Here is a 57,671-nt window from a genome sequence, read left to right on the forward strand (position 1 = left end):
AACCGTTCACAACGTCCTCGCTGTGTATTTCTTCAAAGGAACCACGACCACCAGAACCATGTTCCGGCGGACGGGGTATCAACATATCTGGCGTTGATTTTTGGCACGCTGTTGAGTTCTCAAGGAACGGACGCTTCCTTCGTACTCACCCGAGACACTCTCTCGCGGCTTTCCTCCGGGCGCTTCCCTTCGGTGTTTCCAACCTTACCAGATCGCTTTTCCGTTCCGTTTCCGGTCGGAATTCGTTTCCGGTGGCCGTTGGAGTGGCCTTGCCTATTTGATTGCCTTCCGGCTCTCTTTCGGCGGGTCCGACTTTATCAGAAGTTTTTGACTGGCCTGACAGGCCACTCAGTCCTGAATAATCGGGGGCTTCTCGGGAAGTGAGATCACAAGAAGCCGACAGATGCTCACTGTCGCCCCGGGCAAACCCTGCCCTCTAGGCAACTGTTTGAATCTACCTCCCCACGCCCTCCGTGTCAACTGCTCTTGTGGGGCGATGGAGAGACTAGCAGCTCAGCAGACATGTCCGCACATCAGGCAGCCGTCGGAACCACGGCACTGCGCTCAGCGGCCTCGACGTCGCCCGTCTCCCCGGTGCGGGCGGCGCGACCGCCCAGGACGTAGACGTAGGCAAGGAAGACGAGCTCAGCGAGGACCCCGATGCTTATTCGTGCCCATGTAGGCAGGCCCGATGGGGTCACGAAGCCTTCGATGGCGCCGGAGATGAAGAGGACCAGGGCGAGGCCGATGGCCATGCCCACGGCGGCTCGGCCCTCTTCCGCGAGGGCCGTGCGTCGGCTGCGTGGGCCGGGGTCGATGACGGTCCAGCCGAGGCGCAGGCCGGTGCCGGCGGCTACGAAGACCGCGGTCAGCTCGAGCAGACCGTGCGGCAGGACGAGACCGAGGAACGTGTCGAGCCGGCCGGCTGAGGACATCAGGCCGAAGCCGACGCCGAGGTTGAGCATGTTCTGGAAGAGGATCCACAGGACCGGGAGGCCCAGGAAGACCCCGAGGATCAGGCACAGGGCGGCCGCCCAGGCGTTGTTCGTCCACACTTGGGCGGCGAAGGAGGCCGCGGGGTGGCTCGAGTAGTAGGCCTCGTACTGGCCTCCGGGGCGGGTGAGCTCGCGCAGCTCATCGGGGGCCGCTATGGAGGACTGCACTTCTGGGTGAGTGCCTATCCACCAGCCCAGCAGTGCCGCGACAAGGGTCGACAGAAGCGCGGTGGGTATCCACCAGTGGCGCGACTTGTAGACCGCGGCGGGGAATCCGTGCGTGAGGAAGCGGGTGACGTCGCGCCAGGAGGCGCGTCGGGTTCCCGTCACGGCGCTACGCGCGCGTGCCACGAGTTGACTGAGCCGACCGGTCAATTGCGGGTCGGGGGCGCTGGACTGGATCAGGGAGAGATGGGTGGCGGTGCGCTGGTAGAGGGCAACGAGTTCGTCGGCCTCGGCACCGGTGAGGCTGCGCTGGCGCCGGAGCAGGGCGTCGAGGCGGTCCCATTCGGCTCGGTGGGCGGTGACGAAGACGTCGAGGTCCATCGGTTTGCCTGCTCCTGGGCTGTTCGTCGGCGGCTCGTCGTGGTGTCAGCTTGTCGTACTGCGACGCGATGCGCCCTCAGCTTGGCAGACTGGCCGTTCTCAGGGCAGGTCAGGGGAAGGACAGCGGCGTGAGTGAGCTTGTGACGGGTGAGGCGGTGGCGCTGGAGTTGCGCCCCGCGAGGCTGCCCAGCAGGGCGCTGGCCGTCCTGCTCGATCTGGTGGTGGCCATGATCGTCTACCTGGTCGTGACCATCGGTCTGGTGGTCTCCACGGCCTCATTGGACGAGGCGGCGCAGGTCGCCCTGTCGATCGCGACATTCGTACTGGTGCTGGTGGGCGGACCGATCGCGGTCGAGACGCTGAGCCATGGGCGGTCGCTCGGCAAGATGGCGTGCGGGCTGCGTGTGGTGCGGGACGACGGCGGGCCGATCCGGTTCCGGCATGCGCTGGTACGGGGTGGAATCGGCGTGATCGAGATTCTGATGACATTCGGCGTGATCGCCTGCATCGCCTCTCTCGTGTCGGCGCGCGGGCGGCGGCTCGGGGACGTGTTCGCAGGGACTCTGGTCGTGAGGGAACGGGTGCCTGTGGCCCGTACGGCCTTCGTTCCTCCGCCGCCGCCCTGGCTGGCTGGGCGGTTCGCCGAGCTGGATCTGTCGGCGGTACCGGATGGTTTGTGGCTTGCCATCCGCCAGTATCTGACGCGGATGCAGCAGCTGGATCCGCAGGTCGGCTGGGCCATGGCGGAACGGCTCGCCACCGACCTCGCGGCCCGTACGGGGAGCCCGGCGCCGCAGGGCGTTCCGCCGGCCGCGTATTTGGCGGCGGTGGTGCAGGAACGCCAGGCACGGGATGCGAGGCGCGCCTTCGCGGGCGGTTCGGTGGTGGGCGGTCAGGCTGTGGGTGCTCCCGCTGCCGGTGGCGGGCCTGCGGCCGGTGTGCCGGGGGCGTTTGTGCCTCCGCCGGTTCCGTCCGCGGTCCCTGCTCCTCAGCCCGAGGCTCCGGTCAGTGGCCGGCGCGAGGCTGCCGAGGTGTCGCCCGCCGACCGTCCCGCCACTGGGTTCGTACCGCCTGCCTAGCCTGGCCCCTCGACCGCCCAGCGTGAACGCGGCGCTCAGTCGAACGCGGATGGCGGCGAGTCAAGGTCCTCCAACTCCATGCCCGGTGCGGCGAGCACGACGTCGCCGGCGATGTGCACGGCGTGCTGTTCGCCCGTGTCCAGGGCTGTGACCTGGTATTCGTCCACGGTCAGAGGGCCGTTGTCAGTGGCGTGTGCTTCTCTTTTCAGCAAGGCCCAGGACTGGTCCACGGTGCGCGGGGCGAGGACGGGGTCGGTGAAGGCGACGAGGCGTACGCGGGTTGCTGAGCTGGAAGGGGTGAGGCGCAGGAGACGAGTCGTGGCGATGAGGAATGCGGGAGAAGTGCCGGTGAAGGCGTGGGCGCGGACGTTGCCTTCCGTGGCATGAGCCCCAGTGGGGTCCGTACGGACCCAGGTGACGCCGTCGAGCGCGGCGCCGCGGACCTGCCAGCCCGCGGCGTGGAGTTCGAGGCGGATGGGGCGGCCGAGTTCGTCGAGGGTGAGGTCGACGGAGCCGCTGTGGTCACCCGCGGGGGTGGTCCGTTGGGAGACATAGCGCCAGCCGGAGGGGCCGGGGGCGCAGTGGAAGTGCTCGTCTGCGAGGGGGGTGTGATCGTGCGGATCGTGGAGCGAATAACGGCCGCGGGGCATGGGGGTCCTGGGTCTTGACGGGCTGGTCCGGCCGCAACGGCCAACGGGGCAGGCCCCCGGCACGGGGGTGCGGGGGCCTGCCTCGGAGGACCTGCTGGTGAGAGCGCGTCAGCGCACCGGCGCGCTCTCACAGGCTGCGGTCGGTACTCAGCGGTACTCAGTGCCTGAGCCGACGGCTCCCAACAGCAGCCGACGGCTCAACAGCGGCAGCCGAGGGCTCAGTAGCGGTAGTGGTCCGGCTTGTACGGCCCCTCGACCTCGACGCCGATGTACGCGGCCTGCTCGGGGCGCAGCGTGGTCAGCTTGACGCCGAGCGCTTCCAGGTGGAGGCGGGCGACCTTCTCGTCGAGGTGCTTGGGCAGCACGTACACGTCGGTCGGGTACGCGTCGGGCTTGGTGAACAGCTCGATCTGGGCCAGGGTCTGGTCCGCGAAGGAGTTGGACATCACGAACGACGGGTGTCCGGTGGCGTTGCCCAGGTTCAGCAGGCGGCCCTCGGAGAGGACGATGAGCACCTTGCCGTCGGGGAACGTCCAGGTGTGAACCTGCGGCTTGACCTCGTCCTTGACGATGCCGGGGATCTTGGCGAGGCCGGCCATGTCGATCTCGTTGTCGAAGTGGCCGATGTTGCCCACGATCGCCTGGTGCTTCATCTTGGCCATGTCCGAGGCCATGATGATGTCCTTGTTGCCGGTCGTGGTGATGAAGATGTCGGCCGTCTCGACGACCTCGTCGAGGGTCGTGACCTGGTAGCCGTCCATCGCCGCCTGCAGCGCGCAGATCGGGTCGATCTCGGTGATGATCACGCGGGCGCCCTGGCCGCGCAGGGACTCCGCGCAGCCCTTGCCCACGTCGCCGTAGCCGAAGACCACGGCGGTCTTGCCGCCGATGAGGACGTCGGTGGCGCGGTTGATGCCGTCGATCAGGGAGTGGCGGCAGCCGTACTTGTTGTCGAACTTCGACTTGGTGACGGCGTCGTTGACGTTGATCGCCGGGAACAGGAGGGTGCCGTCGCGGTGCATCTCGTACAGGCGGTGGACGCCGGTCGTGGTCTCCTCGGTCACGCCGCGGATCTCCGAGGCGAGCTGGGTCCACTTCTGCGAGCCGTCCGAGATGGTGCGGTGCAGGAGCTCGAGGATGACGCGGTGCTCGTCGTTCTCGGCGGTGTCGACCGACGGGACCTTGCCGGCCTTCTCGTACTCGACGCCCTTGTGGACGAGGAGGGTGGCGTCGCCACCGTCGTCCAGGATCATGTTCGGGCCGCCGGTGGGGGTGTTCGGCCAGGTCAGCGCCTGCTCCGTGCACCACCAGTACTCCTCCAGGGTCTCGCCCTTCCAGGCGAAGACCGGGATGCCCTGGGGGTTGTCGGGCGTGCCGTTCGGGCCGACGGCGACGGCGGCGGCCGCGTGGTCCTGGGTGGAGAAGATGTTGCAGGACACCCAGCGGACCTCGGCGCCCAGGGCGACCAGGGTCTCGATCAGGACCGCGGTCTGCACGGTCATGTGCAGCGAGCCCATGATTCGGGCGCCGGCCAGCGGCTGAGTGGCGGCGAACTCCCTGCGGATCGCCATCAGGCCGGGCATCTCGTGCTCGGCGAGGGTGATCTCCTTGCGGCCGAACTCGGCCAGGGAGAGGTCGGCGACCTTGAAGTCCTGTCGGTTTTCGACAGTCGTCATACGAGCTGCTCCTCGGAGGTTGGGGCGAGGTGGATACGGCTGATCTGCGCGGCGGCGGACACAGGGGTGCCCGAAGAGGACACAGGTATGCCCGCGTACACGCAGCGCAGTCCGTCGGAGGCCCTCTCTCCCTCGGTCGGTCCGCGGTGGGACCGCCCGACCGCCATCAGCAGCGACGTCTGGCTCCGTCCCAAGCTACACCGGCAGAGCGGGCCGTCCCCAGTCCACCTCCGAATAGATCAGGCCGATCACGGCCCCGGGGAGGGCCCACCCGCTGCCTGGCCTGTCGAGCGGCGGGCGGTTGTGACAGCGATAACAGGACACCCGCAATCGGATGGACAGGCGTCGACAGACCAGGACTTTCAGGGACTCTTGCCTCTTTGAGCTGGGAGAGAGGTGTTGCAGGATGCGAGGAGATCGGGACATCTGATCGATCCTGCGGGACGTCCGGGACGGCGTTCTCGCGTGACAAAGGCGTTAGGAGATCGACGTGACCAGTCCGGCCGGCCCTCCCCCCACGGGCAACGGCGGTGGCGAGCGCAAGAGGTTGAAGTTGCTCGCGGTGACCGCGTGCCCGACCGGCATCGCCCATACGTACATGGCAGCGGAGAAGCTCGCGCAGGCCGCCGCGAGCCGAGGCATCGACATGAAGGTGGAGACGCAGGGATCCATCGGGGCCGAAAACGTCCTGGATGACAACGATGTCACATCCGCTGACGGCATCATCATCGCCGCGGACAAGGATGTGGACCTGAGCCGATTCGCAGGCAAGCGGATCCTGACCGTCGGGGTCGCGGAGGGCATTCGCCACCCCGAGCAGCTGATCGAGCGGGTGCGGTCGGCGCCCGTACACATGGAGGGTGGCTCCCCCACGGCCGCCCGCGCCACCGGCGGCAAGGAACGCGGCATTACGTACAAGGCGCTGATGAACGGGGTCAGTTACATGATTCCGTTCGTGGTCGTCGGCGGGCTGCTGATCGCGGTCTCGCTCGCGATCGGCGGGAACACCACGCCGGACGGCCTGGTCATCCCGGAGGACTCCTTCTGGATGGACGTGAACAACATCGGCGTCATCGGCTTCACGCTGATGGTGCCGATCCTGTCCGGCTATATCGCCTATGCGATAGGCGACCGGCCCGCGCTGGTGCCGGGCATGATCGGTGGCTGGATCGCGAACACCGGTGAGTTGTACGACTCGAAGGCGGGCGCCGGGTTCATCGGGGCGATCGTGACGGGGTTCCTGGCCGGGTATCTGGTCCTGTGGATCAAGAAGGTCAAGGTCCCGAAGTTCGTGCAGCCGATCATGCCGATCATCGTGATCCCGATCGTGGCGACCTCGGCGCTCGGGCTGTTCTTCATCTACGTCATCGGCAAGCCGATCTCCTGGGTCTTCGAGCATCTGACCAGCTGGCTCAGCGGGATGACGGGCACGAGCGCGATTCTGCTCGGGGCGATTCTCGGTCTCATGATCGCGTTCGACATGGGTGGGCCGGTCAACAAGACGGCGTTCCTGTTCGGCGCCGGGCTCATCGCGACCGGCAATCAGACGGTCATGGGCATGTGTGCCGCCGCGATCCCGGTCATGCCGCTGGGGCAGGGCCTCGCCACGCTGATCCGTAAGCGCCTCTACACCGAGCAGGAACGGGAGACGGGTCTGGCCTCGCTGTTCATGGGCTGTTTCGGCATCTCCGAGGGCGCGATCCCGTTCGCGGCGGCGCGGCCGGCGCAGGTCATCCCGGCCAATATGCTCGGCGGCGCCGTCGCCGGTGCGATCGCCGGGCTCGCCGGCGTCGAGGACGCGGTGCCGCACGGTGGGCCCATCGTGGCCGTGCTGGGCGCGGTGAGCGGCGTGCCGATGTTCTTCGTGGCCGTTGCGATCGGCTCTGTCGTCACCGCGCTGACGACGGTCGCCCTCGTCGACATCACCGAGCGGAGGCGGGGCACGCCGGTCGGCGGTGTGGGCCTGAGCGGGCCCGAGCCCTCGCTGGTCGGGGCGGGCGTGGGAGCGCGGGCCGCCACGAGCGCCGTAGGAGCGCAGGGCACCGTAGGAGCGCAGGGCGCCGTAGGAGCGCAGGGCGCCGTAGCGACGAAGGGCGCCGCCGGAGCCGTACCGTCGGAATCTGCGGAGCCGGACTCTGCCATGGACACCGCGAGCCCGAGCTCCACCGCCGAATCAGCCACCCCCGAAGCCCTCTCCGGTCACCTCACCGCGCAGACCGTGAAGGTTCGGCTCGAGGCCTCCGACAAGGAGGCGGCGATCCGCGAGATGGCGGGCCTGCTGGCGCGGACGGGCAAGGTGGCGGACGTCGACGAGTTGGTGGCGACGGCGTTGCGGCGTGAGGCGCAGGGCACCACGGGGCTCGGTGAGGAGATCGCGATACCGCATGCCAAGACGGACGCGGTGACCGCGCCGGTCGTCGGGTTCGCGCGGTCCGCCGAGGGTGTCGAATGGGGCTCGATGGACGGTACGAAGGCGAGGCTGGTGTTCATGATCGCCGTACCGGAAGCCGCCGCGGGTGACGAGCATCTGCGGATACTGGCGCTGTTGTCGCGGAAGTTGATGGACACCGGGTTCCGGGAGCGGCTCATGGCGGCGCCGGACGACGCGGCGGTGCTCGGCGTACTGAGCGAGATCCAGTAGCCGGTAGCCGACACAGCAGCCGATGGGGCCCGCCGGAACGCTCGGCGGGCCCCATCGTCGTAAGCACATCATCGTCGTGAGCACATCGTCGTAGCACACGGTCTTCAGCACATCGTCGCGCTGATAACGCGGTCGTACGGCGTCGTATCAGTGCTCGGCGGGGTCGGGTGCCGGGCCTCCCGGCGTTGCCTCGCGGTCGGCGCCCTTTGCGGCCTCGGTCTCGCTGTAGATGTCGGGCTCGAGGTAGATCACGCGGGCGATCGGGACGGCGTCGCGGATGCGGGACTCGGCGGCGTCGATGGCGGAGGCGATCTCGGTGGCCGTGTCGTCGTGCTGGACGGCGATCTTGGCGGCGACGAGCAGCTCCTCGGGGCCGAGGTGGAGCGTGCGCATGTGGATGATGCGGGTGACGGTGTCGCCGTCGACGATCGCGGCCTCGATCTTCTGGACGTCTTCGAGGCCGGCGGCCTCGCCGAGCAGCAGCGACTTGGTCTCGACGGCCAGCACGATGGCGATCAGGATGAGGAGCACGCCGATGCAGAGCGTGCCGATGCCGTCCCAGACGCCGTCGCCGGTGGCCAGCGCCAGGCTGACGCCGCCGAGGGCGAGGATCAGACCGACCAGTGCGCCGAGGTCCTCGAGGAGGACGACGGGCAGCTCGGGCGCCTTGGCGTGACGGACGAACTCCGACCAGGACTTCTTCCCGCGCAGGAGGTTGGACTCCTTGATGGCCGTCCGGAAGGAGAAGGTCTCGGCGATGATCGCGAACACGAGGACGCCGATCGGCCAGTACCAGTGCTCGATCTCGTGCGGGTGCTTGATCTTCTCGTAGCCCTCGTAGAGGGCGAACATGCCGCCGACCGAGAACAGGATGATCGAGACGAGGAAGGCGTAGATGTAACGCTCGCGGCCGTACCCGAAGGGGTGCTGGGGGGTCGCCTCGCGCTGGGCCCTCTTGCCGCCGACGAGGAGCAGGCCCTGGTTACCGGAGTCGGCGAGGGAGTGCACCGACTCGGCGAGCATCGACGACGAGCCGCTGAAGAGGAACGCCACGAATTTCGCTACCGCGATCGCGAGGTTGGCGACGAGTGCCGCCACGATCGCCTTGGTGCCGCCTGACGCGCTCATGTATTCGCGTTGTCCCTTCGTACGTACGCCGTCCAGACCCTTTGCCCGGTCTTTGCCAGTGGGCCATTGTTGCAGCCCGCTCCGACAACGGTGCGCGAGCCCGCAACTCCTTGACGTTCAGGCGATGACGGTGGCCCGGAAGAGCGTTCCAGAACCGGATACTTCGGCTTTTTCGCCGGCCGGGACGAAGACCGACCGACCGGGGTTCAGTTCGTGCTCGCCGGCCCGTACGGAACCGGCCGTGCAGAGGAGGATCTGCGGGGTCTCGCGGGTGAGGTCGTGGGCGGCGCCGCCCTCGGGGAGGACGTACCGGGAGAGCCGGAACTCGTCGATCGGGGTCTCGTAGACCTCCTCGCCGTCCGGGGACGCCTCCGGGCGCAGCACGCCGGGGTCGCTGGGCTCGAAGCGGACGATGCGCAGGAGTTCGGGGACGTCGACGTGCTTGGGGGTCAGGCCGCAGCGCAGAACGTTGTCGGAGTTGGCCATGATCTCGACGCCGAGGCCGTTGAGGTAGGCGTGCGGGATGCCGGCGCCGAGGTAGAGGGCCTCGCCGGGCTGCAGGCGGACGTGGTTGAGGAGCATCGCGGCGATGACGCCGGGGTCGCCCGGGTAGTGGTGGGCGATGTCCGCGTAGGGGGCGTACTCGCCGCCGAGGCGGGCGCAGGCCGCGGCGGCCGCGGTGACGGTGTGGGCCATCTCCTCGCGGTCGGCGCTCAGAACGGCCGTCAGGACCTCGCGCAGCGCCGCTTCCTCGGGGTGGGCGCGCAGCAGGTCGACGTACGGCTTGAGGGAGTCGACGCCGAGGCCGGCGAGCAGGTCGGCGGCCTGGGCCGGGTCGCGGAAGCCGCACAGGCCGTCGAACTCGGTGAGCGCGCAGATGAGTTCGGGCTTGTGGTTGGCGTCCTTGTAGTTGCGGTGCGGGGCGTCCACGGGGATGCCCCGGCGCTCCTCGTCCTCGTAACCCTCCTTCGCCTGCTCCAGGTTGGGGTGCACCTGGAGGGAGAGGGGGGCGCCGGCGGCGAGGATCTTGAGCAGGAAGGGCAGGCCGGGGCCGAACTTGGCCACGGCCGCGGCGCCGAGTTCGCGTTCCGGGTTGTCGGCGATGACCTCGACGAGCGTGCCGCGGTCGGTGCGCGAGGGTGCGCCCGGGTGGGCTCCCATCCACATCTCCGCCTGCGGTTCACCGGTCGGCTCGACGCCGAGCAGCTGCGGGATCGCGGTGGTGGAACCCCAGGCGTAGGGGCGGATGGTGTTGTCGAGGCGGTCCATTCGGCTCTCTGTCTGCTCTCTCTGCGTTCGACGCGTTCAATGCGCTCGATGTGCTCAATGCGTTCGATGCGTTCGATGCGTTCGACTCTGGTTCGCCGTGCGTGCGGCTTTCGTCTTGTCGCGTGTACGGCGGTCAGGGGGTCCTGGGTCAGATCAGGCCCTCGAAGCGAGCGCCAGGTAAACGGCGGCGAAATCGGTGATGGCGATCAGTTCGGCGAGGGTCTCCAGTTCGCCACCGGGTTCCGGCTCCAGTTCGCTGATCGGCGTGTCGTGGCTGAGGGCCAGGTCACGGGCTGCGGGCGCGGCGGTGAGGCCCTCGATCGGGCGGTCGCGGAGCAGCACCACGCGCGCGTGCATCGCGGGTGGCTCCTCGACGCGGTCGCGGAAGAAGTCGTCGGGGTCGGCGCTGGCGGCGAGCGGGCCTGCGAGCAGGGCGCTGTGCGCGGCGAGTGCCTCGGGGAGTTCGGCGACGACGGCCGGTGTGCCGGAGAGTTCGGCGAGGGCCGCGGCGAACCTGCGGCCGGCCGGTCCTGCAGAGGTGCCCTCGGTCCAGACCAGCGGGAGGGCGTCGGCGAGTTCGGCCGCGAGGGTCTTGGCGGGGTTGCTGTACGTCGCGATGGCCGGCCCGCAGCGTTCGGCGATGTGATCGAGTCGGTCGGCGACCTTCTCGATGGCGTCCGGCGGAGCGGTGAGCAGGCCGGTGCGGTCGAGGAGGGCGAGCAGCGGGGTCAGCAGCGCCCACAGGACGCCGGGCGCGGACGCGGCGGCGAGGGATTCGTCCTGCTCGTACGGGGCGGTCGCGAGCGGTACGAAGAGGCCGTGGGCGCCGTCCACCGCCTCGGCGAGCGGGGTGCTGGGCGGGGCTACGGCGGCGACCGTGCAGCCGCGGCGGTAGGCCTGGTCGGCGAGGAGGGAGAGGCCGGGTTCGGTGCCGTCCGGGGTGGCGATGAGCAGGAGGTCCACCGAGCCGGCCCAGCCGGGGAGTTCCCAGCGCAGGGCGCCTGCGGCGGGGGCGACGCCGGAGGGGGCGAGGCGGGTCACCGGGCTGCCTGCGCCTGCGAGGGTGCCGAGGAGGTCGGCTACGCAGATGGCGGCGGCGCCGGGGCCCGCGATGAGGACGGCGCGGGGGCGGCCGTCCGGTTTGAGGTCGTGGACGCCGGATTCGGCGGCGTGCCGGGCCGCGGTGCGGACTCGGGCGCCGGCCTCTGCGGCGCCGCGGAGCAGGCCGCGTTGGTCGGCCTCCGAGAGGGCCTCGGGGGCGTCGAGCAGCGATTCGTCGAGCATGGGCGGCAGACTCCGATCGCCGGGTGGTTACGCGGGGTGGCGAGCCTCGTCGACGAGGAGGACGGGGATGCCGTCGCGGACGGGGTATGCCAGGCCGCAGTCCTGGCCTGTGCAGATCAGCTCCGTGTCCTGCTCCTTGAGGGGGGCGTGGCAGGCCGGGCAGGCGAGGATCTCCAGGAGGCCGGATTCGAGCGGCATGGGGGGTCCCTTCGGGGGCGGGGGCTACGGCTGTGTGGGTGGATGTGCCTGGTCAGGGTACCGCTGGAGGGGGTGGGTGTGAGGGTTGGACGGGGTGGGGGTTGGACGGGGTGGGGGTTCGGGGTGAGCGGCGTTGGTGTGACCGTTGGCGGGTTTCGCCCCCGCCGCCCCTACCCGTCCCATCCTGAAGGGGCTCCGCCCCTTCGACCCCGCCAGGAGGCTCCGCCCCCTCAACCCCCCGCGGGGCTCCGCCCCTGCACCCCACCGGGGCTCCGCCCCTGGACCCCGGCCCGGCTTCGCCCCCCTGGACCCCACCGGGGCTGCGCCCCCGCACCCCACCGGGGCTCCGCCCCTGGACCCCGGCCGGGCTTCGTCCCCCTGGGCCCCACCGGGGCTCCGCCCCTGGACCCCGGCGGGGCTGCGCCCCTGGAACCCCGCAGAGGTGCGCCGTTGGACCCCACCGGGGCTCCGCCCCTAGACCCCGGCGGGGCTGCGCCCCTGGAACCCGTCGGCCTGCGGCCTCGTCCTGAAACGTCGGACGGGCTGGGGGTGGCTGTGACGGTCTCGTCGTGCGCCGACGGGAGTGGGTGTGGCTGAGACCGTCTCGTCCTCGCGCGCGGGGCGGACTGGGTGTCGCTGACACAGTCTGGTCCTCCTACGCCGACCTACGCCGAAGGGCTGAGTTGTGCCGACCAGCGTCCGAGAAGCGAGCGGCTCCAGATGGCGTCGACCCGTACCGAGAGCCGTCCCCCGGCGTCAGGGTCAGCCCCTGATGATCTCCAACACCTCGTCCCGGACCTTCGTCATCGTTGCCTCGTCGCGGGCCTCTGCGTTCAGGCGGAGGAGTGGTTCCGTGTTGGAGGGGCGGACGTTGAACCACCAGTCGGCGGCGGTGATCGTGAGGCCGTCGAGGTGGTCGAGGGTTACGCCTTCGCGGTCCTCGTAGGCGGAGCGGATCGCGGCGAGGCGGGCGGTTTGGTCGTCGACGGTGGAGTTGATCTCGCCGGAGCCGACGTAGCGGTCGTATTGGGCGACGAGGGCGGAGAGGGTGCCGTCCTGGCCGCCAAGGGCGGCCAGGACGTGGAGGGCGGCGAGCATGCCCGTGTCGGCGTTCCAGAAGTCGGCGAAGTAGTAGTGCGCGGAGTGCTCGCCGCCGAAGATCGCGCCGGACTTGGCCATTTCGGCCTTGATGAAGGAGTGGCCCACGCGGGTGCGGACGGGCGTGCCGCCGTTCTCCTTGACGACCTCCGGGACCGACCAGGAGGTGATCAGGTTGTGGATGATCGTGCCCTTGCCGCCGTGCTTGGCCAGCTCGCGGGAGGCGACGAGGGCGGTGATGGCGGAGGGGGAGACCGGGTCGCCGTGCTCGTCGACGACGAAGCAGCGGTCGGCGTCGCCGTCGAAGGCGATGCCGAGGTCGGCGGACTCGTCACGGACGCGCTTCTGGAGGTCGACGATGTTCGCCGGGTCCAGCGGGTTCGCCTCGTGGTTGGGGAATGTGCCGTCCAGCTCGAAGTACATCGGCACCAGGGTCAGGGGCAAGCCGGCGAAGACCGTGGGCACGGTGTGGCCGCCCATGCCGTTGCCCGCGTCGACGACGACCTTCAGCGGGCGGATGGAGGTCAGGTCGACAAGGGAGCGGAGGTGAGCCGCGTAGTCCTCCAACGTGTCCCGCTGCGTGATCGTCCCCGTCGTGGCCGTCGGTTCCGGGCCGGCGCCGGAGTCCATCCAGCCCTCGACCAGCGCGCGGATCTCGCCGAGGCCGGTGTCCTGGCCGACGGGGGCCGCGCCCGCCCGGCACATCTTGATGCCGTTGTACTGGGCCGGGTTGTGCGAGGCCGTGAACATGGCGCCCGGCAGGTCGAACGCGCCGGACGCGTAGTACAGCTGGTCGGTCGAGCACAGGCCGATCTCGGTCACGTCGGCACCGCGCGCCGCCGCCCCGCGCGCGAAGGCGTGCGACAGCCCCGGCGACGAGGGCCGCATGTCGTGCCCGGTCACGATCGCGCTCGCCCCGGTCACCTGGACGAAGGCGGCCCCGAACAGCTCGGCCAGCGATTCGTCCCATTGGTCCGGGACCACCCCGCGTACGTCGTACGCCTTCACGAGCTGCGACAGATCAGCAGACACGGCCAACCCTCCTGAAAGTCCTATCGGTCACCACAAGCTACCCGTACCCGCTGACAATGCGCTGTGCGGAGGCCAGGTGGACTCCCAGCCGTAACCTGAGGTCAGGGGAGCATCCAGTCCAGCACCGGTGAACTCTGACCGACCACGATCAGGCACATCACCATCAGCAGCCCCACACTCCAGGGCAGCACCTTGCGCAGTATGTCCCCTTCGCGGCCCGCGAGTCCGACGGCCGCGCAGGCGATGGTGAGGTTCTGCGGCGAGATCATCTTGCCGAGGACACCGCCCGAACTGTTGGCGGCGGCCAGGAGTTCGGGCGACAGGCCGGACTCGCGGGCGGCGGTCACCTGCAGCGCCCCGAAGAGCGCGTTGGCCGAGGTGTCCGAGCCGGAGACGGCCACGCCGAACCAGCCGAGGACCGGGGACAGGAAGGCCAGCCCCGCGCCGGCGGCCGCCACGAAGTGCCCGATGGTGGCAGCCTGTCCGGAGAGGTTCATGACGTAGGCGAGCGCCAGCACGGACGTCACGGTCAGGATCGCGAACCGCAGTTCGTGCACAGTGGCCGCCCACTCCTTGACCGCCACGCGCGCGTGCACCCCGAGAACGACCGCGCTGCACACACCGGCCAGCAGCACGAGTGTCCCGCCGGTGGAGACGATCGGCCAGGTGAAGACGTTGCCGCCGACCGGCTCGCCGTCCGGTCCCGCGACGTTCAGGAAGGGCCAGTCGTACGTCTGTGTCGCCTCGGCCAGCCAGTCCTTGACCGCCGGGATCTGGGCGACGGAGAAGATGGCGACGATCAGCGCGTAGGGGGCGTAGGCACGGACGACTTCGGGCCGCGGATCCTCCACGTCCAAGTCCTCGCTGCGCACCCCGGTCAGCACGGAGGTGCGTACGGACTCGGCGGCGGGCACGCGCGCGTGCGGTACGGCGACCAGGGCTCCCGCGCCGAGCAAGGCGGCGCCGATGTCGGCGAGTTGTGCGGAGACGTAGTTGGAGGCGACGAACTGGCCGACTGCGAAGGCGATTCCGCACACCAGGGCGGGCACCCAGGTCTCCCGAAGCCCGCGCCGTCCGTCCACCAGGAACACCAGCACGAGCGGCACGACGAGCGCCAGCAGCGGCGTCTGACGCCCCACCACGGAAGCCACCGAGTCCAGCGGCAGACCGGTGACTTGAGCGAGTGTCACGACCGGTGTGCCCATCGCGCCGAAGGCCACGGGTGCGGTGTTGGCGACCAGCGCGACGACGGCCGCGCGCACCGGCTCGAAGCCGAGCGCGACGAGCATGACCGAGCAGATGGCGACGGGCGCGCCGAACCCGGCGAGCGCCTCCAGCAGGGCACCGAAGCAGAAGGCCACGACCAGCGCCTGGATGCGCGGATCGTCGGAGAGCCGCCCGAACGACCGCCGCAGGATGTCGAAATGGCGGGTGCGGACGGTCATCCGGTATACCCACAGGGCGTTGACAACGATCCAGAGGATGGGGAAGAGCCCGAAGACGGCTCCCTGGGCCGCGCTGGAGACCGTCTGGTCCAGCGGCATGCCGTACGCGAGCCAGGCGACCAGCGCGGCCGCCACGAGGCCCGTGAGGCCGGCCAGATGCGCCTTCATCCGGACGCCGCCGAGCAGGACGAGGACGATCACAAGGGGCAGGGCCGCCACGAGGGCGGACAGACCGAGCGAGTCGGCGACGGGTTCCAGTTCCTGGACATACACGGGCGCCTCCCGGATTCCGCTATGCGAAAGCGATTTCTCACGGGCTTCCGGAATGGTCGTGTCCGCAACAACTTCGCGTCAATGGGCGTGCGTCACTCAGCGAAACGCACAGGGAACATCCACGGAACAGGCACAGGGAACGTCCACGGGACACGCACAGAGAATGCGGCCGAATCCGGTCGGCGTCAGCTGTCGGAGAACCGTCAGCTGTCGGGAGAACGCAGCACCCGCAGATGCCCCCGCCGGGCGACCTCCATCGGGTCGGCCCCGCGACCGCCGCCGCCAGCCTGCGCGGCACGCTCCTGCGGCCGGGCCGCCTCGCGCACGGCGTTGGCAAGCGCTTCCAGATCGTCGCCGCTGGGCCGCGCCGGGGCCGAGCCGTCCAGGAGTCGTACGACCTCCCAGCCGCGGGGTGCGGTGAGGCGCTCGGAGTGCTCGGCGCACAGGTCGTAACAGTGGGGTTCGGCGTAGGTGGCGAGCGGGCCGAGGACCGCGGTCGAGTCGGCGTAGACGTACGTCAGCGTCGCAACGGCGGGTCGGCCGCAAGCGGTTCGCGAACAGCGACGTACAGGGCTCACGACGTTGGACGGTACCGCACTCTTGAGCGGGCCGCGACGACTCTCCACCAGGTCACTCCACCGTGTCGTGTTGTGAAACGCCCCACACGCCCCTCTGAACACACCCTTCTGACCTGCATAGATACCGCTTTCTGATCAACGGCGGGATTCCACCTCCGGTCACCACTCGACACAAACCCCATCAATTGCCTTGAGATCGCCGGTCTCGGAGAGATACGGAATCGAGCCCAACCTTGGCTGGAATGGTCAACTTCCGGCATGCCGTGCGGGGTGGCCGGGCGCCGCGTGGGCGCGGAGCACCCGGCTCGGGCGGGGACTACGCTTCACCAGTGATGGACAACCCCGTACCGCCCCCCGCCGCCGGCTCCGGCCCCCGCCGTCGTGATCGTCACGGCCGGGGCATGCGCGGCCCGATCGCGCCGCCGCAGGTGCCGCTGGCGGCGAGCCGTGCCGAGGCGTTCGCCGACCTGGTGCAGGACTCCGTGGAGCGTCTCGAACGACGGTGGCCGCAGCTCGCCGACATCGATTTCCTGGTGCTCGAGGTGCCGCGCCTCGACGGCCCCGGGCGGGCCTGGAACGATGAGGCGGTCCCGCTGGGCGGCACGATCCCCGCGCGCGACGGGCGGCACGCGCGGGTGATCATCTACCGGCGACCGGTGGAGATCCGCACGAAGGGGCGCGACGAGCGGGCCGCGCTGGTCCACGAGATCGTCGTCGAACAGGTCGCCGAGCTGCTCGGGCTGACCCCGGAGACGGTCGACCCGCGGTACGGCGAGGACTGAACCGGAGCGAGGACCCGGGCCACTGCTGAGGACTCGGGCCCCTACTTCTGCAGCACCGCCAGGTCCTCGTCCGCCTCCGGCACCGACACCATGCCCCGGTCGTCGGGCAGGGTCTGGACTGTGAAGGCGGGCAGGCCGTTCGCCGTCCTCGCCAGGGTCCGGGACGCGTACACCGGCGCTCCTGACACCGTCTCCACGGTCAGGGCGTACGCCCCCTTCGCACCGGTCGGCACCGGCGCCTCGACGTTCTGTGTCGTGCCGGACTTGATCGTGTACGTCTTCGACACCGCCGTGCCCCCGTCACTGCCCGCGGACGCGGTGACCTTGACCTTCGCGGTGCCGGTGGGCGCGGTCAGGGCCAGCGTGGAGTCCTTCTCCGTGTTGTCGGCCACCGTCGCGCGCGTGCCGACCGGGCTCGTCGCCGGGATGAACGCCGTCTCCTGCTTGGCGCCCTTGCCCCGTACGACCCGCACGGCGGCCACGACCGGCACGGACTGATCGGTCGGCGTCAGAACCAGGGAGCCCGCCTCCCCGCGTGTGACGTCGCCCAGGTCGACCGCCGTGGTCATGCCCGCCTTCACGTGCAGCGTCTCGTTCCCGGCCGGTGTGATCGACCCGGACGGAGAAGCCAGCCGCACCTTGAGATCGGCGTCCGCGTCACCGGGCGTGAAGGCGATCAGCCGCACCTCGGTGGCGTCCTTCGGGATGCCGGGCAGGACCAGGCTGCTCGCCGGATCGGTGGTCGCGGACAGCCAGTCACCGCCGAGCTTCTCGTCCAGCGCCTGCACCGCCGCGCCCACCCGCCCGCTGCGTACGTTCACACGCACGGTCACATTGGTCTGCTTGTCCGCGGTGAGCGTCGACAGCAGCACCGGCTCACTGGAGTGCGGCTGAACCGTGATGCCCTCCCCCGCCGTCGACTCCAGCGCGCCGTCCTTGCCGTACAGCTCGAGGTCGACGACCGCGGCGGAGTCGTCGGGGTTCGTCAGATGCACATAGTCGGTACGGTCCGCCGCGGTGCTGGCTCCGGGGAACCAGAAGTCCGTGTCCGGCGCGGAACAGTTGACTCCCTGCAGCCCCCGTCCCGTGCCCGCGTCGACCTCCGTGGTCTGCTGCACGGTCCACCCGGGCGCGAACTTCCCCTCGGCCGTGCCCACCAGCGCGGGCGCGTCGGCGCCGGAGACCTCCCCGGTGACCGGCGTCCCGGGTTCCTTCGGCTCCAGCACGGGCTTGTCGGCCTTCTCGCCCTTCGCCTCGCCCCCGGCCTGCTCCTCCCCCGCGGCCTGCAGCTCGGCCGAACCGTCGCCGTCCGCGCCCTTCGTGACGGGCGTGAAGGACGAGTACGAGGTCTCGGCGAGATCCGATGTGCTCGGCGCCGGGCACAGCAGGCTCGTGCGCTCCACGGGCAGTTCGGCCGCCGCCTTCGCGGTGTCCGTGCCGGTCGCCTCCGGCGCGGTCAGCGCGGCGAATCCGGTGACGGCGGCAAGGGCGGTGGTGCCGGCGATCAAGGACAGGGTGGTGCGGTTCACTGCTGACTCCCGTCGGGGCGCTCACTGCCGTCCGGGTACGGCTGTGCCGGGTCGTACGTCGCGTCGTAGCCCTGGTGATAGGTCCCGTCCTGGCCCTGCTCGTACGCGGTCTGCTCGTACGCGCTCTGCTCGTACGCGCTCTGCTCGTACGCCTGCTGGTCGTAGGACCCCGGCTGGCCCGAACCGCCGTACGCGTAAGGGTCGTACTGCCCGCCCTGGTACGGGTCCGCCGGGTACTGCTGGCCGTACGCCCCGTCCTGGTACTGCTGCTGGGTGGCGCCCTGGTACTGCTCGCCGTCATAGCCGCCGTACTCGGCGCCCGCGTAGGTCGAGTCCCACTCGCCGTACGGCTGCTGCTGTGGAATCACTGCCGGGGGCTCCTGCGGCGGAGGCGGGAACTCCTCGGCATGGTCCGTCTCTTCGGCCTCCGCCTGGGCGCGCAGGCGGCGGGCGCGGCGGCCCTCGCCCGGTACGGCCTCGGCCGGGACGACCGCCACCTCCTCCGGGAGGTCGTCGTCGACGTCCCGGCGGCGGCCGGGCAGGGCCATGACGACGAGGACGACGGCGAGGGAGCCCTGGGCCCACAGCCAGGCGGTGTGGGTGAGCGGCGCGTCGAAGGTGACGTCCAGCTGCCCGCCGGAGGCGGGGAGTTCGAAGCCCTGGGCCCATCCGTCGACCGTCTTGCGCGTCAGCGGCTTGCCGTCCAGGGTGGCCGTCCAGCCCACGTCGGCGGTGTCGGCGAGCCGCAGGATCCTTCCCTCGGCGCCTGCCGGAATCGTGGTGTGGATCTCCACGGGCCCGGCGGCGACGGACTGCGCGCCCCCGGAGCCCGACTCGGCGACTATCGCCGCCCGCGAGACCTGCTGATCGACCCGCCACAGCGCCCCGCCGTCCTGCTGGCTCAGCCGCGACAGCCCGGGCGTGGCATCCAGCACGCGGGTCACCTCGCGCGGGGCGCCCTTGTGGACGAGGACGTAGCGCACGGCGAACTTGCCGAGCTGGTCGGACTGATCGGCGCCGGACCCGGCGACGAGGTTGGCGACGACCTTGTCGAGCGTCGCGTTCTCGCCGTCCGCCGCGGCCAGTTCGCCGTCACCCATCCGTGCCCCGGAACCGCGGACGAGCATGTAGCCGACGCGGGCCGCGGAGTCGCTGTCGAGGACGAGGGTGCGGGCCTGGTCGCGGGTGTTGCTCTCCTCGGCGACGAACGCGGGCACCTGCACCGGGTCGCGCCGCTCCAACGGTCCGTCGGCGCCGCTGATCATCCAGCCCGCGGCGACGAGCAGCGGGCCCGCGGCCGAGGCGAAGGCGATCAGGGCGGCCACCGGCTGACGCCAGCCGAAGCTCTGCTCGGCGACACGCGCGCGTGCCCCGTCGGCACCGAGCGCGGCGGCGGCGAGGAGGGCGATGCCGTAGACGAGAGTCGCGGGGCCGGCCCAGGTGGAGCTGTTGGACAGGACAGCGAAGACGAGGCCCACCAGAGCCACTGCCCAGGCCGTCCAGACTCCGAACTGACGGTGGGAGCGCAACAGGGCGGCCAGCGCGGCCAGCACGATGCCGATGAGCATCAGCCCGTTCACCGTGCCCGGCCCGCCGGGGCTGGCGCCGAGCAGGTCGGTGGCGGACGCGGCCGAGGCTCCGTACTCCAGACCGGCTTCCTCGAAGAAGCCGGACGGGAACAGGGTCAGCGACCAGGGCGCGAGCACCAGCAGGGGCGTGCCGAGCTGGGCCAGGAAGCGCAGGCCGTGGGCGGTGATGTCGGCGCGGCGCACAGCCAGCACGCCGATGCCGAGGATCAGCGCGATGGGCCACACGATCGGCGTGAACGCGGTGGTGACGGTCAACAGCAGGGCGTACGCCCAAGTGGCGCGCCAACTGCCGCGCGCCCCCGAGGCGTTCCCCAGGCCGCTGGCCGAGATGCCCGCGCGCGCGAGGAGCGGCAGCAGGATCGCGAGGACGGCCGTGCCGATGCGGCCGCCGGCGAGCGCGCCGGTGGCGGCGGGCAGGAAGGCGTAGACGACGGCCGCCCACGCGCGCAGCAGCCGCGACTCGACGAGCGGGCGGGAGGCGAAGTACGCGGCGAGACCGGCCAGCGGCACCGAGCAGACCAGCAGAACCGTGACCGCGAGCCCGGTGGAGCCGAACAGCGCGGAGGCCAGCAGGGCGACGAACGCGAGATACGGCGGTGCGGACGAGGTGCCGCCGGCGGCCACTCCATGCCAGGAGTCCAGGTACCGCGACCACAGCTCGCTCGCTTCGGCCGGGGCGGGCAGCAGCGCGCCGCCCGCGAGCGCGCCGCCGCCGAGCAGTTGGCGGCAGGCGATGAGCGAGACGAGCAGCAGCACCAGGAAGAGCATCGGGCCAGGGTTGCGGGCGATGCGCTTCAGGCGCGCGAACTGCTCTATCTCCAGGAAGTCCGCGTCGTCCCCGCCGGGCCCGGACTCGACCGCGCCCCCGTGCCGCCCGGCACCGGCGGCGGTCTCGGGGTCGGAGTCGCGGAAGAGGCTGCCCGCGGCCTGCTCTACGGTGGCCCGCACGGTCGCGCCGGGCGGCGGGAACAGCGCTCGCAGCTCGTCCTTCTCGATCTGCGGGCGGCCGCGCCTGCGCCGTCCGGCGATGATCCGCTCGGGCCGCAGCAGCACCGACAGCAGACCCCGGATCTCGTCGAGGGCCTGCCCGGGGACCTTGCCCACGAGGTAGGCGACGGTCCGCAGCAGGGTGCCGAGCACCAGCCGCACCAGGACCCAGGGCAGCACGGCCGTCCGCGTGTTGACCAGCAGCGTGTAGACGGCGCCGGCCTTGTCGACCTTGTGCGGGGAGGCCGACGTACGGCCCACACAGTCGACGGTGCGGCGCTCACGGGAGGCCGCCTCGGCGTGTCGTACGACCGCCTCGGGGGCGATGAGGACGCGGTGGCCGGCGGCCTGGGCACGCCAGCACAGGTCGACGTCGTCGCGCATCAGGGGCAGCCGGCGGTCGAACCCGCCGAGCTGCTCGAAGACATCGCGCCGCACGAGCATGCCGGCGGTGGACACGGACAGCACGGACCGGACGTGGTCGTGCTGGCCCTGGTCCTGTTCGCGGCGGTCCAGGCCGGTCCAGCGGCGGCCGGAGTTGGCGATGGTGACGCCGACCTCGAGCAGCTGGCGGCGGTCGTACCAACCGCGGAGCTTGGGGCCCACGACGGCGATGTCGTCGCGGCCGAGTTCGTGCTCGCTCTCCACGACGCGCAGCAGCTGGGCCAGGGCGTCCGGCTCCGGGGCGCAGTCGTCGTGGAGCAGCCACAGCCATTGCACCGGCTCCCCGTAAGGGAGTTCGGGCAGGTCGTACGCGTCATCGCGCCAGGTACGGGTGACGGGGTCCCAGCCGCTCGGGCGCTTCAGATAGGGCAGCTCGTCCGGGGTGAGGAGTGGGGCGGTGCGGCCCGCCTCCTCGACGGCCTGGCCGAAGCCGGTGCGACGGGCGAGGTGCAGCACACGGTCGGCGCCGAGGGCGTCGGTGAGCAGTTGGGCGGATTGGTCCGCGCTGCCGGTGTCGGCCGCCATGGCGTACTGAACGGGGCGCTCCTGGCCGAGCAGCCCGGCGAGCGCGTCGGGCAGCCAGCGGGCGCCGTCATGGGAGACGAGCACCGCTGTCACTACATGACGCGGAAACTCAGGCGCGGCAGCGGCGTCTTGGTGGGCTGCCGTATGACTGTGCACGGACATCGAGGTACGGGCCCCGGTTCGATGGACTGCGGTGGACACCTGTGCCCACAGGGGGCAGCGGGACGTCTCGGACGAGCGACCACACTATCGGCTGGGCATGACGTCGGCCCGCCGCCTGTGGATAACCCACCTGCAACGGGCCGTTCGTCACATATGTACGAAAGGGATGCCTATCGTCCGGTCAGACGGCGGCCTTCTTCAGCCGACGTCGTTCACGCTCGGACAGCCCCCCCCAGATGCCGAACCGCTCGTCGTTGGCGAGGGCGTACTCGAGGCACTCGGAGCGGACCTCGCAGGCGAGACAGACCTTCTTGGCCTCGCGGGTGGAGCCGCCCTTCTCGGGGAAGAAGGACTCGGGGTCGGTCTGGGCGCACAGCGCGCGCTCCTGCCAGCCGAGTTCCTCGTCCGCGTCGTCGACCAGCAGTTGCTGCACCAGCTCGGTCATGTGCGCCCCTCGTCAGTCTTTCGCGTCCCCGTGATGTAGCCGTTACCGATTTCGGCTGAACGACACGAGTGAAATTACAAGTGTGCTGCTCCGGGCGAGTCAAGCCGAGATCTGCTATTGAGCCCCTTATTCACTCTGCGGAACCAAGGCCTAGCGGAAAGTGTTCAAATCGTCCTAAACCTTGACAAGCAGATGAGGCCCCGGAGGGCCTCCACCCCCGCGCAGAGCCTGTACGGAGAAGGACGCCCGGAACATCGATCCCGTTCCGACACACACTCGAATCGATCCGGATCACAGTCCGATCACGGGATCGCATCGAGGTTTGTGCGCCCGGTTGTGCGCCATGTGTCCCGGCCGCCCCATGCACAAACCTTTCGTCACGGGGATGAACCGGATGAGGTGAAACCCGTCCCAGATACCGGGCGCCGAGTTGACAGTGCGAGGTGTCAACCGCTGTCCTTGTGGGCATGCTCGCGCACTTGGCACTCACCTCGACCCGCACCACCGGGTCCCTCGGTGCTGCCCGCGCCCGCTGTCGCTGTTGTCGCTGTTCCTGCTGTTGAGCCGCACGCGCTCCGGCTGCCACTGAGTCCATCGGACCGGCTTCCACACCTTCATCTCCTTCTTCTTGCTTCTCTTGCTTCTCTTGCTTCTCTTGCGACGAGGAACCACCCCACCCATGAACAGCGACAGCGACCTCCAGATCGCCGGCGACATCCTTGAAGTCCCGCACCTGCTGCGGGCGCCGAGTGAGCACCCGGCCACCGTCGCCGACTTCGTCGGCCTGGCCCGCTCCATCGCCGCCGACCGCTCCCAGTGGCAGCACCTGGTCCAGTACGACGCCACGTCCCGTTGGTACCACCGGCTGCGCACCGGCCCCGGATACGAGGTGTGGCTGCTGTCCTGGGTGCCCGGCCAGGGCAGCGGGCGGCACGACCACGGCCTGTCTTCCGGAGTGCTGACCGTCCTCGACGGCACGCTGACCGAGCACACGGAACGCGGCACGCGCGCGTTGCAGGCGGGTACGCAGAGGGTGTTCGCGCCGGGGTACGTCCACGAGGTGGTCAACGACGCGCTGGAGCCCGCGGTCAGCCTGCACGTCTATTTCCCGGGCCTCACCGACATGCCGATGCACAGCGCCCAGTGCACAGCGGCCGCTCCGGTCTCGTAACCGCCTGCCCGGTTGTCGTACCCGCCTGCAACACTGATTCCCATGCGCATTGTGGTTCTGGCAGGCGGCATCGGCGGTGCCCGGTTCCTGCGCGGTCTGATGCAGGCCGTGCCGGACGCGGACATCACGGTCATCGGCAACACCGGGGACGACATCCACCTCTTCGGCCTGAAGGTCTGCCCGGACCTCGACACGGTGATGTACACGCTCGGCGGCGGCATCAACGAGAAGCAGGGCTGGGGCCGGGCCGACGAGACCTTCCATCTCAAGGAGGAGCTCGCGGCGTACGGCGTCGGGCCCGAGTGGTTCGGGCTCGGTGACCGGGACTTCGCCACGCACATCGTGCGGACGCAGATGCTCGGCGCCGGGTATCCGCTGAGCGCGGTGACCGAGGCGCTGTGCGACCGCTGGAAGCCGGGAGTCCGGCTGATCCCGATGACCGACGACCGCGTGGAGACGCATGTGGCCGTAGAGGTCGACGGCGAGCGCAAGGCCATCCACTTCCAGGAGTACTGGGTACGGCTGCGGGCGTCGGTGCCGGCCGAGGCGGTCGTGCCGGTGGGCGCGGAGCAGTCGAAGCCGGCGCCGGGGGTCCTGGAGGCGATCGCCGAGGCGGACGTCATCCTCTTCCCGCCGTCCAACCCGGTCGTGTCGGTCGGCACGATCCTCGCCGTGCCCGGCATCCGCGAGGCCATCGCCGACGCCGGGGTGCCGGTCGTGGGCCTGTCCCCCATCGTCGGGGACGCGCCCGTGCGGGGCATGGCCGACAAGGTGCTCGCGGCGGTCGGCGTCGAGTCGACGGCCGCGGCGGTCGCCGAGCACTACGGCTCGGGGCTGCTGGACGGCTGGCTGGTCGACACCGTCGACGCGGCGTCCGTCGAGCGCGTCGAGGCGGCGGGCATCCGCTGCCGGGCCGTACCGCTGATGATGACCGACCTCGACGCGGCCACGCAGATGGCCCGGGAGGCACTGGCCATGGCGGCGGAGGTTCAAGCGGCATGAGCACGGCACCTGACGACGGCTACCGGGTCTGGGCCGTTCCCGGCCTTCCCGAGGTGGCCGCGGGCGACGATCTCGCCAAGCTGATCGCCGCCGCCGAACCCGGGCTGGCCGACGGGGACGTCCTGCTCGTCACCTCGAAGATCGTGTCCAAGGCGGAGGGACGGGTGGTGGCGGCGGACGACCGCGAGGCCGCCATCGACGCCGAGACCGTACGGATCGTGGCGCGGCGCGGCCCCTTGCGGATCGTCGAGAACCGGCAGGGGCTCGTGATGGCCGCCGCCGGGGTCGACGCCTCCAACACCCCTTCCGGGACAGTGCTGTTGCTGCCCGAGGACCCGGACGCGTCCGCGCGCGCGATCCGCGACGGGCTGCGGGACGCCCTCGGCGTCACCGTCGGAGTCGTCGTCACCGACACCTTCGGGCGGCCCTGGCGTACGGGGCTCACGGACGTCGCCATCGGTGCGGCCGGGGTGCGTGTGCTGGACGATCTGCGTGGGGGAACGGACGCGCACGGCAATCCGCTCAGCGCGACCGTCGTGGCGACGGCGGACGAACTGGCCGCCGCCGGAGACCTGGTCAAGGGCAAGGCCGCCGGGCTGCCCGTCGCCGTCCTGCGCGGGCTGGCGCACGTGGTGGCCGCGGACGACGGGGAGGGGGCGCGGGCCATGGTGCGCGGCGCGCGCGACGACATGTTCCGGCTGGGCACGTCCGAGGCGGTGCGGGAGGCGGTGACTCAGCGGCGTACGGTACGGGCCTTCACGGACGAGCCGGTGGACGCCGGGGCGGTGCGGCGGGCGGTCGCCGCGGCGGTGACCGCGCCGGCGCCGCATCACACCACGCCCTGGCGGTTCGTACTGCTGGAGTCGGCGGAGTCCCGGACCGGGTTGCTGGATGCCATGCGGGACGCGTGGATCGCCGACCTGCGGCGGGACGGGAAGAGCGAGGAGTCCATCGCCAAGCGGGTGCGGCGGGGGGACGTGCTGCGGAACGCGCCGTACCTCGTGGTGCCGTGCCTGGTGATGGACGGGTCGCACACGTACGGGGACGTACGGCGGGACGGCGCCGAGCGGGAGATGTTCGTGGTCGCGGCCGGGGCCGGCGTGCAGAACTTCCTGGTCGCGCTGGCCGGGGAGCGGCTGGGGTCGGCGTGGGTGTCGTCGACGATGTTCTGCCGGGATGTCGTGCGGGAGGTGCTCGGGCTGCCGGAGCACTGGGATCCGATGGGCGCGGTGGCGGTCGGTCATCCGGCGGAGGAGCCGCGGGCTCGGGGGGAGCGGGATGCGGGGGCGTTCATCGAGGTTCGGTGACGTGACGCTCCGCTGAGGCCGGGTGCCTACGGATCGGGGGGGTGGAGATTCGCGGGCGACTGCGGCGTCGTCGTGGCTGGTCGCGCAGTTCCCCGCGCCCCTTGGGGCGTTGTCCGCACGTCGTTGGCTATGTACCGCCTAGTCTCGTAGAGCTTTCTCCCTCACCTCTAGGACCTCATTCGTGGCAGGACGTTTCGCTCCCCGACCTACTCGTACGACCGTACGGGATGGGCATGTCGGCGTGCCGCGGCAGGCTGTGGCGCCGGGGCGGGTGCGGACGTATGTGCCGGAGGGGCCGGTCGATCTTGGGCTGGTGCTCGGTCCGTTGCGGCGGGGGGCGGGGGATCCGACGTTTCGGGTGGCGGCGGACGGGTCCGTGTGGCGGGCCAGTCTTACGCCCCTGGGGCCGGGGACGTTGCGGGTCGCGGTGCGGGGCGGTGAGGTGTGCGGTCAGGCGTGGGGGCCGGGGGCCGAGTGGCTGCTGGAGCGGTTGCCCGAGTTGGTCGGGGGTGCCGACGATCCGTCCGTCTTCGAGCCGCGGCATCGGCTGGTGGCGGTGGCTCGGCATCGGCGGCCAGGGTTGCGGCTGACGCGGACCGGGCTGGTGCTGGAGTCGTTGATTCCGTCGATTCTGGAGCAGAAGGTCACGACCGGGGAGGCGTATCGGGCGTGGCGGATTCTGGTGCGGAAGTACGGGGAGCCGGCGCCGGGGCCGGTCGGGGGGCGGATGTGGGTGATGCCGGCGGCGCGGACGTGGGCGTTGATTCCGTCGTGGGAGTGGCATCGGGCCGGGGTCGACAACAAGCGGGCGTCGACGGTTCTTCGGGCCGTGCGGGTGGCTGCGCGGCTGGAGGAGGCGGTGGGGATGTCGGCGGAGGCTGCGCAGGCTCGGTTGGAGGTCGTGCCGGGGGTGGGGCCGTGGACGTCGGCGGAGACCGTGCAGCGCAGTCATGGGGCGGCGGATGCGGTGACGGTGGGGGATCTGCATCTGCCGGGGATCGTGGGGTGGGCGCTGGCGGGGGACCGGGATGCGGATGACTCCGTGATGCTGGAGTTGTTGGAGCCGTATGCGGGGCAGCGGCATCGGGCGGCTCGGTTGATTCTGTTGAGCGGGCGGACGCCGGCGCGGAGGGCTCCGCGGATGCCGAAGACTGACATCGGGCGGTTGTGACGCGCCCTGCGTCGAGGTGACCGCCGTGCCGTTTCCGCCCCCGCCGCCCCTACCAGTCCCATCCCTGGGGGCTGCCGCCCCCAGACCCCCGCTTCGGCCTGAACGGCCTCGTCCTCAAACGCCGGACGGGCTGGATGCTGCCGACCGGCGCCGAAAAGTTGAGCGTTACTGGTCCGAAGAGAAGCGCACCCGCGCCCGCAGGTGTGCTTTGAGCGGTGTCGGCGGGCGCGTCGTATGACGTCGCTGGGCCGTGGCCAGGCTGCTTCCGAGGAGGGCGTGGCTGATCATGATCGGGTAGATCACGGCGCGCTCGAACATGCCGATGTTCCACATCCAGCCGGTGAACACGTCGGCCATGAAGAGGGGGAACGCGATCAGTCCGACGGTGCCGAGGGTGATGCTCGCGATCGACCGGCTCCTGCCGAGGCCGATGCGGGCTCCGCCGGTTCCGACGACGATCGCCATGAGGTTGCCGGCGAGCATGACTCCCTGCGCGCCGAGGGTGTGGAAGGCGATCAGGCCGTTGTCGACGTTGGCGTTGGAGCCCTGGAAGATGCCGACGAGCGAGACCCCGACGCCGGCGAGGACGGCGAGGCTCACGATGAGGATCGGGCGGGTGCCCTTGCGCGGGTCGAACACGAGGAACGCACCGACGATCAGAAGGATGCCGTAGATCACCCAACCGGTGTCCATGACGGCGCCGAGGGGGGAGTTGGCGACCTGTCCGAACGCGGTCTGTGGTGGGCCGGTCAGGCCGAGGTGGCTGACCCAGTTGTGGAAGGGCGAGTACGGCGGGTCCTGCCATGCGGCGGCGGTGATGAACTCGGCGAGCCAGGAGACGAGCGGGCCGAGCAGGATGAGGAGGGCTCCGGCGCGGGCAGCCGCGCCGGAGCGGACGATGGGGTTCATGCGAGAGCCATGCCGGGGACGCGCTTGCGGATGGCTTCCATCTCGGCCTCGTCCGAGACGCCCTGCCAGTCGTGCCGCGGCGTGTACGGGGCCTCCAGGGCGCGCACCTCGTCGTCGGTGAGGTCGATGTCGAGGGAGGCCACGGCCTCGTCGATCTGCTGGATCGAACCGGCGCCGACCAGCGGCGCGGTGACGACCGGCTGGCGGCGCAGCCAGGCGAGCGCGACCTGTGCGCGGCTGACGCCGTGAGCATGGGCCACCTGACCGACCGCGGCGATGATCGCGTGGTTGGACGCCTCCTGCTCGGGCGAGTAGAGCAGGTCCGCGTACGCTCCGTCCGTCTCGGAGCGCGCCGTCGAGCGGGCGTCGTCCCATGGGCGGGCGAGGCGGCCGCGGGCCAGCGGCGACCAGATGATCGTGCCGACGCCCTCGTCCAGGCACAGCGGGATCATCTCGCGCTCCTCCTCACGGGCGAGGAGGTTGTAGTGGTCCTGCATCGACACGAACCGCGCCCAGCCGTATCGCTTCTGCAGGTGCAGAGCCTTGGCGAACTCCCACGCGTGCATGGACGAGGCGCCGAGGTAGCGGACCTTGCCTGCCTTCACGAGGTCGCTCAGTGCCTCGAGTGTCTCCTCCCACGGGGTGGAGTGGTCGTTGCGGTGGATCTGGTAGAGGTCGATGTAGTCCGTACCGAGGCGGCGCAGGGAGTGGTCGACCTCGGTCATGATCGCCTTGCGCGACAGTCCCCGTCCGTTCGGCCCCAGCCGCATCGGATGGCGCAGCTTGGTGGCGATCACCACGGCGTCGCGGTCGGCGAAGTCCTTGAGCGCGCGGCCGAGGATCTCCTCGCTGGACCCGTTGGAGTACATGTTCGCGGTGTCGAAGAAGTTGATCCCCACCTCCAGCGCGTGCTTGATCAGCGGGCGTGCCTCCTCCTCGCCCTTCGACCAGACGGGGTGCCCGCGGTCGGGCTCGCCGTAGGTCATCGCACCGATCGCCATCGGTGACACGTCCATGCCAGAAATGCCGAGCTTGATGTACTGCATGATGCCCCTCTAAACTAAGTGGAGAGCTCTCCGAATAACGTAGTGGAGAGTTCTCCACTTAGCAAGGTGAGGTCCCGTGGTCCGCTCTGACGCCCGTGAGAACAGGGCTCGCATCCTCGCGGCCGCCCGCGAGGCGTTCGCCGAGGACGGCGGCGCGTCGATGAACCAGGTCGCCCAGCGCGCCGGTGTCGGCGCGGGCACCCTGTACCGCAATTTCCCCACCCGTGAGGCGCTGGCCCTGGCCGTCTACCAGGACGAGGTGGCGCGCATCCTCGGGGCCGTGCCTGACCTGCTGGCCCAGCTGCCCCCACTCGAAGCGCTCCGCCACTGGACGACCGACCTCGTCGAAGCGATGCGCAGGAAACACGGCCTCGGCGACGCGCTCAGCCCGAGCGCGCACCAGGCGATCAGCGAGCAGAGCTACGGGCCGGTTGTCGCCGCGATCACGGAGTTCCTCGACGCCGGCAAGAGGGACGGAAGCATCCGCATGGACGCCGACCCCGGCGACTTCCTCCAGCTCACCGGCGCCCTCTGGCGTGCCGCGTCCGCACCCGAAGACCGGGCTCCCCGCATGCTCGCGCTCATCCTCGACGGACTCCGCACCCAGCCGCAGCGCTGAGGCAGCGTGCCGGGACTCTGCTCTCAGCGGGCGTGGGCGAGCAGTTCCTGCGACAGGGTCCACAGACGTCGGGCGTTGTCCGGGTCGACGGCGTACCGGGCGACGCCATGCAGGGTGCCGGAGCGGCGCTCAACGACCTCGGTCTCGTTGCAGTCGACGAAGTAGCGGCCACCGACGCCTTCGAGGAGAGGCGATGTGGCGAGGAGGACGGAGGTCGCCGCGCCCTGTTCGACGGTTTTGATCAGGTGGGCGGGGACCCTTCCGCTGCCACGGCCACCGGTGTGCCGTTGCAGGTTGGTGTAAATGGCGCCGGGCATGAGGGCATTGGCGGTGATGTGGTCCGCGGCCCAACGGCGGGTGGCCTCGACCACGAAGAGGACATTGGCGGTCTTCGACTGGCCGTAGGCGAGCCACGGGTCGTAGGGGCGGAAGGCGAAGTTGATGTCGTCCCAGACGACGGGTGACCGCTGATGGCCGGTGGAACTCACCATGACGACGCGCGCGTTGCCGTCGGCGGCCAGCGCGTCGTGCAGTCCGGTGGTGAGGGCGAAGTGGCCCAGGTGGTTGGTGGCGAACTGCCACTCCCATCCCTGTTCGGTGTACTGCTCGGGGCAGGCCATGACGCCCGCGTTGTTCACCAGGACGTGCAGCGGGCCCCGCCATGAGGCGGTGAAAGCGGTGACGGACGCGGAATCGGCCAGGTCGAGGTGTGCGACATGCACCTCGTGATTGCCGGTCGACGCGGTGATGTCCTTGGCGACGTGTTCGCCCGCCGCCCTGTCCCGGACAGCGAGGGTGACTGCCGCTCCCGTGGCGGCCAGGGCCCGGGCCGTCTCGGCCCCGATGCCGGAGGACGCGCCGGTGACCACCGCACGACGGCCGGTGAGATCGACGCCTTGCGCCACCTCGGCAGCCGTGCTGGAGAAACCGAAGGGGGTGGTGATGGAACCCATGAGTGAACTCCCGGCGGTGTGCTGTGAGGCGTGTGCGACGGCGTGTCAGGGGGTGAGCATCCGGTCCTGTTCCACCGGGGGTGTGCCGCCGTACCAGTCCAGGGCTTTGCCGAAGCGGACGAGTTCGCCGTAGAGGGCGGGGTCGACGTGGTCGGCGAAGACCAGGTCGAGCAGGGCTTCGGCGGCCCGAGCCGGTGACTGCGCATGGCCGTAGTCGCTGAACCAGGGGCGCGAGGTGGCGGTGTCGACCATGCCGGGACACACGGCCGCGATCAGCGTGCCGTCGGCGAGATCGTTCTCGCGGCGTTCGGCGGCGACGGCACGGACGGCGGCGACCTGAGCCACCTTCGAGGGCACGTTCAACCAGAGGGGCCAGCCGGCCTCCCGCGCGGTCCGGTCGTGGATGGCGGCACGCCACGACTCGACGGCGTACTCGACCTGGTTCAGGCTCGCGCCGTCGAACAGGTGGTGCAGCCGGGCGTCGAGGTGGCCGAGGGTGCCCAGGCTGCTGGCCACGACGAGCAGCCGGCCGCCCGGGCGAAGGACCGGGGTGAAGGAGCGCAGGATCGCGTGCGTGGCGGTGTTGGAGACGTCGATGAACTCGTCGGCCCGCTCGGCCTGTGACTCTTCGGGCAGCAGGCGGGCGATCGCGTTGGAGATGACGATGTCGACACCGCCGAACCGGACTCTCAGGTCCTCGGCGAGGCGGACGATGGCGTCGGCGCCGGAGACGTCCAGGACCCGCCCCTCCACGCGGGCCCGCGTGCCCGGCAGCTCGGTGACCTCGCGGGCGGCGTCCCGTACGCGCTGGTGGTTGCGGCCCGTGAGGAGGACCAGGTCGTCGGGGTTCATCCGGGCGGCCAGTCCTTCGACGAGAGCGCGGCCGAGTCCCTGATTGGCGCCCGTGACGAGGGCGATACGCGAAGCGTTCATGCACGCCACGCTAGGAATGCGACTTCCATGAGTCCAACGACGTTCTGACACATCTGGTATGCGTAAACGTCATGGACTTCACGGACGTGTCGCTCACCGCCCTTCGGGTCTTCCGCGCCGTGACCGAGCAGGGAACCTTCACTGCGGCCGCCGCCTCGCTGGGCTACACCCAGTCGGCGGTATCCCGCCAGATCGCCGCGATCGAACGGGCGGCAGGTACCGAGCTGCTGGAACGTCGGCGCGAGGGAGTACGACTCACCGCGGCCGGCCGCCTCGTCATGCGCCACGCGACGACCGTGCTCGACGAAATCGACGCCACCGCCCGCGAGCTGTCCGGCCTGCCCGGACAAGCCGCGACGGTCCGCCTGGGATGGTTCCCCAGCGCCGGAGCCGTCCTGCTCCCCCGAGCCCTGACCGCGCTCCGCCGCACGGACCCCGCCCTGCACGTCGTCGGCCGGGAGGGCAGCACCCCCGCGTTGATCCGCGCCCTGCGGGCCGGCAGCCTCGACCTGGCCCTGCTCGCGTCCGCACCGCCGTTCCGGCCGCCGGACACCCAGACGCCCCCGCTCGCCCTGCAGACCCTCACCGAACGGGCCCTTCGCCTCGCGGTGCCCGCCGCCCACCCGCTGGCCCGCGGCGACTTCGTCGACGTGGCCGACCTGCGCGGACAGCGCTGGATCGCAGGCTCCACCTCCGGCGAGGACCGGTTGATGGGCGTATGGCCGGGCCTGGACGAGCGGCCCGACATCGCCCACACCGCACGTGACTGGCTGGCCAAGCTCCACCTCGTCGCGGCCGGCTTCGGACTGACCACCGTGCCCGCCGTCCTCGCCCCGGCCGCACCACCGGGCGTACGCGTCCTCCCCGTCCGCGGCGGACCCCAAGAACAGCGCCGGCTGCTCCTGGCCCGTCTCCCCCACCCGCCCACAGAGTCCGTCACCCGCGTGGCAGCCGCCCTCCGCGCAGCAGCCCTCGACGCCGACACACCCGCGCCCTCCTCCTCATCGGCGCCGTGACGACAGGCCACTGTCCAGCGATGCCGATTCGGACGGCAAACACGCGGCTTTACTGGTCCGAGGAGAAGCGCACCGCGCCCGCCGGGATTCTCGCGTCGCACCAGATCCGGGCGCCCTCGGTCAGTTCGTTGTCGGGGCCGATGATGGCGCCGTCGCCGATGACCGTGCCGGTGAGGATGGAGCGTTCGCCTATGCGGGCGCGGGTGCCGATGAGGGAGTCGGTGATGACGGCGCCGGGTTCGATGACGGCGCCGGGGAGGATGGTCGTGCCGGAGACTCGGGCGCCTTCGGCGACGTACGCGCCCTCTCCGACCACCGTGCCGCCGGTCAGTTTCGCGTCCGGGGCGACCCTCGCCGTCGGCAGGATCAGGCGGTCGCCGCAGCGGCCGGGGACCGCGGGGGACGGGGCGCGGCCCAGGACCAGGTCCGCCGAGCCTCGTACGAACGCCGCGGGTGTGCCCAGGTCCAGCCAGTAGGTCGAATCCACCATGCCTTGCAGGTGGGCGCCGGCCGAGAGCAGGTCGGGGAATGTCTCCCGCTCCACTGATACCGGGCGGCCCTGCGGGATCGTGTCGATCAGTGAGCGGCGGAAGACGTATGCCCCCGCGTTGATCTGGTCGGTGACTATCTCCTCCGGCGTTTGGGGCTTCTCCAGGAACGCCAGGACCCGGCCCGTGTCGTCCGTGGGGACCAGGCCGTACGCCCGCGGGTCCGTCACCTTCGTGAGGTGCAGGGAGACGTCCGCGCCCGTCGTGCCGTGGGTCTCCACCAGCGCCTCGATGTCCAGGCCCGTCAGGATGTCGCCGTTGAAGACCAGGACCGGGTCGTCGGGGGCGGAGTGCAGGCGGCTCGCCACGTTGCGGATCGCGCCGCCCGTGCCGAGCGGTTCCTCCTCGGTGACGTACTCCAGATGAAGGCCGAGGGACGAGCCGTCACCGAAGTGCGGCTCGAAGACCTCGGCCAGGTAGGACGTCGCCAGCACTATGTGGTCGACGCCCGCCGCTCTCGCTCTCGCCAGCTGGTGCGTGAGGAACGGCACGCCGGCCGCGCGGACCATGGGCTTGGGCGTGTGCACGGTGAGCGGACGCAGCCGGGTGCCCTTGCCGCCGACCAGGAGGATCGCTTCTGTCACCTGTCGTCTCTGCTTCCTGCCGGGACCGGCCGATCTGTCGTTCGGCGGGCCAGTTTATGCAGACCTGTCCGGCACGCCGTCGACGGCCGTGCGGCGTTCCGTCCCCTGTTCACAGACGTTTCATCCCTGCGCTTTGGTTCAGCCGTCCGGCGAAGCCCTGTGGTTCAGCTGCCCGGCCTCGCGGTTCACCGGCCCTGGTAGCGGGCCGCCGTGGCGCGGGCCGAGCCGAGCTTGCGGTAGAGCTGCCGTCCCGGGCATGCCGTGTCGAAGCCGTCCCGGTGGCCGGAGATCACATTCAGTCGAACCTTCTTTCCCTTCCGGTAGAGATTCCCACCGCCGGACTTCAGATATGTCTTGCCGCGCGGATTCACGCCGTGCATGCCGAGCTTCCAGGCCGCGAGCCGGGAGATCGCCTTCACCGCGTTCCCGGACGGCTTCTTGGACTCGAAGGTGCCGAGGACGGCGATCCCCATGCTGTTGGCGTTGAACCCGAGAGTGTGCGCGCCGAGCACCGGCTTCGTCACGCCCCCGGCCCGGCCCTCGTAGATGTTTCCGCACCTGTCGACGAGGAAGTTGTAGCCGACATCGCGCCAGCCCATGCTCTTGACGTGGTAGCGGTAGATACCGCGAATGACGGAGGGGGACTGCTTGCACCAGTACTTGTTGCCGGTCCCGGTGTGGTGCACGAAGGCCACCTTCACCTTCTTCGTGTAGCGGACCTTCTTCTCCCGCAGCTTCTCGTTCGCGCCCCAGCCGCGGCGCGTGACGATGCGCGGACGTGGGCCGATGTAGGGCTTCGCCCGTTGCCGGTCCGTCAGTTGCCGGTCCGTCAGTTGCTGGTCGGCGTGGCGGTCGGTCTCCCGTACACCACCGTCCTCACCTCCTGGAGCCACTCCCGGATCCACCAGTTCCAGGCGCATGCCCGGAGGCAGCGCCCCGCCCGGACCGTCAGCCCCGTCACCTCCCGTCGCCTGCGGCTCCGCGCTGACCCGTACCTCCACTCCGTCGGAGTCCCCCACCCACAGCGGTGCCGTGGCCCCGTGGACGCGGCCCGAGGCGGCCTCGTCGGTGTCCGGGTCGGGGGCGTGCTCGTGGTTGTGCGTCTCGACGTCCTGCCAGCCGGACCAGGTACCGGTGGCGGCGTCCCGGGTACGGACCTGGACGCGGCCGTGGAGTTCGGTGTCCGGGTTGTCCCAGACGACACCGACGAGGGAGAAGCGCCGTACGTCCCGGCGGGGCAGGCCCTGTTCGGCGGTGGGGCCGGCGGTGCGGTCGCCGTCGAGGGGGACGAGGGGCAGGGACTGGGTGCTGCCGGGCACGCCCGGCTCGGTGGCCCGGGCGACGGTCGTGGCCGCCTCCGCGCCGGGTGCCGGTCTCGCTGCCGCCGCGACTGCGGGCGGGGTCAGCGGGAGGGCGAGGGCGGCGGCGCAGGTGACGCCGATCGAGGAAGCAATGAGTCCACGCATGCTCCTGATGTTGGACATATGCATTCATATTTGTCCATTGGGGAATTGACGGACCGTTGGACGCTCTGGGCCGAACCGGTGGTGGCGGCCTGAACGGGCGTTGGCTGGGCACCCGCGTGCGCCATTACGCTTGCGCGGGTGAACGCCACCGATCGCACCCCTGCCGACCTGCTGCGTTCCGCGCTCGCCGCGGATCCCGGACGCCCCCTGGTCACCTTCTACGACGACGCCACCGGGGAACGCGTCGAATTGTCCGTGGCCACCTTCGCCAATTGGGTGGCCAAGACCGCGAATCTGCTGCAGGGCGAGTTGTCCGTGGAGCCCGGGGACCGGGTCGCCCTGCTGCTGCCCGCGCACTGGCAGACGGCGGTGTGGCTGCTGGCGTGTTCGTCGGTGGGCGCGCTCGCGGACGCCGGCGGCGATCCGGCCCTGGCCGACGTGGTCGTCAGCGGGCCGGACACGCTGGACGCGGCGCGGGCGTGTTCCGGAACGCGGGTCGCGCTGGCGCTGCGGCCGCTCGGCGGTCGCTTCCCGCAGCCGCCGGAGGGGTTCGTCGACTACGCCGTCGAGGTGCCGGGGCAGGGCGACCGGTTCGTGCCGTTCGCGCCGGTCGATCCGGAGGAGCCCGCGTTGATCGTGGCCGGGCGGGAGTTCAGCGGGGCCGAGGTCGTCGAGCGGGCCCGGGACGAGGCGACGGGGCTGGGACTGACGGGGCCGACGTCGCGGATCCTGTCCGGGCTGCCGTACGACACCTGGGAGGGGCTCAACGCCGGGCTGTACGGGCCGCTGGCCACCGGCGGCTCCGTGGTGCTCTGCCGCCACCTGGGCGAGCTGAGCGAGGAAGCGCTGGCCAAGCGGATCGAGAGCGAGCGGGTCACGGCAACGGCGAGGTAGCGAGCCGCCACCGCAACCGCTCACCCCAGCCCCCTGCCCCCTGTCCCCCATTCGGCCCAGCATCACCCACCCCCCAGCCCCCATCCGGGTCATGGTCGTAACAGCAGCCGCACGACACGTTCGTACGCGTTCGTACGCCATGAGGGGTGGAACTGACGTGAGCGACACCGCAGTGGGGGCGTCGCCGACCGGGAGTGGGCTGATACGGCGGCGCCGACGGCGCTGGATTCGCGGCACCGCCCTCGGGCTCGGGGTGTTGACGCTGGCCGCCGGCGGGGGCGTATGGGCCGTCTATGTGAAGCTCGACGCGAACATCACGCCGGATCAGGCGGCCGCGGCCGAGCTCGCGCGGTACGAGAAAGAGCGGCCCACCGCCCTGGTGAAGGGCGCGATGAACCTGCTGCTCATCGGGTCCGACACCCGGGCCGGGGGAGGGAACCGGCGGTACGGGCAGGACTCCGGGACCGAGCGGTCCGACACCACGATCCTGCTGCATCTGTCCGCCGGGCGGCGCAGCGCCACCGCCGTCTCGCTCCCCCGCGATCTGATGGTCGACGTGCCCGCCTGTCTGCGGCGGGACGGCAGCCGGACCGAGCCGATGTTCGCGATGTTCAACTACGCCTTCCAGGCCGGTGGTTCGGCCTGCACCATCCGAACCGTCGAGAAACTCACGGGTATTCGGATCAACCACCACATGGTCGTCGACTTCAACGGGTTCAAGGAAATGGTCGACGCCGTCGACGGCGTGGAGATCTGCCTCAAGGAACCCATCCGCGACAAGGACGCCAAACTGCGGCTGCCCGCCGGCCGGGTGACGCTCGACGGCGAGCAGGCCCTCGGATACGTCCGCGTCCGCAAGTCCCTCGGCGACGGCAGCGACACCGACCGCATGAACCGCCAACAGCGCTTTCTCGGCGCGCTGGTGAGCAAGGTGCGCAGCAATGACGTCCTGCTGAATCCGGTGAAGCTGTATCCCGTGCTGGACGCCGCCACCTCGTCGCTCACCACCGACCCGGGACTGGCCAGTCTGCGTGGTTTGTACGATCTCGCGCGCGGAGTACGCGACATCCCCACCGAACGTGTGCAATTCCTGACCGTTCCGCGGGAGTCGTATGTCTACAACGCCAATCGCGACCAGTTGGTGGAGCCCGAAGCGGAGAAACTGTTCGAGCGGCTGCGGACGGACGCGCCGGTGGCGGTCGCCGCGGAACTTCCGCGGGATTCCACCGCAAAAGGCCGCGACAACACGGACGACGATTACTCCTTGTACGGGCCGGACGACGGAAAGTCCGCCGCACGGCGGCCCGATGAGCCCGTCGCGGCCGATTCGCCCGCGCCCACGTTCAGCGGGACGACCGCCGACGAGGACACCTGTGAATAAAGCGAACGCAAAGCAGACCAACAGCTTTCAAAGAAATGGGCGGATTGCCCAGTTGTAGGGGCGTGGCATGGGTCACCGGCGTCGCTCCGCGCCGATCCGTGCGGTTAGGGTGAGCGCTTCGGTGCGCTCGACCTGGGGTTTGCAGTCCCGGGCGGCGCACTGCTTGTACGAGACCCGAGCGCCGATGGGGGAGAAGGCGCCGCGCCCCGACGGAGGATTCGGACAACCGTGGACGCGCAAGGACGAGGGCGGCGGGACGACATCGATCCCGCGGACCAGTGGGTACTCAATCCGAACACCGGCGAATACGAACTGCGACTGACTCCTTCCGCACCGCAGTCGACGGTCCCCCGTCCCCGCCGACCTGCCTCCGGCGCGGGAGCAGGCCAGCCCCGAAGCCGTACGACGACCCCCGCTGTTCCGCCGCAGCGCAGGCGCCGTGGGGCGCCGCCCGAGGAGCCGCTGCCCGGTCGGCGCGGGCGGCGGCCGGCGAAGCAGAAGAAGGCGAAGAAGGTCCTGCTGTGGACCGGCGGCACCATGGCGTTCGTGGTGCTGGCCGCCGCGGGTGCCGGATATCTCTACATCGAGCACCTCAACGACAACATCACCTCCGTCTCCGACGACGGCGCGAGCACCGGCGGCTTCAGCAAGGACAAGGCGATCAACATCCTGCTGATCGGCACCGACAAGCGCACCGGGGCGGGCAACGAGAGCTACGGCGACTCCGGCAGCGTCGGACACGCCGACACCACGATCCTGCTGCACGTCTCCAAGGACCGGACGAACGCGACCGCGCTGAGCATCCCGCGCGACCTGATCGTCGACGTCCCGGACTGCCCGACGACGCAGGAGGACGGCAGCACGAAGACGATCCCGGCCACCGACGGCGTCCGCTTCAACACCAGCCTCGGCCAGGACGGCCGTACGCCCAGCTGCACCGCTCGAACCGTCACCGAGCTGACCGGGATAAAGCCCGACAACTTCATGGTCGCCGACTTCAACGCGGTGAAGACGCTGACCTCCGCGGTCGGCGGCGTCGAGGTGTGTCTGGCCAAGGACATCGACGACCCGGACTCGAAGCTGCAGTTGTCGAAGGGCACACACACGATCGAGGGCGAGGAGGCGCTCGCCTTCGTCCGCACCCGGCACTCGGTGGGCTTCGGCGGTGACCTGAGCCGGATCGGGCTGCAGCAGCAGTTCCTGAGCTCGCTGATGCGCAAGCTGAAGTCCAACGACACGCTCACCAACCCGTCGAAGATGATCAAGCTGGCGGAGGCGGGCACCAAGGCGCTGACCGTCGACTCCCAGCTGAACAGCATCGGCAAGCTGAAGGACCTCGGTCTGGAGCTGGGCAAGCTCAACACCAAGAACCTGACCTTCACCACGGTGCCGGTGATCGACAACCCGGCCGAGAAGGTGAAGGCGACCGTCGTCGTCAACGACACGACGGCGCCCGAGGTCTTCGACATGATCAAGAACGATGTGTCGTTCACAGAGGTCAAGGCGCAGAAGAAGAAGGAAGCCGCCGCCGTGGCCGCCCGGCTGAAGGGCACCAAGGCCGACGCCTCCGAGGTGCGGGTGCGGATCCTCAACGGCGGCGCCGCCGCAGGCAGCGCGCAGGCGCAGCTGGCCTACCTGCAGAACGAGGCGGGCGTACTGAAGTCGGAGAACGCCGGAAACGCCGACGCCGAACTGGCGAAGACGACGCTCGAGTACTCCCCCGACCAGGCCGACCAGGCCCGCAGGCTCGCCGACATCATGGGACTGTCCGGTTCCGCGCTGAAGCCGGGCGAGAGCGTGGAGAACGCCCAGGGCCTGCCCACGATGACCCTCACCCTCGGCAAGGACTTCGAGGGAGCCGGGGTGAAACTCAACTCCTCCTCGGGGTCGACGCCGGAGGGCGTGCAGAAATCCACGGCCGACAAGGTCGAATGCGCCAAATGAGGTGACCTGACGGGCCTGCTTCACGTCTCACAGGACGCAAAGCAGGCCCGTTTCACTGGCGCGAGGGTGGGAGACAGCGGATGACGCTCAGCGTTGAGGAGAAGGAGGAGGCGCCACTCGGGCACCGTCGGCGGCCCAAGCGGGGGCGCCGGGTGCTGAGATGGTCCGCGACGACGCTGTCGTTTCTGATACTCGGGACGGCCGGCGCCGGATACCTCTACTACCAGCACCTGAACGACAACATCGTGAAGGGCGAGCGCGCCAGCGGCGACTCCAAGGTCGGCAAGTCCGCGCCGAACGCCGCCGGGCAGACCCCGCTGAACATCCTGATGATCGGCTCCGACAGCCGTAACTCCGACGAGAACGTGGCGCTGGGCGGCAGCCGGGACAACCGCGGCAACCCGCCGCTCGGCGATGTGCAGATGCTCATCCACCTGTCCGCGGACCGCAAGAGCGCGGCCGTCGTGAGCATCCCCCGGGACACCCGGGTCGACATCCCCGAGTGCGAGGACCCCGACACCGGCAAGACGTTTCCGCCCACCAACACGATCATCAACGAGTCGCTGGCCCGCGGCGGAGCCGGCTGCACGCTGGCCGCCTGGCAGAACCTCACCGGGGTCTACATCGACCACTGGATGACCATCGACTTCGCGGGCGTGGTGAGCATGGCGGACGCCATCGGCGGCGTCGAGGTGTGCGTGAAGCAGAACGTGTGGGACCGTCCGCTGCCGAATATGCCCGGCGGCTCCGGTCTGAAGCTGACGGCCGGCCGCAAGAAGGTCGAGGGCGAGCAGGCGCTCCAGTGGCTGCGCACCCGGCACGCCTGGGGCAGCGACCCGCTGCGGGCGCGGGCCCAGCACATGTACCTGAACTCGATGCTCCGCACCCTCAAGCAGCAGAACGTCTTCAGCGACACCGGCCGGCTGATGGACCTGGCCGAGGCGGCCACGAAGTCCCTGACGGTCTCCCAGGAGATCGGCACCGTCAAGCAGCTCTACGACCTGGGCACCCAGCTCAGGACGGTGCCCACCGACCGCATCACCATGACGACCCTGCCCACGGTCCCGGACAGCCAGAACAGCGACCACCTGGTGCCGGACGGCGCCGCCGCCGAGAAGATCTGGTCGATGCTCCGCGACGACGTGCCCTTCGACGACAAGGGCGCCAAGACGCAGGAGAGGAAGCCGGCGAGCGAGGAGCCGACCGCCCCCGCCGTGGACAGGGCCGCGGTCGGCGTCCTGGTGCGGAACGCCACGCGGTCCGCCACCGCCGCCCCGGTCTCCGGTCGCGCCGGCGCGGTCGCCCAGGCCCTGGTGTCCAAGGGCTTCACCAAGGCCACGGCGGACACCTCGGCGACGCTCTCCGAGGACCGTACGGTCGTGCGCTACCCGAGCGCCGAGTTGCGGGGCGACGCCCAGGCTGTCGCCAAGTCACTGGGAATTCCCCTGAGTTCGGTGAAGAAGTCGACCGACGTCTCCGGTGTCACGCTCGATGTCGGCGGCGACTGGCACACGGGCACCGCGTATCCGAAGCAGTCCGCGCCCAAGGCCGGGGATCTGCCGGGCAACTCCGATGAAATCAACGGCTCGGACACCAAGCAGTGCATGGACGTGTACGCGCCCTACCGCTGGTGATTCGAACGCTGCGCGCTCTTCGTACGTACTGAAGGCTCAGGGGGACTCGCACACCAGGACAGGGAACTCGCTTTCAGGGAAATGGGGTGGAATGACCGGTTGTAGGGTCGTGGAGTTTGTCACTGCACCGCTCGATGCCCAACTGGGCGGATAGTGTGAGCGATTCAGTGATCCCCGGCCACGAAATCTGTCCTGGGGGTCGAGCACTGTGTTGACCAACACCCGTGCGCTTTCCGGGGGGAGAGCGCCGCGTGGCCCTGACGGAGGTTTCGGACAACCGTGGACGCGCAAGGCCGTGGGCGGGGGGACGACATCGATCCCGCAGACCAGTGGGTACTCAATCCGAACACCGGTGAATACGAACTGCGATTGAGCCCTTCCGCTCCGCAGTCGGCGGTTCCCCGGCCCCGCAGACCAGCCGCCGAGACAGGCACGGGTGCTCCCCGAGGCCGTACGTCCCCCAAGGCCCCCGGCCGCGACATCCCGCCGCAGCGGGGGCGCCGCGGGGTCCCGCCCGAGGAGCCGCTGCCCGGGCGGCGCGGGCGCCGGCCGGCGAAACAGCAGAAGTCGAAGGCGAAGAAGGCCGTGCTGTGGACCGGCGGCACCATGGCGTTCGTCCTGGTCGCCCTGGCCGGTGGCGGATACCTCTACCTCAAGCACCTGGAAGGCAACGTCGCCACGACGGACGTCGGCGACGCGGGTGCCAGCAACTTCAGCAAGGACGAGGCCTTCAACATCCTCATCATCGGCACCGACAAGCGGACCGGTGAGGGCAACGAGGGCTACGGCGACTCCGGCAACGTCGGGCACGCCGACACCACGATCCTGCTGCACGTCTCCAAGGACCGCTCGAACGCGACCGCGCTGAGCATCCCGCGTGACCTGATCGTCGACGTCCCGGACTGTCCGACGACGAAGGAGGACGGCACCGAGACGGTGATTCCGGGATCGCAGGGCGTCCGCTTCAACGCGAGCCTCGGCGAGAGCGGCCGGGACGCGGGCTGCACCATGCGCACCGTGAAGGCGGCCACCGGTATACAGCCGAACCACTTCATGATGGCCGACTTCAACGCGGTGAAGACCCTGACCGCGGCCGTGGACGGCGTCGAGGTCTGTGTGGAGGACGCCGTCAACGACAAGCAGTCGAAGCTGGTGCTGCCCGCCGGCACGTCGACGGTCGAGGGCGAGCGGGCCCTCGCCTTCCTCCGCACCCGGAAGAGCTTCGGCAACAGCGGCGACCTGGACCGCATCAAGGTGCAGCAGCAGTTCCTGGGCTCGCTGATGCGCAAGATGTCCTCCGGCAACACCCTCACCAACCCCGCCAAGCTGCTGAAGCTGGCCGAGGCCGCCACCAAGGCGCTGACCGTGGACGAGCCGATCGGCAACGTCAACACGCTCAAGGACATCGCCCTGGAGCTGAAGAAGGTGCCGACGAAGAACATCACCTTCGCCACGATCCCGGTGAAGGACAACCCCGCCGAGGTGGTCAAGGCGACGGTCGTCGTCGACGAGGCGAAGGCGCCCCAGGTCTTCGACATGATCACGAACGACATCTCGTTCACCGAGGTCAAGGCGCAGGAGAAGAAGGAGAAGGCCGAGGTCGCCGCCCGGCTGAAGGGCACCAAGGCCGCCGCCTCCGAGGTGCGGGTGCAGATCCTCAACGGCGGCGCCGCCGCGGGCAGCGCGCAGGCGGAGCTGGCCTACCTGCAGACCGAGGCGGGCGTCACCAAGTCGGAGAACGCGGGCAACGCGGAGGCAACGCGGGCGAAAACGACTCTGGAGTACGCTCCCGACCAGGCGGACCAGGCGCGTCGGCTCGCCGACATCATGGGCCTGTCCGGTTCGGCGATGAAGCCGGGCCAGAGCGTGGACAACGCCCAGGGTCTGCCGACGATGACCTTGATCCTCGGCAAGGACTTCAAGGGCGCGGGCGTCAAGCTCAACTCCGCCTCGGCAGCGACGCCGGACGTGGAGAAGTCCACCGCCGACAAGGTCCAGTGCGCCAGTTGAGGCCTTAGGGGCAACCTCAGGGGCCCGTCGTATGTCTCCAGGACAGACGGCGGGCCTCTGTGTGACGCCGGTGTGGGCGCAAAGGGTGGGGAGGACGGGCGAGTTGACGCAGAACGGTGTGCGGGAGGCCGTACCGGTTGCCGAGGGGGCCGGCGAGCGGAACGGCGCGGGGGGCCGCGGTCGGCACGGCTCACGACGGCCGGGTCAGGGGCGGCGGGTTCTTCGCTGGTCGGCGATGACCCTGGCGGTCCTCATACTCGGCGCGTCCGGCGCCGGTTACCTCTACTACCGCCACCTGAACGGCAACATCAAGCAGGACGAGCTCAACCTGGGCGACAACAAGGTCGCCGAGCCCACGCCGAACTCCGCGGGCCAGACCCCGCTGAACATCCTGCTCATCGGCTCCGACGCACGGGACACCGAGGAGAACCAGAAGCTCGGCGGCGCCCGGGAGACCTTCGGCGCGACCCCGCTGGCCGATGTGCAGATGCTGGTGCACCTGTCCGCCGACCGCACCAACATGTCGGTCGTCAGCATGCCGCGCGACACCCTCGTCCAGATCCCCAAGTGCACCGACCCCGACGACGGCGAGGTGTACGAGGCGAGCGACGGCCGGGTGATGACCAACCGGAGCCTGGGCCACGGCGGTCCCGGCTGCACGGTGGCCACCTGGCAGGAGCTCACCGGCGTCCACATCGACCACTTCGTGATGGTCGACTTCGCCGGCGTGGTGTCGATGGCGGACGCCATAGGCGGCGTCCCGGTCTGCGTGGACGCCAACATCTACTCCAAGGACAGCCGGGGCCATGGCTCAGGACTGAAGCTGGAGAAAGGCACGCACCCGGTGAAGGGCGAGCAGGCCCTGCAGTGGCTGCGCACCCGCTACGGCTTCGAGGACGGCAGCGACCTCGCCCGCGCCAAGGCCCAGCACATGTACATGAACTCGATGGTCCGCGTGCTGCGGGAGAACGCCACCCTGAGCAACCCGAACAAGCTGCGCCGCCTCGCCGAGCAGGCCACCGCGGCCCTCACCGTCGACCCGGGGCTGGGCACCGTCAAGGCGCTCTACGACCTCAGCAACGAGCTGCGGAAGGTCGAGCCGAAGCGCATCACCATGACCACCATGCCGAACCGGTACGTCGGTGCGCGCGTCGAGCCCACGGAGGACGCCGAGCAGCTCTTCCGGCTGGTGCGCGAGGACATCGCGCTGGACGGCAAGGACACGAAGAAGCCCGGAAAAGCCGCCGAGAAGGCCGCCGACGACCCCGCCGCCCCCGACTCCGAGATCGCGGTCCTGGTCCAGAACGGCACCGGGTCCGACACCCTCGCCCCGCAGAACGGACGCGCGAGCGACGTGGTCAACCTGCTCGTCGGCAAGGGCTTCGACGAGGCGATCGCCGACCCGGCCGCCGGGAGCGAGGCCACGACACTGGTCCGCTACCCCAGCGCCGAACTGGAGGGCGACGCCCGCGCCGTCGCCAAGGCCCTGGGCATTCCGGCGAGTTCGGTCAAGCAGTCGACCGACGTCTCCGGTGTCACACTCGTCGTGGGAGCGGACTGGCGCGAGGGTACGACCTACAAGGCGCCGAAGACCGACGACACCACCCCGGACACGGCGAAGGCACTCAACGGGGCGGACGACGAGGCGTGTATGCAGGTGAACCCGGCGTTCACGTGGTGACGTCGTACGGCCCGTACAGCGCCGCCACCTCCCCGCTCGCCAAAGCCCAGTACCGGTCCCCGAAGGACCAATGCCACCACTCCGTCGGGTAGTTCACCAGCCCGGCGGCGGTGAGCACGGCACCCAGCGTCTCGCGGTTCGCCCTGGCCTCCTCGCTGATGTCGGCGGCGTCGGTGTAACAGGCGCCCTCGCTGTCCTCGGGGCTGGCGTTCAGGCGGGAGCCCAAGTCCAGCTCGCGGCCGGAGAGTTCGGCGAGGGTCAGGTCGACTGCGGCGCCGGCGCTGTGGGGGGCGATCTCGGGTGGGGAGACGTAGCGGCTTGCCGCCGAGTGGATCCGGTCGGCGGGCCAGTCGGGGTGGGCGGCGCGGAGTTCGGCGGCGTAGTCCTCGAAGTAGGTCCGCTGGAGGGAGGGCGGCCGGTAGCCCTCGACGAAAAGCAGGCGCAGGTCCTGCGGGAGCAGCGACTGGGCCTCGATGAGGCGTTGCAGGACGCCTTTCCGCAGGTGGGCGAAGGCGGCGGACGGGTCCTGTTTGCGGGTGTCCACCAGCAGCGAGCCTTCGCGGCGGACGTCGACGAGAGGTTCGCCGCACTCCGCGACGGGTATGGCGGCGACCCTCGGGTCCGACATCAGGACGATCTCGTTCACGATCTCGTTCATGACGCGATCATCTCCAATCGCATCAAACCTCGGGAGGCGCCCCCATGGGTGCGTTTTCGGCCTTAACTTGGTCGCATGATTGGCTCCTCGCGATTCCGTACCGATGTGTCGCACTCGGCGCGGATCTGGAACTACTGGCTCGGCGGCATGGGCCACTACCCGGTGGACGCCGAGGTCGGCGACCGGATCCTTTCGCTCGTGCCGGCGTTGCCCCGGTCGGCCGTCGCGGACCGGCGGTTTCTGACGCGTGCGGTGCGGTACCTCGCCGAGGAGGCCGGAATCCGGCAGTTCCTGGACATCGGGACCGGGCTGCCCACCACCGACAACACTCATGAGATCGCCCAGCGCGTGGACCCGTCGTGCCGGATCGTCTGCGTGGACAACGACCCGCTCGTCTTCGCCCACGCCCACGCACTGCTGAACAGCACGCCGGAGGGTGCCGCCGTCTTCATCGAGGGTGATGTGCACGACCCCGAGGCGATCCTGCGGGACGCCGCCGAGACGCTGGACTTCGGCCGCCCCGTCGCGATCACCATGCTGGGCATCCTGAACTTCGTGCTGCGCACCGACGAGGCCGTCTCCGTCGTGCGACGGCTGCTGGACGCCGTACCCTCCGGCAGCTACCTGGTCGTCTCCCACCCCACCACCGAGGTCGACGGCGAGGCGATGGCCACGGCGGTGGACTACTGGAACGGGCAGGGGACGGCACCGATGACGCTGCGCAGCCGCGCCGAACTCGTCCGGTTCTTCGAAGACGTCGAGATCCTGGAACCCGGCATCGTCACCTGCTCCCGCTGGCGCCCCGACGCCGCGGACGGTGAGAGTGCCGACGTCACCCACTTCGGCGGCGTGGGCAGGAAGCCGTAATCGATACGGGCGGGATGCCCGTAATCGGCACGCATGGCGGAATTCTTACGTCCGTCCCATGGCGGGGGCGCGCTGAGGGGCGTACGACGGTAGGGCGAGGGTTCGACTCCGGGCCCCGCCACCCCGAGGAGGAACCATGCAGCAGCAGTCCACCACCATGACCGCGATGAGCAAGCAGATGCAGGACTGCGTCGAGGCGTGCATGACGTGTCACAGCGTGTGCGAGGAGACCATGAGCTCCTGTATGCAGATGGGCGGCCAGGCTCAGATGCAGATCATGCGCGCGCTCATGGACTGCGCCGAGACGACCCGTATGTGCGCGGACATGATGATGCGCCGCTCGCCGATGTCGGCCGAGATGTGCGCGATGTGCGCCAAGGCCTGCGACATGTGCGCCGAGGCGTGTATGTCCATGCCGGACGACCCCCAGATGATGCGGTGTGCGGAGGCGTGTCGCCGCTGTGCCGAGACCTGCCGCACGATGGCCGGCGCCACGATGTGACGCTCGCCCGAACGCGCTCAAGGGCACCCCGAGGGGTGCCCTTGACGTTGGTGCCGTGCCCGCCCGTCAGTTGCCCGAGACGGTGACCTTCTCGTCGTTCTTCAGCTGGCCGACCAGCGTCTTGACCTTGGCTTTGTCCCAGACGAGGTTGCCGCCGGAGGAGCCGGAGATCGGCATGTTCATGGACTTGCCGTCGCCTCCGGTGACGCCCTTCATCGCCCAGAACATGTCGGCCAGGTCGAACAGGCTCATGTCCTTGTCGACGACGAGGGTGTCGAGGCCCGCGCCCATCGTCGGGTAGAGCTTGAAGGGGTTGAGGACCGTGCTCGGCGTCGCGGTCTGGTTGGCCAGGGCCGCGAGGAACTTCTGCTGGTTCTTCGTCCGGTCCAGGTCGCTGTTCGCGAGCGCGTACCGGGTACGGACGAAGGCCAGGGACTGCTCGCCGTTCAGGGTCTGCTTGCCCGCCTGGAAGTTCGCGCCGGACTTGGTGTCCTTCATCCCGCCCTTGGGGATCTCGATCTCCACGCCGCCCACCGCGTCCACGATGTTCGCGAAGCCCGCGAAGCCGATCTCGACGTAGTGGTCGATGTGCAGGCCCGTGTTGAACTCCACGGCCCGCACGAGCAGTTCGGGACCGTCCTCCGCGTAGGCCGCGTTCAGCTTCACGTGCCGGCCGGTGCCCTGGAACGTCTTGCCGGACTCGGAACCGACGAAGGTCGGGATCTCCACGTCCGAGTCACGCGGCAGGGAGATCAGCGTCGGGCCGTTGTCGCCGGTGTGCAGGATCATCATCGAGTCCGTGCGCTTGCCCTCGGCGGACCCGGTGCGCAGCTTCTTCTTCTCCTCGTCGGACAAGCCCTCACGGCTGTCGGAGCCGACGATCAGATAGTTCGTGCCCGCGCCCGCCTCCGGCCGGTCGATCACCTTCGACAGGTCGACGTCGCGGTTGAGCTTGGAGTCGGCCCAGAAGTACGTGCCGATGGACACCACGATCAGCAGCGTCACCAGCGTGAGTGCCGTCCACTTGATGCGGCGGCGCCAGTTCGGCCGGGGCCGCGGACCGTACGGGTCGTCAGGGCCGCCCGGCCCTCCGCCGCCGGGGGTGCCGTAGACCTGGCCTGTGTTGTAGTCGTTGCCGTACGCGTCGTCGTAGCCGCCATTGACGTACGACTGCTGCTGCGGGGCCCCGCCGCCGTACGCGCTCTGCCCGGGCGGCGTGGCCGCCGGGCCGCGGCGGACCTGCCGCATCACGCGCGCGCCCTCGGGCTGTGCGCTCGCGCTGCCGTGTCCGTACCGGCGGCCGCGGTTGTCGTCGGACCATGCCTCGGGCCAATCGTTCATGGGCCCCAGTGTGCAGGGCATGGCCGTGTCCCTTACAAGGTTCGTCGGAAAATAAGGGCGCGGCTGTTGCCAATCTGACACAAAGTCCGCGCATGTCGACTCGGCATAAGGTGGGGGTCATGACAGACCAGGCCAGCGTCACGGATTCCGACACCGCGGCCAAACCGGACAGGCCCTGGTCTATGGAGCTTCGGGAGCGGCGCGCGGCCGAGGGCTCCGAGGACTGACCCCGGCTCTCAGCCGCACTTCACCTCGTCCCCCCGTACCACCCCGGACTCCGTCTGCTCCGGATCCTCCGCCCGCACCTTCCGCACGTCCCGGAAGTCCGGCCCGACGGTCACCTTCAGCATCGGGCCCTGCCCCTTGACCGCCCGGAGCTCGCTCCCCGGCAGCGCGGCGGCCAGCGTCTTCGCGGAGCGGTCCCAGCGGGGGTCGAAGGTGACGACCGTGCGTTTCACGGCTTCGCGTGCCGTCACCGGCTGCCGGGTGGTCAGGAACCCGGTCGCCGCCAGCTGCTTGTCCGCGCGCGTGCCGAGCCCCGCGGTGGGCGACCCGTTCTCCACCTGGACGCGGATCTGCTGCGGGGCCACCTCCACGCTGACGGCCGTGCTCTTCGGGCGCTGCAGGGCCAGCGGCTTGTCCTGCCGCAGGGCCTGGAAGATCCGGTCCGCCTTGACGGGGTCCCACTTCAGCGTGGAACCGACGTCCTTCACGGCGTATCCCATCTGGCCGATCGGCACGGTCGTGAACTCGGACGAGGAGGGGGAGAAGTTCCGCATCGCCCGACCCAGGTCCAGCAGCTCGTCCGTGCCGAAGCCCTTGTCGGCCCGCACGGACCCGAGCACCGCCCGTGTCACGTCCCGGAACTTGATCGGGTTCAGCAGCACCCCGGACGACGTGGCCTGGTCGATCAGCGCGGCCATGAACCGTTGCTGCCGCTTCATCCGGCCGAGGTCGGAGGCCCCGTCGACATGCCGGGAGCGGACGAACCGCAGCGCCTCACCGCCCCTGAGCTGATGCGTGCCGGCCGGCAGGTCGAGTCCGGTGTACGTGTCCTTCATCGGCTCGGCGAGGCAGATCTTCACGCCGCCGACGACATCCACGGTCTTCATGAAGCTGGTGAAGTCGACCTCCAAATAGTGGTCGATCTTCACATGCGTCATGTGCTCGACGGTCCGCACGGTCAGCTGCGGCCCGCCCTCCGCGTACGCCGCGTTGATCTTGAGGGGGTGGCCGTGGTGCCGCTTGCCGGTGGTCTGGTCGACATGCGGGGGAGTCTCGGCGTACGAGTCGCGCGGCAGGCTCACCACGCTCGCCCGCTCCCGGTCCTCCGAGATGTGCACGATCATGAGCGTGTCGGTGCAGTGGCAGGGCTCGCCGCCCAGCCGGTACTTGCGCCGCTCCGCCTCGCCGATCTTGTCGCGGCTGTCGGTGCCGACCAGCAGCACGTTCATGCCGTCGCCGGCCTGCGGACGGTTCTTCATGTCCTTGAAGGGGTCGACCCGGGCGATGTCGGAGTCGAGGCTGGTGATCACCGAGTGCCCGATGCCGGCCGAGGCGAGGATCACCACGGACAGCGTGGTCACCACCCGCATGGCCCAGCGCGGCTTGTTCCGCCGTACGGGCGGCCGCGGCGCACGGGACGTCGGCTGGTGGCGGCGCGGCGTCTGGGCTCTGGACCGAGGCGGCGTGGGCGGCGTGGGCAAGGAAGGACACCTCCGCGAGGGCCGTACGGTGGGCTGGGTGTGCGATTTGTGAGCACCGTAGGCCCATACGATCTGTGGCCCGGGGCACCGCCACCGGCGGGGCGCATCGCTGTCCCCCATTCGCGGTAACGTGAGCCTCCTATGAACGCCAAGCCCGACGTGCAGCTCCCCGCCGTGTCCGTGATCATGCCCGTCCTCAACGAGGAGCGGCATCTGCGCGGAGCCGTCCAAGCGATCCTCGCCCAGGAGTACGCCGGCGAGATGGAGGTCGTGATCGCCCTCGGTCCGTCCACGGACCGCACGGACGAGATCGCCGCCGAGCTGGTCGCCGAGGACTCCCGTGTGCACACCGTCCCCAACCCGACCGGCCGTACGCCCGCCGCGCTGAACGCCGCGATCAAGGCCTCCCGCCATCCGATCGTCGTCCGCGTCGACGGGCACGGCATGCTCTCGCCGAACTACATCGCCACGGCCGTACGGCTCCTGGAGGAGACCGGCGCGCAGAACGTCGGCGGCATCATGCACGCCGAGGGCGAGAACGACTGGGAGCACGCGGTCGCCGCCGCGATGACGTCGAAGATCGGCGTGGGCAACGCGGCCTTCCACACGGGCGGCGAGGCGCAGCAGGCCGAGACCGTGTACCTCGGCGTCTTCCGGCGCGAGGCGCTGGAGCAACAGGGCGGCTACAACGAGGAGTTCATCCGCGCCCAGGACTGGGAGCTCAACTTCCGGCTCCGCGAGGCGGGCGGGCTGATCTGGTTCTCGCCCGAGCTGAAGGTGTCGTACCGGCCGCGCCCGAGCATGCGCGAACTCGCCAAGCAGTACCGGAACTACGGCCGTTGGCGGCACGTCGTCGCCCGCTACCACGAGGGCTCCATCAACCTGCGCTACCTCGCCCCGCCGACCGCGGTGTGCGCCATCGCGGCGGGCCTGGTCGTGGGTGCGCTGGTGACGCCGTGGGGGTTCGTGGTCCCCGGCGGCTATCTCGCGGCGATCGTCCTCGGCTCCGTCCCCGCGGGCAAGGGGCTGCCACTGAAGGCACGGCTGCAGATCCCCGTCGCGCTCGCCACCATGCACATGTCGTGGGGCTGGGGCTTCCTGACCAGCCCCCGCTCGCTGGCCCGCAAGGTGATCGCGAGCCGGCGCCCCGCGGTGCGGGTGGACGCCGACGCGGGCTGATCGGCGGCACCTTGAATATGTCGGGAACGACATATACCGTGACAGGGGTGGATGCGCTCTTCACCATCGAGGTCGAGCCCAGGTGCGCGACTGGCTGGAGGCACTGCCAGCCAAGCACTTCATCAAGGTCGACGAATACGTTGGACTGCTTGCGGAACACGCCGCCGCGCTTGGTGAGCCGTTCGCCCGCTACCTGGGCGACGGGGTCCGAGAGCTACGCCCCACCCTCGACGGTGCCGCCATACGCATCACCTACTGGCTCACGCCGAACCGCACCGCAGTCCTACTGACCGTCTTCCGTAAGACGAAAATGAGGGAAGACGCGCAAGTAAGGCGCGCCAAGCACGCACAGAAGATCTGCGAGGCCGAGCACGGCCCGGCACACGAGGAGTTCGTCCGCGTCATCGAGGAAGGAGAGGTCGAGCAATGAGCCACAGTCGCTGGAAGACCCTGCATGAGCGCAAGCTCACCGAAGGTCTCATCGAGCCGGAGGACGCGGCAGAGGCCCGTCGCGAGATCCGACTGTCCATGGCCCTGGCGAAAGCCGTGTACGACCGCCGCACCGAACTCGGCCTCACCCAGACCGAACTCGCCGCCCGTGCCGGTCTCACCCAGGCAAAGATCTCCCGCATCGAGGGCTCCGACACCGTGCCGACGTTGCCTCTCCTTGCCAGGCTGGCCAAGGCTCTGGACGCCACCCTGAACATCGCCCTCAACAACGACGACACCTGGGTGACGTTCACAGCGCACCGCACCCACGCGGCGTAAGGACGGGGCAGCCCTCCGCCCGAGGAGGCGGAGGGCTGTGGAATGCGGGATTACGGGACGCCTTACGGCAGGTTCCGCGCCATCACGATCCGCTGGACCTGGTTCGTACCCTCATATATTTGTGTGATTTTCGCATCGCGCATCATCCGCTCCACCGGATAGTCACGCGTGTAGCCATAGCCACCCAGCAGCTGGACCGCGTCCGTCGTGACCTCCATGGCCACGTCGGAGGCGAAGCACTTGGCCGCCGCGCCCTGGAAGGTGAGGTCGCGGTCGCCGCGTTCGGACTTGGCGGCGGCGGCGTACGTGAGCTGACGGGCGGCCTCGATCTTCATGGCCATGTCCGCCAGCATGAACTGAATGCCCTGGAACTCCGCGATCGCCTTGCCGAACTGCTTGCGCTCCTGGACGTAGCCCTTGGCGTAGTCCAACGCCCCCTGAGCGATGCCCAGCGCCTGCGCGGCGATGGTGATGCGGGTGTGGTCCAGCGTCTTCATCGCCGTGGCGAAGCCGGTGCCCTCCTCGCCGATCATGCGGTCCGCGGGGATGCGGACGTTGTCGAGGTAGACCTCGCGGGTCGGGGAGCCCTTGATGCCGAGCTTCTTCTCGGGGGCGCCGAAGGAGACGCCCTCGTCGGACTTCTCGACGACGAAGGCCGAGATGCCCTTGGAGCGCTTCGTCGGGTCGGTCACCGCCATGACCGTGTAGTACTCGGACACGCCCGCGTTGGTGATCCAGCGCTTCACGCCGTTCAGCACGTAGTGGTCGCCGTCGCGGACCGCCTTGGTCTTCATGCCGGCCGCGTCGGAGCCGGCGTCCGGCTCGGAGAGGCAGTACGAGAACATTCCGTCGCCCTTGGCGAGCGGCGTCATGTACTTCTTCTTCAGGTCCTCGGAGCCGGAGAGGATCACCGGAAGCGAGCCCAGCTTGTTCACCGCGGGGATGAGGGAGGAGGACGCGCAGACACGCGCCACCTCCTCGATCACGATCACCGTGGCGAGGGCGTCGGCGCCCGCGCCGCCGTACGACTCCGGTACGTGAACGGCGTGCAGGTCGTTGGCGACCAGCGCCTCCAGCGCCTCCTGCGGGAAACGGGCCTCCTCGTCCACCGCTGCGGCGTACGGCGCGATCTTCGCCTCGGCCAGCGAGCGGATGGCGTCACGGAGCATGTCGTGCTCCTCGGACGGGCGGTACAGGTCGAAGTCAGCCGATCCGGCCAAGGTCTCTCACGCTCCAAAGCTGTGATGCTGGCGCTAATTACCGTTAAGTAACTCAAATTTTAGGGGCAGGCCCACGGGAGGGGTACGTGAGCTTGGCGACAGCGGGAAAACTGCCCGTCAGACCCTCCGACTATGCTCGGGCCCGCACTGCCGACGAAGACTCCTGGAGCACCCCATGGCCCTCAAGATCACCGTGATCGGCACCGGCTATCTCGGCGCCACGCATGCCGCGGCCATGGCGGAGCTGGGGTTCGAGGTGCTGGGCCTCGACGTGGTGCCCGAGAAGATCGAGATGCTGCAGCGGGGCCAGGTCCCGATGTACGAGCCGGGCCTCGAGGAACTGCTGAGCAAGCATGTCGTGGGCATGGAAGGGTCCTCCGGCCGGCTGCGCTTCACGATGGACTGGGCCGAGGTGGCCGCGTTCGGCGACGTCCACTTCGTGTGTGTGAACACCCCGCAGCGCCATGGCGATTACGCGGCCGACATGAGTTACGTCGACAGCGCCTTCGAGCTGCTCGCCCCGCACCTCACCGGCCCCGCCCTCGTCGTCGGCAAGTCCACCGTCCCCGTCGGCTCCGCCGAGCGCCTCGCCGCCTACCTCGCCACGCACGCGCCGGCCGGCGCGGACGCCGAGCTGGCCTGGAACCCGGAGTTCCTGCGCGAGGGCTTCGCCGTCCAGGACACACTGCACCCCGACCGGCTCGTCGCCGGTGTGCGCAGCGAGCGGGCGGAGAAGCTGCTGCGCGAGGTGTACGCCACGCCGATCGCCGAGGGCACGCCCTTCGTCGTCACCGACTTCCCGACCGCCGAGCTGGTGAAGACGTCCGCGAACTCCTTCCTGGCGACCAAGATCTCGTTCATCAACGCCATAGCCGAGGTGTGCGAGGCCGCGGGCGGCGATGTCGCCAAGCTCGCCGAGGCGATCGGGTACGACGACCGGATCGGCAAGAAGTTCCTGCGGGCCGGGATCGGATTCGGCGGCGGCTGTCTGCCGAAGGACATCCGGGCCTTCATGGCACGCGCGGGTGAGCTGGGGGCCGACCAGGCGCTGACCTTCCTGCGGGAGATCGACTCCATCAACATGCGGCGCCGCGGCCAGATGGTCGAGATGACGCGGGAGGCGCTCGGCGGCGGCTCCTTCCTCGGCAAGCGGGTCGCCGTGCTCGGCGCCAGCTTCAAGCCGGACTCGGACGACGTCCGTGACTCGCCCGCGCTGAACGTCGCCGGGCAGATCCACCTCCAGGGCGGCCAGGTCACGGTGTACGACCCGAAGGGCATGGCGAACGCCCGCAGACTCTTCCCGACCCTCGGCTATGCCGACACCGCCTTCGACGCCGTCCGGGGCGCCGACGTCGTACTCCATCTCACCGAGTGGCGCGAGTTCCGCGAGCTGGACCCGGCCGCGCTCGGGGAGGTCGCCACGGCCCGTGTCCTGCTGGACGGGCGCAACGCCCTCGACCCGGAGCTGTGGCGGCGGGCGGGCTGGTCGTACCGCGCGATGGGGCGTCCGACCGCCTGACCAAGGAATTCACCGCTTACCACCCCCTCCCTGAAACCCTCAAACGGGGTTCGAATTCAATTCGAGCAATGTGCGGGAATTGCATACTCTCAACCCGAATTCTTCACGGCCGAATTGCGCGTATTGACATCGGTGTGGCCCCATCTCACAGCGCACCCCCACCTGAAAGAGAGGCAGGCAACAAGCGCTTAACTGCCGCGTAGTCATGCGGACTCCACGCCACCCCCCAATGGTCCCCATTCACTGACGGGAATGACCGGACCATGCCAGGAGTGGGTGATCATGCCCTTGTTCCGCAAGGCGCAGTGGCCGAGAGACCACCGGGACGAATTCGTCGCGGGGGCCCTCGTCGGGGCGGTGGTGATCGTGCTCGGGTACGCGTCGGGTATCGGCCCCTCCGCCGTCCCCGGCGCTGTCGAGGCCGCCGCTCCCCCTCCGTCGCCGCCCGCGGCCACGGCTCCGCCGAGCGGCACGACGCCGGCTCCCGGGGACTCCGTGCCCGGAGTTCCGGGCTCCGAGGTTCCGGTGGGCGGCGGGGTGGTGCCGGTGCCCGGAGGAAGCGGCGCGCACACCGGCCACGACAGCGGCGCGGGGCACACCGGCGACGGCTCCGGACACGACCACACCGCTTCGCCCGACCCCGGCGCCACGCCCTCCCCCTCCCCGTCCCCGTCGGGCTCCGCGTCCACGGAACCGCCGCAGGGTGACGACACCTGCCAGGACGGCGGGGTGCGCCTCGTGGCCCCCCTCCTCACCGGCCTCACCGAGCCGCTGTTCGGCCTCCTCAACGGCAGCGAGGACGACACGGACGACGAGACCCCCGAGCCCTCCGCCTCCCCCTGTGTCGGACTCGTCGCCCCCACCGGACTGTTCGGCATCACCAGTGCCTCCCCGCCGCCGGAGGCCACCCCATGAGCCGCACGACCCGCCGCCGCGCCCTCCTCCTGCTCCTCCTCACACCGCTCCTCTACGGCCTGTTCGGCTCTGCCCCCGCCGCCGCCCACACCGAGCTGGTCCGCTCGGCCCCCAAGGACGGCGCGGAACTCACCAGGGCCCCCGACCACCTCACCCTCGTCTTCGACGAACCCGTCGACCTCGCCGACGTCCGCGCCATGACGCTCGACGGCGACCGGCTCCCCGTGGCCCGTGCGGCGCAGGGCGGCAACGACACCGTGCGGGTGTCCCTCGGCCGTCCCGCGGACGGCGAACTCGCCGTCGTCTGGTCCGTCGTCGACGAGGAGGACGGCCACGCCTCCTCCGGCCGGCTCACCTTCACCGTCGGCACCGAGAGCGCGGAGAGCACCGCAGGGCCGGCGGGGACGGCGGCCGTCGCCCAGGACCGCGGCGACGAGGCCACCGCACCTTCTCCCTCGTCCCCGGTGCGGAAGAGTCTCGTCGCCGCTCGCTGGACCGGCTATCTCTCGCTGGCCCTGTTCATCGGAGGGCTCGCCTTCGTCGCGCTGCTGTGGCCGCGCGGCGCGGACGAACCCCGGGCACGGGCGCTGCTCACGCTGGCCTGGGCGGGCGGACTGCTGTCGACGGTCGCGGCGATCGGACTCCAGGGCGCGTACTCCCCCACGCTCGGCTTCGCTCGCGCGGGGGGACCCCCACCTTTCGGCGGCCTGGGAGACGTACTGCGCCCGGCGACGTACGCGGACGTCCTCACCACCGAGCCCGGCATCGCACTCGCCGCGCGCGGACTGCTGTGGGTGCTCGCGGCCGTGGTGCTGAGCGCGCTGCTCCAGGGCGGTGCGAGCACGTCCCGCTCACCGGGCTGGCGCGTGGGCGCTCTCGCCGTGACCCTGGGACTGCTCCGCACGACCGGTATGCGGGGCCACAACTCCGAGGGTAGCGAGCCGACTTGGGGCGCGATCGCCGATCTCGTCCACCTCCTCGGCGCCGCCCTGTGGATCGGCGGCCTGGCGATGCTCACGCTGGCCGTACTGCCGCGCCGCGAGCCCGGCGAACTCGCGGCGGTGGTGCCCGGCTACTCACGGCTCGCGGCCGTCTCCGTCGCCGCGATCGCCGCCGCAGGGCTGGTGCTGGCCTGGCAGGTCGTGGGGTCGTACGACGCCCTGCTGCACACCTCGTACGGACAGCTGCTGCTGGTCAAGACAGCCGTGCTCGGCGGCGTCCTGGCGGCCGCCCAGTGCAGCCGCCAGTGGGTGCGCACCCGCCTCGATCTCGCCGTGCTGTTGCGCGGCGACGCCGCCACCGTGCGGCCCTTCGGTGTCTCGGTCGCGGCGGAGACGGGGCTCGTCCTCGTCGTACTCGCCGTGACGAGTCTGCTGGTCACGGCCGATCCCGGCCGCTGAACTCCCCTAGAAACAATAGGAGTTGAAGTGAAAAGTAGTAATGAGACCGGTGACCGGCGGCGCAGGCCGCCGATCGGGAACCGGTCCCTGCTCGTCGCGGGACTCGGTGCGGCCGTGGCTGCCGTCCTCAGCCTCGGGCTGCTGGCGGCCTCGGGTTCCACCACGGCAGCCTCCCAGGAGGCAGCGGGCGCGGCTCAGGCGCCCGTTGCCGCCGCCGAGGCCCAGCCCGCCGCTGCTGCTGCCGCCGCCGACCACCAGGTCGACATCATGAGTTACAAGTACGGCGACGGGAAGCAACTCGTCGTCGAGGTCGGCCAGACCGTCCAGTGGACCAACCACGACAGCGCGCCGCACACGGTCACCACGACGAAGGCCCCGGTTTCCTTCGACTCGGGGTCGCTGGAGCAGGGCGAGTCGTGGTCGTACACCTTCACCAAGGTGGGGACCTACGAGTACTACTGCGCCGTGCACCCGGACATGGTGGCGTCGGTGAAGGTGGTCGCGGCCTCCGACGGCGGCGGCTCGACGCCGACGCCGACGGCCACGCCGACATCGACCCCCACCGCCACCCCCACGGCGACGCCGACCGCCACCCCGACCACCGGGCCGACGGCCACCCCGACGGCCACGGGCGGCACCGGTGACGGCGGCGACGAGCAGTGCGCCAGCGTCCAGAACGTGCTGCTGCCGATCCTCCAGCACCTCTACTCGGCGCACCTGGAGCAGTCCCCGGGCCAGCAGGTCCAGGACGCGCTGGCGCTCGACTCGTACATCAAGATGCACACCGTGTGGGTCGAGAGCATCCTCAAGCCGGCCATCGAGGATGGCAGCACCGTGCTCGACAGCACGCTCAGTGTGTTCCTTGCACACGTCAACTCCGCCCACCTGGAGGAGTCGCTCGGGCAGCAGATCACCGATCTGCTCGACGTCGACAGCTACGTGAAGATGCACACCGTCTGGGCCGAGCACATG

Annotated in this window: 48 protein-coding genes (1 of these 48 running past the window's edge); 25 read left to right on the top strand and 23 right to left on the bottom strand. The window is 70.0% G+C overall.

What is annotated here, in order from left to right; genetic code table 11:
- Nucleotides 1-533 precede the first annotated feature (533 nt).
- Nucleotides 534-1,541: a stage II sporulation protein M gene (locus KCH48_RS21625; RefSeq protein WP_210576324.1), complete on the bottom strand. Its 1,008-nt coding sequence runs from the start codon at nt 1,539-1,541 to the stop codon at nt 534-536.
- 128 nt (nt 1,542-1,669) lie between these two features.
- Here KCH48_RS21625 and KCH48_RS21630 point away from each other — a divergent pair, with 128 nt between their 5' ends.
- Nucleotides 1,670-2,620: an RDD family protein gene (locus KCH48_RS21630; protein ID WP_210576325.1), complete on the top strand. Its 951-nt coding sequence runs from the start codon at nt 1,670-1,672 to the stop codon at nt 2,618-2,620.
- A gap of 35 nt (nt 2,621-2,655) precedes the next feature.
- On the opposite strand, the gene KCH48_RS21635 is transcribed toward KCH48_RS21630, so the two are convergent.
- Together KCH48_RS21635 and ahcY are read right to left on the bottom strand one after the other, a co-directional pair.
- Entirely contained in the window at nt 2,656-3,270 is a 615-nt protein-coding gene (locus KCH48_RS21635; RefSeq protein ID WP_210576326.1) for a hypothetical protein, read from the bottom strand.
- A 218-nt stretch (nt 3,271-3,488) separates the two neighbouring features.
- Nucleotides 3,489-4,946, bottom strand: coding sequence for an adenosylhomocysteinase (ahcY, locus tag KCH48_RS21640; protein ID WP_210576327.1), 1,458 nt, complete (start codon nt 4,944-4,946; stop codon nt 3,489-3,491).
- 490 nt (nt 4,947-5,436) lie between these two features.
- On the opposite strand from ahcY, the gene KCH48_RS21645 reads away from it, so the two are divergent.
- A complete protein-coding gene (locus tag KCH48_RS21645; RefSeq protein WP_210576328.1) occupies nt 5,437-7,587 on the top strand; it encodes a fructose-specific PTS transporter subunit EIIC in 2,151 nt (716 codons plus the stop codon).
- Between the two features lie 147 nt (nt 7,588-7,734).
- Here KCH48_RS21645 and KCH48_RS21650 read toward each other — a convergent pair whose 3' ends face one another.
- The 7 genes from KCH48_RS21650 to KCH48_RS21680 all read right to left on the bottom strand — a co-directional run bounded on the left by KCH48_RS21650 (nt 7,735) and on the right by KCH48_RS21680 (nt 15,940).
- A complete protein-coding gene (locus KCH48_RS21650) occupies nt 7,735-8,715 on the bottom strand; it encodes a cation diffusion facilitator family transporter (protein ID WP_210576329.1) in 981 nt (326 codons plus the stop codon).
- A gap of 117 nt (nt 8,716-8,832) precedes the next feature.
- On the bottom strand, nt 8,833-9,984 hold the full coding sequence (gene manA / locus KCH48_RS21655; RefSeq protein WP_210576330.1) for a mannose-6-phosphate isomerase, class I: 1,152 nt from the start codon (nt 9,982-9,984) through the stop codon (nt 8,833-8,835).
- A 153-nt stretch (nt 9,985-10,137) separates the two neighbouring features.
- Complete coding sequence (locus tag KCH48_RS21660) at nt 10,138-11,268, bottom strand: SIS domain-containing protein (protein WP_210576331.1); 1,131 nt, start codon at nt 11,266-11,268, stop codon at nt 10,138-10,140.
- 27 nt (nt 11,269-11,295) lie between these two features.
- Nucleotides 11,296-11,466, bottom strand: a complete 171-nt coding sequence (locus KCH48_RS21665; RefSeq protein ID WP_210576332.1) for a Trm112 family protein — start codon at nt 11,464-11,466, stop codon at nt 11,296-11,298.
- Nucleotides 11,467-12,228: 762 nt separating this feature from the next.
- Nucleotides 12,229-13,596, bottom strand: coding sequence for a phosphomannomutase/phosphoglucomutase (locus tag KCH48_RS21670; RefSeq protein WP_210576333.1), 1,368 nt, complete (start codon nt 13,594-13,596; stop codon nt 12,229-12,231).
- A gap of 101 nt (nt 13,597-13,697) precedes the next feature.
- Nucleotides 13,698-15,314 carry an L-lactate permease gene (locus tag KCH48_RS21675; RefSeq protein WP_210576334.1) on the bottom strand — a complete coding sequence of 539 codons (1,617 nt, stop codon included), beginning with the start codon at nt 15,312-15,314 and terminating at the stop codon, nt 13,698-13,700.
- Nucleotides 15,315-15,517: 203 nt separating this feature from the next.
- Entirely contained in the window at nt 15,518-15,940 is a 423-nt protein-coding gene (locus tag KCH48_RS21680; protein WP_210576335.1) for a DUF3499 domain-containing protein, read from the bottom strand.
- Nucleotides 15,941-16,224: 284 nt separating this feature from the next.
- Here KCH48_RS21680 and KCH48_RS21685 point away from each other — a divergent pair, with 284 nt between their 5' ends.
- Complete coding sequence (locus KCH48_RS21685) at nt 16,225-16,674, top strand: metallopeptidase family protein (RefSeq protein WP_210576559.1); 450 nt, start codon at nt 16,225-16,227, stop codon at nt 16,672-16,674.
- Between the two features lie 41 nt (nt 16,675-16,715).
- Here KCH48_RS21685 and KCH48_RS21690 read toward each other — a convergent pair whose 3' ends face one another.
- From KCH48_RS21690 to KCH48_RS21700, 3 genes are all read right to left on the bottom strand, one after another.
- Entirely contained in the window at nt 16,716-18,203 is a 1,488-nt protein-coding gene (locus KCH48_RS21690; protein WP_210576336.1) for a DUF5719 family protein, read from the bottom strand.
- Nucleotides 18,200-21,910 carry a glycosyltransferase gene (locus KCH48_RS21695; RefSeq protein WP_210576337.1) on the bottom strand — a complete coding sequence of 1,237 codons (3,711 nt, stop codon included), beginning with the start codon at nt 21,908-21,910 and terminating at the stop codon, nt 18,200-18,202. Before KCH48_RS21695 ends, KCH48_RS21690 begins: the two co-directional genes overlap by 4 nt.
- Nucleotides 21,911-22,091: 181 nt before the next feature.
- Entirely contained in the window at nt 22,092-22,355 is a 264-nt protein-coding gene (locus tag KCH48_RS21700) for a WhiB family transcriptional regulator (RefSeq protein ID WP_003975777.1), read from the bottom strand.
- Between the two features lie 679 nt (nt 22,356-23,034).
- Between KCH48_RS21700 and KCH48_RS21705 the strand changes: the two genes are divergently transcribed.
- The 4 genes from KCH48_RS21705 to KCH48_RS21720 all read left to right on the top strand — a co-directional run bounded on the left by KCH48_RS21705 (nt 23,035) and on the right by KCH48_RS21720 (nt 27,006).
- Nucleotides 23,035-23,526 (top strand): cysteine dioxygenase family protein, encoded by a 492-nt coding sequence (locus KCH48_RS21705; protein WP_210576338.1) that lies wholly within the window; start codon nt 23,035-23,037, stop codon nt 23,524-23,526.
- Between the two features lie 42 nt (nt 23,527-23,568).
- Nucleotides 23,569-24,528 carry a 2-phospho-L-lactate transferase gene (gene cofD, locus KCH48_RS21710; RefSeq protein ID WP_210576339.1) on the top strand — a complete coding sequence of 320 codons (960 nt, stop codon included), beginning with the start codon at nt 23,569-23,571 and terminating at the stop codon, nt 24,526-24,528.
- On the top strand, nt 24,525-25,835 hold the full coding sequence (locus tag KCH48_RS21715) for a coenzyme F420-0:L-glutamate ligase (protein WP_210576340.1): 1,311 nt from the start codon (nt 24,525-24,527) through the stop codon (nt 25,833-25,835). Before cofD ends, KCH48_RS21715 begins: the two co-directional genes overlap by 4 nt.
- A gap of 181 nt (nt 25,836-26,016) precedes the next feature.
- Nucleotides 26,017-27,006: a DNA-3-methyladenine glycosylase gene (locus KCH48_RS21720; RefSeq protein ID WP_210576341.1), complete on the top strand. Its 990-nt coding sequence runs from the start codon at nt 26,017-26,019 to the stop codon at nt 27,004-27,006.
- A gap of 165 nt (nt 27,007-27,171) precedes the next feature.
- Here the strand turns inward: KCH48_RS21720 and KCH48_RS21725 are convergent, their stop codons facing one another.
- Entirely contained in the window at nt 27,172-27,915 is a 744-nt protein-coding gene (locus KCH48_RS21725) for a DUF998 domain-containing protein (protein WP_210576342.1), read from the bottom strand.
- A complete protein-coding gene (locus tag KCH48_RS21730) occupies nt 27,912-28,961 on the bottom strand; it encodes an aldo/keto reductase (protein ID WP_210576343.1) in 1,050 nt (349 codons plus the stop codon). The genes KCH48_RS21725 and KCH48_RS21730 overlap by 4 nt, the downstream gene beginning before the upstream one ends.
- Before the next feature lie 76 nt (nt 28,962-29,037).
- Here KCH48_RS21730 and KCH48_RS21735 point away from each other — a divergent pair, with 76 nt between their 5' ends.
- Nucleotides 29,038-29,580, top strand: a complete 543-nt coding sequence (locus KCH48_RS21735; protein WP_210576344.1) for a TetR/AcrR family transcriptional regulator — start codon at nt 29,038-29,040, stop codon at nt 29,578-29,580.
- Nucleotides 29,581-29,603: 23 nt separating this feature from the next.
- Here KCH48_RS21735 and KCH48_RS21740 read toward each other — a convergent pair whose 3' ends face one another.
- Nucleotides 29,604-30,533, bottom strand: a complete 930-nt coding sequence (locus KCH48_RS21740; protein ID WP_210576345.1) for an SDR family NAD(P)-dependent oxidoreductase — start codon at nt 30,531-30,533, stop codon at nt 29,604-29,606.
- Nucleotides 30,534-30,578: 45 nt separating this feature from the next.
- Entirely contained in the window at nt 30,579-31,466 is an 888-nt protein-coding gene (locus KCH48_RS21745) for an SDR family NAD(P)-dependent oxidoreductase (protein ID WP_210576346.1), read from the bottom strand.
- Nucleotides 31,467-31,537: 71 nt separating this feature from the next.
- On the opposite strand from KCH48_RS21745, the gene KCH48_RS21750 reads away from it, so the two are divergent.
- Entirely contained in the window at nt 31,538-32,482 is a 945-nt protein-coding gene (locus KCH48_RS21750) for a LysR family transcriptional regulator (RefSeq protein ID WP_210576347.1), read from the top strand.
- Between the two features lie 49 nt (nt 32,483-32,531).
- Here the strand turns inward: KCH48_RS21750 and KCH48_RS21755 are convergent, their stop codons facing one another.
- Nucleotides 32,532-33,614: an NDP-sugar synthase gene (locus KCH48_RS21755; RefSeq protein ID WP_210576348.1), complete on the bottom strand. Its 1,083-nt coding sequence runs from the start codon at nt 33,612-33,614 to the stop codon at nt 32,532-32,534.
- A gap of 185 nt (nt 33,615-33,799) precedes the next feature.
- The gene (locus KCH48_RS21760) at nt 33,800-35,080 is read right to left on the bottom strand and encodes a peptidoglycan recognition protein (RefSeq protein ID WP_210576349.1); all 1,281 of its coding nucleotides are present in this window, start codon (nt 35,078-35,080) and stop codon (nt 33,800-33,802) included.
- A 138-nt stretch (nt 35,081-35,218) separates the two neighbouring features.
- Here KCH48_RS21760 and KCH48_RS21765 point away from each other — a divergent pair, with 138 nt between their 5' ends.
- The 6 genes from KCH48_RS21765 (at nt 35,219) to KCH48_RS21790 (ending at nt 44,624) form a co-directional block, all read left to right on the top strand.
- The gene (locus KCH48_RS21765) at nt 35,219-35,974 is read left to right on the top strand and encodes a TIGR03089 family protein (protein WP_210576350.1); all 756 of its coding nucleotides are present in this window, start codon (nt 35,219-35,221) and stop codon (nt 35,972-35,974) included.
- A gap of 139 nt (nt 35,975-36,113) precedes the next feature.
- Nucleotides 36,114-37,355 carry an LCP family protein gene (locus KCH48_RS21770; protein WP_210576351.1) on the top strand — a complete coding sequence of 414 codons (1,242 nt, stop codon included), beginning with the start codon at nt 36,114-36,116 and terminating at the stop codon, nt 37,353-37,355.
- A 228-nt stretch (nt 37,356-37,583) separates the two neighbouring features.
- Nucleotides 37,584-39,299 carry an LCP family protein gene (locus KCH48_RS21775; protein ID WP_210576352.1) on the top strand — a complete coding sequence of 572 codons (1,716 nt, stop codon included), beginning with the start codon at nt 37,584-37,586 and terminating at the stop codon, nt 39,297-39,299.
- A gap of 80 nt (nt 39,300-39,379) precedes the next feature.
- Nucleotides 39,380-40,933, top strand: coding sequence for an LCP family protein (locus KCH48_RS21780; protein WP_210576353.1), 1,554 nt, complete (start codon nt 39,380-39,382; stop codon nt 40,931-40,933).
- A gap of 279 nt (nt 40,934-41,212) precedes the next feature.
- Complete coding sequence (locus KCH48_RS21785) at nt 41,213-42,943, top strand: LCP family protein (protein ID WP_210576354.1); 1,731 nt, start codon at nt 41,213-41,215, stop codon at nt 42,941-42,943.
- Nucleotides 42,944-43,061: 118 nt separating this feature from the next.
- The gene (locus tag KCH48_RS21790) at nt 43,062-44,624 is read left to right on the top strand and encodes an LCP family protein (RefSeq protein WP_374104702.1); all 1,563 of its coding nucleotides are present in this window, start codon (nt 43,062-43,064) and stop codon (nt 44,622-44,624) included.
- Here the strand turns inward: KCH48_RS21790 and KCH48_RS21795 are convergent.
- Nucleotides 44,614-45,270, bottom strand: a complete 657-nt coding sequence (locus KCH48_RS21795; protein ID WP_210576560.1) for a M15 family metallopeptidase — start codon at nt 45,268-45,270, stop codon at nt 44,614-44,616. The genes KCH48_RS21790 and KCH48_RS21795 overlap by 11 nt on opposite strands.
- A gap of 87 nt (nt 45,271-45,357) precedes the next feature.
- Here KCH48_RS21795 and KCH48_RS21800 point away from each other — a divergent pair, with 87 nt between their 5' ends.
- Both KCH48_RS21800 and KCH48_RS21805 read left to right on the top strand, forming a co-directional pair.
- A complete protein-coding gene (locus KCH48_RS21800; RefSeq protein ID WP_210576356.1) occupies nt 45,358-46,149 on the top strand; it encodes an SAM-dependent methyltransferase in 792 nt (263 codons plus the stop codon).
- Between the two features lie 136 nt (nt 46,150-46,285).
- Complete coding sequence (locus KCH48_RS21805) at nt 46,286-46,651, top strand: four-helix bundle copper-binding protein (protein ID WP_210576357.1); 366 nt, start codon at nt 46,286-46,288, stop codon at nt 46,649-46,651.
- Between the two features lie 66 nt (nt 46,652-46,717).
- Here KCH48_RS21805 and KCH48_RS21810 read toward each other — a convergent pair whose 3' ends face one another.
- Nucleotides 46,718-47,992 (bottom strand): LCP family protein, encoded by a 1,275-nt coding sequence (locus KCH48_RS21810; RefSeq protein WP_210576358.1) that lies wholly within the window; start codon nt 47,990-47,992, stop codon nt 46,718-46,720.
- Between the two features lie 236 nt (nt 47,993-48,228).
- Complete coding sequence (locus KCH48_RS21815; protein WP_210576359.1) at nt 48,229-49,587, bottom strand: LCP family protein; 1,359 nt, start codon at nt 49,585-49,587, stop codon at nt 48,229-48,231.
- Between KCH48_RS21815 and KCH48_RS43440 the strand changes: the two genes are divergently transcribed.
- From KCH48_RS43440 to KCH48_RS21835, 4 genes are all read left to right on the top strand, one after another.
- Nucleotides 49,571-49,750, top strand: a complete 180-nt coding sequence (locus tag KCH48_RS43440) for a hypothetical protein (RefSeq protein ID WP_210576360.1) — start codon at nt 49,571-49,573, stop codon at nt 49,748-49,750. The two genes, KCH48_RS21815 and KCH48_RS43440, sit on opposite strands and share 17 nt — an antisense overlap.
- A gap of 89 nt (nt 49,751-49,839) precedes the next feature.
- Nucleotides 49,840-50,877 (top strand): glycosyltransferase family 2 protein, encoded by a 1,038-nt coding sequence (locus KCH48_RS21825; protein ID WP_210576361.1) that lies wholly within the window; start codon nt 49,840-49,842, stop codon nt 50,875-50,877.
- A gap of 82 nt (nt 50,878-50,959) precedes the next feature.
- Nucleotides 50,960-51,307, top strand: a complete 348-nt coding sequence (locus tag KCH48_RS21830; protein ID WP_307840909.1) for a type II toxin-antitoxin system RelE/ParE family toxin — start codon at nt 50,960-50,962, stop codon at nt 51,305-51,307.
- Nucleotides 51,304-51,645 carry a helix-turn-helix domain-containing protein gene (locus KCH48_RS21835; RefSeq protein WP_210576362.1) on the top strand — a complete coding sequence of 114 codons (342 nt, stop codon included), beginning with the start codon at nt 51,304-51,306 and terminating at the stop codon, nt 51,643-51,645. The genes KCH48_RS21830 and KCH48_RS21835 overlap by 4 nt, the downstream gene beginning before the upstream one ends.
- A 62-nt stretch (nt 51,646-51,707) precedes the next feature.
- On the opposite strand, the gene KCH48_RS21840 is transcribed toward KCH48_RS21835, so the two are convergent.
- The gene (locus tag KCH48_RS21840) at nt 51,708-52,865 is read right to left on the bottom strand and encodes an acyl-CoA dehydrogenase (RefSeq protein ID WP_282615163.1); all 1,158 of its coding nucleotides are present in this window, start codon (nt 52,863-52,865) and stop codon (nt 51,708-51,710) included.
- Nucleotides 52,866-53,040: 175 nt separating this feature from the next.
- On the opposite strand from KCH48_RS21840, the gene KCH48_RS21845 reads away from it, so the two are divergent.
- The 4 genes from KCH48_RS21845 to KCH48_RS21860 all read left to right on the top strand — a co-directional run.
- Complete coding sequence (locus KCH48_RS21845) at nt 53,041-54,384, top strand: UDP-glucose/GDP-mannose dehydrogenase family protein (protein WP_210576364.1); 1,344 nt, start codon at nt 53,041-53,043, stop codon at nt 54,382-54,384.
- A gap of 282 nt (nt 54,385-54,666) precedes the next feature.
- Entirely contained in the window at nt 54,667-55,299 is a 633-nt protein-coding gene (locus tag KCH48_RS21850; RefSeq protein ID WP_210576365.1) for a hypothetical protein, read from the top strand.
- Nucleotides 55,296-56,699, top strand: a complete 1,404-nt coding sequence (locus tag KCH48_RS21855) for a copper resistance CopC/CopD family protein (RefSeq protein WP_210576366.1) — start codon at nt 55,296-55,298, stop codon at nt 56,697-56,699. The genes KCH48_RS21850 and KCH48_RS21855 overlap by 4 nt, the downstream gene beginning before the upstream one ends.
- 27 nt (nt 56,700-56,726) lie before the next feature.
- On the top strand, nt 56,727-57,671 hold the 5' portion of the coding sequence (locus KCH48_RS21860) for a plastocyanin/azurin family copper-binding protein (RefSeq protein ID WP_210576367.1). Its footprint extends 39 nt past the window's final position; 945 of the gene's 984 nt are visible here — the first part of the coding sequence; its start codon is at nt 56,727-56,729; its stop codon lies off the right edge, out of view.

Origin of the sequence: Streptomyces sp. GESEQ-4 (assembly GCF_017948455.1) — a bacterium.
Taxonomy (GTDB): domain Bacteria; phylum Actinomycetota; class Actinomycetes; order Streptomycetales; family Streptomycetaceae; genus Streptomyces.

Excerpts from the sequence above, each read along its gene's own strand:
- KCH48_RS21625 (WP_210576324.1), bottom strand. The coding sequence starts at position 1,541 with ATGGACCTCGACGTCTTCGTCACCGCCCACCGAGCCGAATGGGACCGC.
- KCH48_RS21635 (WP_210576326.1), bottom strand. The coding sequence starts at position 3,270 with ATGCCCCGCGGCCGTTATTCGCTCCACGATCCGCACGATCACACCCCC.
- ahcY (WP_210576327.1), bottom strand. The coding sequence starts at position 4,946 with ATGACGACTGTCGAAAACCGACAGGACTTCAAGGTCGCCGACCTCTCC.
- KCH48_RS21650 (WP_210576329.1), bottom strand. The coding sequence starts at position 8,715 with ATGAGCGCGTCAGGCGGCACCAAGGCGATCGTGGCGGCACTCGTCGCC.
- manA (WP_210576330.1), bottom strand. The coding sequence starts at position 9,984 with ATGGACCGCCTCGACAACACCATCCGCCCCTACGCCTGGGGTTCCACC.
- KCH48_RS21660 (WP_210576331.1), bottom strand. The coding sequence starts at position 11,268 with ATGCTCGACGAATCGCTGCTCGACGCCCCCGAGGCCCTCTCGGAGGCC.
- KCH48_RS21665 (WP_210576332.1), bottom strand. The coding sequence starts at position 11,466 with ATGCCGCTCGAATCCGGCCTCCTGGAGATCCTCGCCTGCCCGGCCTGC.
- KCH48_RS21685 (WP_210576559.1), top strand. The coding sequence starts at position 16,225 with ATGGACAACCCCGTACCGCCCCCCGCCGCCGGCTCCGGCCCCCGCCGT.
- KCH48_RS21695 (WP_210576337.1), bottom strand. The coding sequence starts at position 21,910 with ATGTCCGTGCACAGTCATACGGCAGCCCACCAAGACGCCGCTGCCGCG.
- KCH48_RS21700 (WP_003975777.1), bottom strand. The coding sequence starts at position 22,355 with ATGACCGAGCTGGTGCAGCAACTGCTGGTCGACGACGCGGACGAGGAA.
- KCH48_RS21705 (WP_210576338.1), top strand. The coding sequence starts at position 23,035 with ATGAACAGCGACAGCGACCTCCAGATCGCCGGCGACATCCTTGAAGTC.
- cofD (WP_210576339.1), top strand. The coding sequence starts at position 23,569 with ATGCGCATTGTGGTTCTGGCAGGCGGCATCGGCGGTGCCCGGTTCCTG.
- KCH48_RS21715 (WP_210576340.1), top strand. The coding sequence starts at position 24,525 with ATGAGCACGGCACCTGACGACGGCTACCGGGTCTGGGCCGTTCCCGGC.
- KCH48_RS21725 (WP_210576342.1), bottom strand. The coding sequence starts at position 27,915 with ATGAACCCCATCGTCCGCTCCGGCGCGGCTGCCCGCGCCGGAGCCCTC.
- KCH48_RS21730 (WP_210576343.1), bottom strand. The coding sequence starts at position 28,961 with ATGCAGTACATCAAGCTCGGCATTTCTGGCATGGACGTGTCACCGATG.
- KCH48_RS21740 (WP_210576345.1), bottom strand. The coding sequence starts at position 30,533 with ATGGGTTCCATCACCACCCCCTTCGGTTTCTCCAGCACGGCTGCCGAG.
- KCH48_RS21745 (WP_210576346.1), bottom strand. The coding sequence starts at position 31,466 with ATGAACGCTTCGCGTATCGCCCTCGTCACGGGCGCCAATCAGGGACTC.
- KCH48_RS21750 (WP_210576347.1), top strand. The coding sequence starts at position 31,538 with ATGGACTTCACGGACGTGTCGCTCACCGCCCTTCGGGTCTTCCGCGCC.
- KCH48_RS21760 (WP_210576349.1), bottom strand. The coding sequence starts at position 35,080 with ATGCGTGGACTCATTGCTTCCTCGATCGGCGTCACCTGCGCCGCCGCC.
- KCH48_RS21770 (WP_210576351.1), top strand. The coding sequence starts at position 36,114 with ATGAGGGGTGGAACTGACGTGAGCGACACCGCAGTGGGGGCGTCGCCG.
- KCH48_RS21780 (WP_210576353.1), top strand. The coding sequence starts at position 39,380 with ATGACGCTCAGCGTTGAGGAGAAGGAGGAGGCGCCACTCGGGCACCGT.
- KCH48_RS21800 (WP_210576356.1), top strand. The coding sequence starts at position 45,358 with ATGATTGGCTCCTCGCGATTCCGTACCGATGTGTCGCACTCGGCGCGG.
- KCH48_RS21805 (WP_210576357.1), top strand. The coding sequence starts at position 46,286 with ATGCAGCAGCAGTCCACCACCATGACCGCGATGAGCAAGCAGATGCAG.
- KCH48_RS21810 (WP_210576358.1), bottom strand. The coding sequence starts at position 47,992 with ATGAACGATTGGCCCGAGGCATGGTCCGACGACAACCGCGGCCGCCGG.
- KCH48_RS21815 (WP_210576359.1), bottom strand. The coding sequence starts at position 49,587 with ATGCGGGTGGTGACCACGCTGTCCGTGGTGATCCTCGCCTCGGCCGGC.
- KCH48_RS21825 (WP_210576361.1), top strand. The coding sequence starts at position 49,840 with ATGAACGCCAAGCCCGACGTGCAGCTCCCCGCCGTGTCCGTGATCATG.
- KCH48_RS21835 (WP_210576362.1), top strand. The coding sequence starts at position 51,304 with ATGAGCCACAGTCGCTGGAAGACCCTGCATGAGCGCAAGCTCACCGAA.
- KCH48_RS21845 (WP_210576364.1), top strand. The coding sequence starts at position 53,041 with ATGGCCCTCAAGATCACCGTGATCGGCACCGGCTATCTCGGCGCCACG.
- KCH48_RS21850 (WP_210576365.1), top strand. The coding sequence starts at position 54,667 with ATGCCCTTGTTCCGCAAGGCGCAGTGGCCGAGAGACCACCGGGACGAA.
- KCH48_RS21855 (WP_210576366.1), top strand. The coding sequence starts at position 55,296 with ATGAGCCGCACGACCCGCCGCCGCGCCCTCCTCCTGCTCCTCCTCACA.